The sequence below is a fragment of the Peribacillus sp. NPDC055009 genome (genome assembly GCF_053608705.1).
On sequence record NZ_JBSGVZ010000008.1, the window covers coordinates 1 to 57,671 of the forward strand.

At 38.6% G+C, this 57,671-nt stretch carries 55 protein-coding genes, 1 pseudogene and 1 riboswitch (1 of these 57 running past the window's edge); of the genes and pseudogenes, 43 read left to right on the top strand and 13 right to left on the bottom strand.

Features of this window, described 5'->3' with window-relative positions; all coding sequences use genetic code 11:
• Window positions 1-30: 30 nt before the first annotated feature.
• On the bottom strand, window positions 31-405 hold the full coding sequence (locus tag ACWF5P_RS13660; protein ID WP_434169550.1) for a DUF2294 domain-containing protein: 375 nt from the start codon (window positions 403-405) through the stop codon (window positions 31-33).
• A gap of 244 nt (window positions 406-649) precedes the next feature.
• Window positions 650-791, top strand: a riboswitch (cyclic di-AMP (ydaO/yuaA leader).
• Between the two features lie 507 nt (window positions 792-1,298).
• On the opposite strand from ACWF5P_RS13660, the gene ACWF5P_RS13665 reads away from it, so the two are divergent.
• From ACWF5P_RS13665 to ACWF5P_RS13695, 7 genes are all read left to right on the top strand, one after another.
• On the top strand, window positions 1,299-1,373 hold the full coding sequence (locus tag ACWF5P_RS13665) for a potassium-transporting ATPase subunit F (RefSeq protein ID WP_350302869.1): 75 nt from the start codon (window positions 1,299-1,301) through the stop codon (window positions 1,371-1,373).
• Between the two features lie 24 nt (window positions 1,374-1,397).
• Window positions 1,398-3,071, top strand: a complete 1,674-nt coding sequence (gene kdpA, locus ACWF5P_RS13670; protein ID WP_452444963.1) for a potassium-transporting ATPase subunit KdpA — start codon at window positions 1,398-1,400, stop codon at window positions 3,069-3,071.
• Between the two features lie 22 nt (window positions 3,072-3,093).
• Window positions 3,094-5,133 (top strand): potassium-transporting ATPase subunit KdpB, encoded by a 2,040-nt coding sequence (kdpB, locus tag ACWF5P_RS13675; RefSeq protein ID WP_452444964.1) that lies wholly within the window; start codon window positions 3,094-3,096, stop codon window positions 5,131-5,133.
• Between the two features lie 29 nt (window positions 5,134-5,162).
• Window positions 5,163-5,720 (top strand): potassium-transporting ATPase subunit KdpC, encoded by a 558-nt coding sequence (gene kdpC, locus ACWF5P_RS13680; RefSeq protein ID WP_452444965.1) that lies wholly within the window; start codon window positions 5,163-5,165, stop codon window positions 5,718-5,720.
• Window positions 5,721-5,777: 57 nt separating this feature from the next.
• Window positions 5,778-8,093: a histidine kinase gene (locus ACWF5P_RS13685; protein WP_452444966.1), complete on the top strand. Its 2,316-nt coding sequence runs from the start codon at window positions 5,778-5,780 to the stop codon at window positions 8,091-8,093.
• Window positions 8,094-8,229: 136 nt separating this feature from the next.
• A complete protein-coding gene (locus ACWF5P_RS13690) occupies window positions 8,230-10,029 on the top strand; it encodes a S9 family peptidase (protein WP_452444967.1) in 1,800 nt (599 codons plus the stop codon).
• 252 nt (window positions 10,030-10,281) lie between these two features.
• A complete protein-coding gene (locus tag ACWF5P_RS13695) occupies window positions 10,282-11,817 on the top strand; it encodes a histidine kinase N-terminal 7TM domain-containing protein (protein WP_452445011.1) in 1,536 nt (511 codons plus the stop codon).
• A 99-nt stretch (window positions 11,818-11,916) separates the two neighbouring features.
• On the opposite strand, the gene ACWF5P_RS13700 is transcribed toward ACWF5P_RS13695, so the two are convergent.
• Window positions 11,917-12,630, bottom strand: a complete 714-nt coding sequence (locus ACWF5P_RS13700) for a class I SAM-dependent methyltransferase (protein ID WP_452444968.1) — start codon at window positions 12,628-12,630, stop codon at window positions 11,917-11,919.
• A gap of 164 nt (window positions 12,631-12,794) precedes the next feature.
• Between ACWF5P_RS13700 and ACWF5P_RS13705 the strand changes: the two genes are divergently transcribed.
• Window positions 12,795-13,055, top strand: a complete 261-nt coding sequence (locus ACWF5P_RS13705; RefSeq protein ID WP_137023549.1) for a hypothetical protein — start codon at window positions 12,795-12,797, stop codon at window positions 13,053-13,055.
• 152 nt (window positions 13,056-13,207) lie between these two features.
• On the opposite strand, the gene ACWF5P_RS13710 is transcribed toward ACWF5P_RS13705, so the two are convergent.
• The gene (locus tag ACWF5P_RS13710; RefSeq protein ID WP_452445012.1) at window positions 13,208-13,846 is read right to left on the bottom strand and encodes a formylglycine-generating enzyme family protein; all 639 of its coding nucleotides are present in this window, start codon (window positions 13,844-13,846) and stop codon (window positions 13,208-13,210) included.
• Between the two features lie 298 nt (window positions 13,847-14,144).
• On the opposite strand from ACWF5P_RS13710, the gene ACWF5P_RS13715 reads away from it, so the two are divergent.
• The 5 genes from ACWF5P_RS13715 to ACWF5P_RS13735 all read left to right on the top strand — a co-directional run bounded on the left by ACWF5P_RS13715 (window position 14,145) and on the right by ACWF5P_RS13735 (window position 18,361).
• Window positions 14,145-14,942, top strand: a complete 798-nt coding sequence (locus tag ACWF5P_RS13715) for a DUF2935 domain-containing protein (protein ID WP_230176311.1) — start codon at window positions 14,145-14,147, stop codon at window positions 14,940-14,942.
• Between the two features lie 241 nt (window positions 14,943-15,183).
• Window positions 15,184-15,834, top strand: coding sequence for a GntR family transcriptional regulator (locus tag ACWF5P_RS13720; protein WP_452444969.1), 651 nt, complete (start codon window positions 15,184-15,186; stop codon window positions 15,832-15,834).
• A 113-nt stretch (window positions 15,835-15,947) separates the two neighbouring features.
• Complete coding sequence (locus tag ACWF5P_RS13725) at window positions 15,948-16,736, top strand: SDR family NAD(P)-dependent oxidoreductase (RefSeq protein WP_452444970.1); 789 nt, start codon at window positions 15,948-15,950, stop codon at window positions 16,734-16,736.
• Window positions 16,737-16,770: 34 nt separating this feature from the next.
• The gene (locus ACWF5P_RS13730; RefSeq protein WP_101222106.1) at window positions 16,771-17,523 is read left to right on the top strand and encodes an SDR family NAD(P)-dependent oxidoreductase; all 753 of its coding nucleotides are present in this window, start codon (window positions 16,771-16,773) and stop codon (window positions 17,521-17,523) included.
• A 52-nt stretch (window positions 17,524-17,575) separates the two neighbouring features.
• Window positions 17,576-18,361 (top strand): glucose 1-dehydrogenase, encoded by a 786-nt coding sequence (locus ACWF5P_RS13735; protein WP_452444971.1) that lies wholly within the window; start codon window positions 17,576-17,578, stop codon window positions 18,359-18,361.
• 221 nt (window positions 18,362-18,582) lie between these two features.
• Here ACWF5P_RS13735 and ACWF5P_RS13740 read toward each other — a convergent pair whose 3' ends face one another.
• On the bottom strand, window positions 18,583-18,738 hold the full coding sequence (locus tag ACWF5P_RS13740; protein WP_101222108.1) for a DUF4021 domain-containing protein: 156 nt from the start codon (window positions 18,736-18,738) through the stop codon (window positions 18,583-18,585).
• Window positions 18,739-18,969: 231 nt separating this feature from the next.
• On the opposite strand from ACWF5P_RS13740, the gene ACWF5P_RS13745 reads away from it, so the two are divergent.
• Window positions 18,970-19,617 (top strand): lysozyme family protein, encoded by a 648-nt coding sequence (locus ACWF5P_RS13745; RefSeq protein WP_101222109.1) that lies wholly within the window; start codon window positions 18,970-18,972, stop codon window positions 19,615-19,617.
• Between the two features lie 43 nt (window positions 19,618-19,660).
• Here the strand turns inward: ACWF5P_RS13745 and ACWF5P_RS13750 are convergent, their stop codons facing one another.
• The 4 genes from ACWF5P_RS13750 to ACWF5P_RS13765 all read right to left on the bottom strand — a co-directional run bounded on the left by ACWF5P_RS13750 (window position 19,661) and on the right by ACWF5P_RS13765 (window position 22,161).
• Window positions 19,661-20,212 carry a DUF402 domain-containing protein gene (locus tag ACWF5P_RS13750; RefSeq protein ID WP_101222110.1) on the bottom strand — a complete coding sequence of 184 codons (552 nt, stop codon included), beginning with the start codon at window positions 20,210-20,212 and terminating at the stop codon, window positions 19,661-19,663.
• A gap of 236 nt (window positions 20,213-20,448) precedes the next feature.
• The gene (locus tag ACWF5P_RS13755; RefSeq protein ID WP_434169566.1) at window positions 20,449-20,949 is read right to left on the bottom strand and encodes a VOC family protein; all 501 of its coding nucleotides are present in this window, start codon (window positions 20,947-20,949) and stop codon (window positions 20,449-20,451) included.
• Between the two features lie 271 nt (window positions 20,950-21,220).
• Complete coding sequence (locus ACWF5P_RS13760; protein ID WP_230176304.1) at window positions 21,221-21,634, bottom strand: VOC family protein; 414 nt, start codon at window positions 21,632-21,634, stop codon at window positions 21,221-21,223.
• Window positions 21,635-21,696: 62 nt separating this feature from the next.
• Window positions 21,697-22,161, bottom strand: a complete 465-nt coding sequence (locus ACWF5P_RS13765) for a DinB family protein (RefSeq protein ID WP_452444972.1) — start codon at window positions 22,159-22,161, stop codon at window positions 21,697-21,699.
• A 156-nt stretch (window positions 22,162-22,317) separates the two neighbouring features.
• On the opposite strand from ACWF5P_RS13765, the gene ACWF5P_RS13770 reads away from it, so the two are divergent.
• Both ACWF5P_RS13770 and ACWF5P_RS13775 read left to right on the top strand, forming a co-directional pair.
• On the top strand, window positions 22,318-22,809 hold the full coding sequence (locus ACWF5P_RS13770; protein ID WP_230176302.1) for a hypothetical protein: 492 nt from the start codon (window positions 22,318-22,320) through the stop codon (window positions 22,807-22,809).
• A 186-nt stretch (window positions 22,810-22,995) separates the two neighbouring features.
• The gene (locus ACWF5P_RS13775) at window positions 22,996-23,376 is read left to right on the top strand and encodes a VOC family protein (RefSeq protein ID WP_101222114.1); all 381 of its coding nucleotides are present in this window, start codon (window positions 22,996-22,998) and stop codon (window positions 23,374-23,376) included.
• Between the two features lie 81 nt (window positions 23,377-23,457).
• Here the strand turns inward: ACWF5P_RS13775 and ACWF5P_RS13780 are convergent, their stop codons facing one another.
• Window positions 23,458-23,778: a 2Fe-2S iron-sulfur cluster-binding protein gene (locus ACWF5P_RS13780; protein ID WP_101222115.1), complete on the bottom strand. Its 321-nt coding sequence runs from the start codon at window positions 23,776-23,778 to the stop codon at window positions 23,458-23,460.
• 272 nt (window positions 23,779-24,050) lie between these two features.
• On the opposite strand from ACWF5P_RS13780, the gene cdaS reads away from it, so the two are divergent.
• The 26 genes and pseudogenes from cdaS to ACWF5P_RS13910 all read left to right on the top strand — a co-directional run bounded on the left by cdaS (window position 24,051) and on the right by ACWF5P_RS13910 (window position 51,106).
• The gene (gene cdaS / locus ACWF5P_RS13785; protein WP_402942814.1) at window positions 24,051-24,671 is read left to right on the top strand and encodes a sporulation-specific diadenylate cyclase CdaS; all 621 of its coding nucleotides are present in this window, start codon (window positions 24,051-24,053) and stop codon (window positions 24,669-24,671) included.
• Window positions 24,672-24,924: 253 nt separating this feature from the next.
• The gene (gene map / locus ACWF5P_RS13790) at window positions 24,925-25,671 is read left to right on the top strand and encodes a type I methionyl aminopeptidase (protein ID WP_101222117.1); all 747 of its coding nucleotides are present in this window, start codon (window positions 24,925-24,927) and stop codon (window positions 25,669-25,671) included.
• 246 nt (window positions 25,672-25,917) lie between these two features.
• Window positions 25,918-26,670, top strand: a complete 753-nt coding sequence (locus ACWF5P_RS13795) for a helix-turn-helix transcriptional regulator (protein WP_260357622.1) — start codon at window positions 25,918-25,920, stop codon at window positions 26,668-26,670.
• Window positions 26,671-26,782: 112 nt separating this feature from the next.
• The gene (locus ACWF5P_RS13800; protein ID WP_452444973.1) at window positions 26,783-28,030 is read left to right on the top strand and encodes a GTPase family protein; all 1,248 of its coding nucleotides are present in this window, start codon (window positions 26,783-26,785) and stop codon (window positions 28,028-28,030) included.
• 116 nt (window positions 28,031-28,146) lie between these two features.
• Complete coding sequence (locus tag ACWF5P_RS13805) at window positions 28,147-29,289, top strand: acyl-CoA dehydrogenase family protein (protein WP_434169663.1); 1,143 nt, start codon at window positions 28,147-28,149, stop codon at window positions 29,287-29,289.
• Between the two features lie 623 nt (window positions 29,290-29,912).
• Window positions 29,913-30,587 (top strand): C40 family peptidase, encoded by a 675-nt coding sequence (locus ACWF5P_RS13810; protein WP_101222120.1) that lies wholly within the window; start codon window positions 29,913-29,915, stop codon window positions 30,585-30,587.
• Between the two features lie 338 nt (window positions 30,588-30,925).
• The gene (locus tag ACWF5P_RS13815) at window positions 30,926-31,081 is read left to right on the top strand and encodes a cation transporter (RefSeq protein ID WP_434169664.1); all 156 of its coding nucleotides are present in this window, start codon (window positions 30,926-30,928) and stop codon (window positions 31,079-31,081) included.
• Window positions 31,082-31,293: 212 nt separating this feature from the next.
• Window positions 31,294-31,626: a (2Fe-2S) ferredoxin domain-containing protein gene (locus ACWF5P_RS13820; RefSeq protein WP_260357624.1), complete on the top strand. Its 333-nt coding sequence runs from the start codon at window positions 31,294-31,296 to the stop codon at window positions 31,624-31,626.
• Between the two features lie 162 nt (window positions 31,627-31,788).
• A pseudogene (locus tag ACWF5P_RS13825) lies at window positions 31,789-31,863 on the top strand (Lrp/AsnC family transcriptional regulator); the annotation flags it as partial.
• A 286-nt stretch (window positions 31,864-32,149) separates the two neighbouring features.
• Complete coding sequence (locus ACWF5P_RS13830) at window positions 32,150-33,340, top strand: ATP-binding protein (protein ID WP_402942824.1); 1,191 nt, start codon at window positions 32,150-32,152, stop codon at window positions 33,338-33,340.
• Window positions 33,341-33,446: 106 nt separating this feature from the next.
• Window positions 33,447-35,435, top strand: coding sequence for an acetoacetate--CoA ligase (locus tag ACWF5P_RS13835; RefSeq protein ID WP_452444974.1), 1,989 nt, complete (start codon window positions 33,447-33,449; stop codon window positions 35,433-35,435).
• Between the two features lie 213 nt (window positions 35,436-35,648).
• Entirely contained in the window at window positions 35,649-36,242 is a 594-nt protein-coding gene (locus tag ACWF5P_RS13840) for a TetR/AcrR family transcriptional regulator (protein WP_452444975.1), read from the top strand.
• A gap of 110 nt (window positions 36,243-36,352) precedes the next feature.
• The gene (locus ACWF5P_RS13845) at window positions 36,353-36,676 is read left to right on the top strand and encodes a putative quinol monooxygenase (RefSeq protein WP_452444976.1); all 324 of its coding nucleotides are present in this window, start codon (window positions 36,353-36,355) and stop codon (window positions 36,674-36,676) included.
• Window positions 36,677-36,745: 69 nt separating this feature from the next.
• Window positions 36,746-37,288, top strand: coding sequence for an NADPH-dependent FMN reductase (locus ACWF5P_RS13850; RefSeq protein WP_452444977.1), 543 nt, complete (start codon window positions 36,746-36,748; stop codon window positions 37,286-37,288).
• Between the two features lie 333 nt (window positions 37,289-37,621).
• Entirely contained in the window at window positions 37,622-38,614 is a 993-nt protein-coding gene (locus ACWF5P_RS13855) for a thiamine pyrophosphate-dependent dehydrogenase E1 component subunit alpha (protein ID WP_452444978.1), read from the top strand.
• Between the two features lie 21 nt (window positions 38,615-38,635).
• Entirely contained in the window at window positions 38,636-39,670 is a 1,035-nt protein-coding gene (locus tag ACWF5P_RS13860; protein WP_101222150.1) for an alpha-ketoacid dehydrogenase subunit beta, read from the top strand.
• Between the two features lie 103 nt (window positions 39,671-39,773).
• Window positions 39,774-40,997 (top strand): dihydrolipoamide acetyltransferase family protein, encoded by a 1,224-nt coding sequence (locus tag ACWF5P_RS13865; protein ID WP_452444979.1) that lies wholly within the window; start codon window positions 39,774-39,776, stop codon window positions 40,995-40,997.
• A gap of 16 nt (window positions 40,998-41,013) precedes the next feature.
• A complete protein-coding gene (lpdA, locus tag ACWF5P_RS13870; RefSeq protein ID WP_452444980.1) occupies window positions 41,014-42,396 on the top strand; it encodes a dihydrolipoyl dehydrogenase in 1,383 nt (460 codons plus the stop codon).
• A 19-nt stretch (window positions 42,397-42,415) separates the two neighbouring features.
• The gene (locus tag ACWF5P_RS13875; RefSeq protein WP_101222153.1) at window positions 42,416-43,192 is read left to right on the top strand and encodes an acetoin reductase; all 777 of its coding nucleotides are present in this window, start codon (window positions 42,416-42,418) and stop codon (window positions 43,190-43,192) included.
• Between the two features lie 204 nt (window positions 43,193-43,396).
• Window positions 43,397-45,283, top strand: a complete 1,887-nt coding sequence (locus ACWF5P_RS13880; RefSeq protein ID WP_434169578.1) for a sigma 54-interacting transcriptional regulator — start codon at window positions 43,397-43,399, stop codon at window positions 45,281-45,283.
• Window positions 45,284-45,354: 71 nt separating this feature from the next.
• A complete protein-coding gene (locus tag ACWF5P_RS13885; protein ID WP_434169579.1) occupies window positions 45,355-46,332 on the top strand; it encodes a nitronate monooxygenase in 978 nt (325 codons plus the stop codon).
• Window positions 46,333-47,221: 889 nt separating this feature from the next.
• On the top strand, window positions 47,222-47,572 hold the full coding sequence (locus ACWF5P_RS13890; protein WP_101222156.1) for a hypothetical protein: 351 nt from the start codon (window positions 47,222-47,224) through the stop codon (window positions 47,570-47,572).
• Window positions 47,573-47,712: 140 nt separating this feature from the next.
• Complete coding sequence (locus ACWF5P_RS13895) at window positions 47,713-48,399, top strand: winged helix-turn-helix domain-containing protein (protein ID WP_434169580.1); 687 nt, start codon at window positions 47,713-47,715, stop codon at window positions 48,397-48,399.
• Window positions 48,400-48,402: 3 nt separating this feature from the next.
• On the top strand, window positions 48,403-49,338 hold the full coding sequence (locus ACWF5P_RS13900) for an ATP-binding protein (protein WP_434169581.1): 936 nt from the start codon (window positions 48,403-48,405) through the stop codon (window positions 49,336-49,338).
• Between the two features lie 168 nt (window positions 49,339-49,506).
• The gene (locus ACWF5P_RS13905) at window positions 49,507-50,430 is read left to right on the top strand and encodes an ATP-binding cassette domain-containing protein (protein WP_434169665.1); all 924 of its coding nucleotides are present in this window, start codon (window positions 49,507-49,509) and stop codon (window positions 50,428-50,430) included.
• On the top strand, window positions 50,414-51,106 hold the full coding sequence (locus tag ACWF5P_RS13910) for an ABC transporter permease (protein ID WP_434169666.1): 693 nt from the start codon (window positions 50,414-50,416) through the stop codon (window positions 51,104-51,106). The genes ACWF5P_RS13905 and ACWF5P_RS13910 overlap by 17 nt, the downstream gene beginning before the upstream one ends.
• Before the next feature lie 871 nt (window positions 51,107-51,977).
• Here the strand turns inward: ACWF5P_RS13910 and ACWF5P_RS13915 are convergent.
• The gene (locus ACWF5P_RS13915; RefSeq protein WP_101222161.1) at window positions 51,978-52,565 is read right to left on the bottom strand and encodes an SET domain-containing protein; all 588 of its coding nucleotides are present in this window, start codon (window positions 52,563-52,565) and stop codon (window positions 51,978-51,980) included.
• Window positions 52,566-53,504: 939 nt separating this feature from the next.
• Here ACWF5P_RS13915 and ACWF5P_RS13920 point away from each other — a divergent pair.
• On the top strand, window positions 53,505-54,536 hold the full coding sequence (locus tag ACWF5P_RS13920; protein WP_434169582.1) for an acyltransferase family protein: 1,032 nt from the start codon (window positions 53,505-53,507) through the stop codon (window positions 54,534-54,536).
• Window positions 54,537-55,016: 480 nt separating this feature from the next.
• On the opposite strand, the gene ACWF5P_RS13925 is transcribed toward ACWF5P_RS13920, so the two are convergent.
• From ACWF5P_RS13925 to ACWF5P_RS13935, 3 genes are all read right to left on the bottom strand, one after another.
• Entirely contained in the window at window positions 55,017-55,658 is a 642-nt protein-coding gene (locus ACWF5P_RS13925; RefSeq protein ID WP_402937023.1) for a glycosyltransferase, read from the bottom strand.
• 629 nt (window positions 55,659-56,287) lie between these two features.
• Window positions 56,288-57,265, bottom strand: a complete 978-nt coding sequence (locus ACWF5P_RS13930; protein WP_101222164.1) for a bile acid:sodium symporter family protein — start codon at window positions 57,263-57,265, stop codon at window positions 56,288-56,290.
• A gap of 4 nt (window positions 57,266-57,269) precedes the next feature.
• Window positions 57,270-57,671, bottom strand: the end of a protein-coding gene (locus ACWF5P_RS13935; RefSeq protein ID WP_434169583.1) for an FAD-linked oxidase C-terminal domain-containing protein. Its footprint extends 987 nt past the window's final position; the window shows 402 of its 1,389 coding nt (coding positions 988-1,389); its start codon lies beyond the right edge, outside the window; the stop codon is at window positions 57,270-57,272.

Consider the following 57,671-nt stretch of genomic DNA (forward strand, 5'->3'; position numbering starts at 1 on the left):
ATATAATATTAAGTGGAAGAATTGTAACTTTTATTTGATGGTTTCAAAAAGACGTTCCAAATCCTTATCCATAATGAAAACTTCGATTCTTTCACCTGTTTTAGTGCTTATATCACTGTGAGATGAAAGTACTTTACAACCCGTAAGATCTTCAACTATTTTTTCATAATCCTTAGTGTACATTTCACGGAGTAGTGAACGCATTTTTTTCACAAGTTTTTTGCCTGAATTGTGACTCACAAGGTGCTTTTCCTCTACAGTAAGGACACCCTTGAAACGGGTTATCAACATATCATTGATTATATAAGTTTTAGTTTCCTGAGGTCCTCTTCCAATCAATTCACGCTGGAATTTAATGAATGCTTCGCTTATTTCAGCTTCGATCCTTTTCTTTGTATTTGACATAATGCCTCCAGTTAATCTGACGAATTTATGGGATTTATCATAATGCCACGTCTAAGTTCCTGTCAATAACTGTTTGTAAAACTTTAGAAAAAAGTGAAAAAGTTAGTAAATTGAAGAAATATAGTATTCTTGCTGATAAATTGGATGAATATCGTCTTAATTAATCAAATATGGAGGTTTTTAATGGTTTTTATGAGTTTACAAACCTTGAATGAGGAGCGTACAATAATCCTCATGAAAAACAATTAGATACCGGCCAAATCTCAAGTGATTGAGAACGGAGGACCCACTATTTATGGGGTTAATTCTGCATTTGCAGAAGGGATGAGATACTCTTTCGCCATCCTACCCGTCAGCTAACTTCGTCGGCTAAAGCGAAGGAGGTCATAAGACCACCTTGATTCAGGAGGCTTTTTTGTTATGCTATAGCAAAATGGCAATCTGACATTTCCGTAGGTCTTTTTATTATGCCTATAATTGAAAAGGTTTCTTGGAAGACGGATCGTGGAGTAGGCGCTAATGCTTGCTGGGCGTTAAGTAGACCAATGATTACTTTTTCTCCAACAAAATGTTTGTTTCTGTATATCTTTCTTTTTCTGATGCGTCATTGTTCATGACGCTGTAGGAAGGAGATTGCATTTGTGCAGCCTGCAAACTGGGGGAAAAGTAACATTGGTCTATTTTTTTATGCCTTAAAGGACGTCTTTCTGAGCAAAAGAACAGTTTAATGAAACGTATCTTAAAGGAGGTGAAGGAGAATATAGGCTTTATTATTGCGGGAGAAGAGGAGAAAAATGGATAATATAGCCATTTTATTAATGGCTATACCGTTAGTATTCTTTTTAAGATTCATTCATTTTTGTAATAAAGTCATTGCAAAGGGAGCGTAGGAGATGTTCTTATTGATAATCGTCGGAGCGGTAACGTTGTATTTAATACATGCCCTCATATATCCGGAAAAATACTAAGGGTGACTTACGGAGGAGAAGTAAATGGATGTATTGCAAATCGTTGTGGTATTGGCAATTGCGGTTGTATTAGCGATACCAATGGCTATATATTTAACGGATGTTTATTCCCTTGAATTAACGAAACAAGATCGCGTGTTTGGAAGGATGGAAAGGTTTATCTTTAAGCTATCCGGCATTAAGACGGGAGATATGAAATGGCAGCAGTACGCCAAGGCACTGCTGATAAGTAATTTAGTGATGTTCATAATCTCTTATATTATCATTCGCTTCCAAGGGGAGTTACCTGGCAACCCCAGTAAGATTGACAACATGGAGCCATTGTTGGCATTGAATACAGCTGCAAGCTTTCTTACGAATACCAATTTACAGCATTATAGTGGAGAATCGGGACTTTCTTATTTATCTCAAATGGCAGTGATCATATTCTTGATGTTCACGACCCCGGCCACCGGCATTGCTTTATGTATGGCTTTTTTTAGGGGCTTAACAAGCCAGCGGAGTCTAGGAAACTTCTATGTGGATGTAATCCGAACGATTACCCGAGTTCTGCTACCATTATCGATATTGATTGGTTTAGTCCTAGTATCCCAAGGCGTACCGCAAACATTTAGCCCAACGGCTGTTGCGACAACATTGGAAGGAGACACCCAAAATATAGCAAGGGGACCTGTAGCGGCATTAGAATCCATTAAGCACTTAGGCACAAATGGGGGAGGGTTCTTTGGGGTCAACTCAGCCCATCCATTTGAAAATCCTAATGGTTTCACGAATGTCTTAGAAATATTATCCATGTTTCTTATACCCGCTGCCCTTCCGTTGACTTTTGGATATATGGCGAGGAATAAGAAGCTAGGCTGGATCCTATTTTCAGCGATGGCATTCATGTTATTTCTCTTCTTAAGCATTACGTATATTAATGAGAAAAATGGTAATCCAGCTTTGGAGCAAATTGGCCTCTCACAAACGGAGGGGAGTATGGAGGGGAAAGAGGTGCGCTTCGGGGGGGCTCAGAGTGCATTATTCACCAGTATAACTACAGCTGCAACTACAGGATCGGTAAATAATATGCATGATACCTTAACACCGCTGGGAAGTATAGCTCCACTTGCAATGATGATGCTGAACTGTGTATTTGGCGGCGATGGTGTGGGTACGGTCAATATTCTCATGTACTCAATATTGGCTGTATTTCTTGCCGGACTTATGGTGGGACGTACACCTGAGTTTTTGGGTAAGAAAATTGAAGGCCGGGAGATGAAGTTAATAGCTATAACGATTTTGATCCACCCATTGATCATATTAGTTCCATCTGCCATCGCTTTAGCGACACAAATGGGTTCAGCAGCTATATCAAACCCGGGCTTTCATGGTATTACTCAAGTAGTTTATGAGTTTACCTCCTCAGCAGCAAATAATGGTTCGGGTTTTGAAGGACTAGGAGACAATACCCCTTTTTGGAATGTCTCCACTGGTTTAGTCATGTTATCCGGACGTTATTTTTCCATGATTGCCATGATTGCAGTCGCAGGATCATTACTGGTAAAGAAGCGTGTTCCTGAGACTATTGGAACGTTCAAAACGGATAATGGTACGTTCTTTGTCATTCTCTTAGCTTCAGTTTTGATTATTGGAGCTTTGACATTCTTTCCAATCATTGCACTTGGACCAGTTGCTGAGTGGCTTACGATAAGATAAATGTTGAAAAGGGGCATTACAAATGAGAATAGAGGGAATAGCGAATGTAAATAAGAACATTGTTTACGAGGCTGGTAAAGATGCACTCAAAAAAATGAATCCAAAAGTTATGGCACGCAATCCAGTCATGTTTGTAGTAGAAGTAGGGTTTGCCATTACGCTTCTTCTATCAATATTTCCTGCGCTTCTTGGCGGAGTGTCTGATAGGGGGTATAACGTTGCAGTAACCATCATTTTATTCGTAACGATCATTTTTTCTAATTTCGCCGAATCTCTAGCAGAGGGACGTGGAAAAGCACAAGCCAATAGTCTCAAAAAGACAAAGCAGGATGCTAAAGCTAGGTTGATTCAGAAAGATGGTTCCGTAATGATAGTCGATGCCTTGCAATTACGCAAAGGCGATATGGTTTTAGTGAAGGCAAACGATTTAATACCCGTGGATGGAGAAATCATTGAAGGAGTGGCCGCTATCGATGAATCAGCGATCACAGGTGAATCGGCATCCGTAATAAAAGAACCTGGGGGAGATTTCAGTTCTGTAACAGGAGGTACAAAAGTCATCAGTGATTTTATCAAAGTTAAAGTCGGTGCAGACCCTGGTGAATCCTTCCTTGATCGCATGATCAATTTGGTCGAAGGAGCAAAAAGGCAAAAAACACCGAATGAAATCGCACTTGGTACATTACTGATTAGCTTAACCATCATCTTTTTACTTGTATGTACCACTCTGGTACCGATTGCGTCATATATTCAAGTTACCCTTCCAACCGCTACCCTGGTAGCTTTGCTGGTTTGCCTGATCCCCACAACAATCGGGGGCTTACTCTCGGCGATAGGAATAGCAGGTATGGATAGGGTAACTCAATTCAATGTAATTGCAAAGTCTGGAAAATCGGTGGAAGCCGCAGGTGATATCAATACGATCATCCTTGATAAAACAGGAACAATAACACATGGTAACCGCATGGCATCTGCCTTAATACCGGCTATCGGCATTAGTCAGGAAGAGCTTAACCAATATGCCGTATATGCATCTTTACATGATGAAACCCCTGAGGGTCGGTCTGTTTTGGAATTAGCCCAAAAAAATGGATTACCTAAAAAATGGCTGGATAAAAACGGTACGGAAGGTATTGAATTTACGGCGGAAACCAGAATGAGCGGAACGGACTTTCCTGACGGGAAAAGGGTCAGAAAGGGTGCAGTTGATACGATAATGAAATATATAGTACATCAGGGAGGGAAAGTGCCTATCGGTTTGAAAGACACTTGTGATGAAGTGGCCAAAAAAGGCGGCACTCCATTGGTTGTCACAGAGGGATGCCGTATACTTGGCACTATATATTTGAAAGATACAGTGAAACCAGGCATGAAGGAACGTTTTGATGAATTAAGAAAAATGGGTATTAAAACCATAATGTGCACAGGGGATAACCCGTTAACAGCTGAAACAATCGCCAAAGAAGCAGGTGTCGATGATTTTATCGCCGAGGCTAAGCCTGAAGATAAAATCTCTGTCATCAAGCGGGAACAAGCGGATGGCAAGCTTGTTGCCATGACTGGAGACGGTACAAACGATGCGCCAGCATTGGCGCAGGCAGATGTGGGATTGGCGATGAATACAGGGACAAACGCGGCGAAGGAAGCCGCTAATATGGTGGATTTAGATTCAGATCCCACCAAAATCATTGAAGTGGTAGCCATTGGCAAACAGCTGCTCATGACCCGGGGGGCGTTGACAACCTTTAGCATCGCTAATGATGTAGCTAAATATTTTGCGATAATCCCAGCCATGTTCATGCTGGCGATACCTCAAATGAAAGCCCTGAACATTATGGGATTGGCGACACCCCAAAGTTCCATATTATCAGCTTTAATATTTAACGCCATCATCATTCCCTTGCTTATCCCTTTGGCAATGAAAGGTGTTAAATATGTTCCTATGAGCGCAACAAGATTATTGACCAGGAATTTGTTCTTGTATGGATTAGGAGGAGTGTTAGTCCCCTTCTTGGGAATTAAATTAATTGATTTGCTTCTTGTTGTCTTAAAAGTGGCTTGAAAATATAAATTATGGGTGGGTGGAAATCCATGTTGAAAAATATCAGATTGGTTTTGGTGCTTCTAATCATTTGTGGGATGGCATATCCGATTTTGATGACGGGAATGGCACAGTTGATGATGCCCGCAAAAGCAGAGGGCAGTTTAATTAAAAATGAATCTGGTGAATGGATCGGTTCGGAAATGATCGGTCAATCTTTTAAAGATTCTGGGTATTTTCATGGCCGTGTTTCTTCTATTGAATATGATGCGGCTGGTTCAGGTACGCCGAACTTTGCTTCTTCAAATGAGGAATTCATAAATCGGACAAAAAAAGACATTTCAAAGTTTTTAAAAGAAAACCCTGCTATCGATAAGGCGGATATACCATCTGACTTAATGACGAATTCGGGTTCAGGACTTGATCCCAATATTTCCCCTAATGGTGCGAAGGTACAGGTTCCTCGTATTGCTCTTGAAAGGGGATTATCTGAAAAAACAGTATATCTTCTAGTGGAAAAACATACGAGCAGCCGATCACTTGGAATTTTTGGTGAACCCCGAATTAATGTTTTGGAGTTGAATATGGCATTGGATGAATTGAAATAATTATGATCTGGAGAGTTTAGTAGACTCTCCTTTTAATATAGTAATTGGAGGGCTTATATGTCGGAACAATTTCGAAGGAAAACACCAGATGAAATTCTAGAGTCGATTTCCAATATCAAAAGGGGAAGGCTCAAAATCATACTTGGTGCGGTAAGCGGTTCAGGCAAGACCTACCATATGCTGCTTGAAGGGAATGAATTGAAGAAACGTGGGATTGATGTAGTTGTCGGTGTGGTCAACAAGTCCTGTAGTCCTGGAACACTTAAACAATTAGGCAGTCTTGAACTTATTCCCACTATAGAATGGGAGCAAAATGGACACATAGAACAGGACATTGATTTAGATAAGATTTATAAACGGAATCCCGAAGTTGTTTTAGTTGATCGATTGGCACATGAAAACCATATACATGCAAAAAACGCCACCCGTTTGGACGATGTTAAGGAATTAATTAATAATGAGATCAGTGTCATTACGACCATAAATATTTATGAGTTGAAAGGAGTGAAGAAAGTCGCAGAGCAATTACTGAATCTTTCACTTCATGTAGAGGTTACGCTCCCAGAAGATACATTGACAAAGGCTGATGAAGTACGTTTATTGGACGTCACCCCTGAAGCCATATTAAAACGTCTGCAAAAAGGGGAAATAAGTGAAAAAGACGAAGGCCCATTACAGTTTTACAACAATGGTAATCTAGCCACTCTTAGGGAATTGTCACTTCGGTTTTTAGCGGAAGAAGTGGAAGAGGACCTGACTGAACACAGGGAACAAGAAGGGCTATTGGGGCCTTCTGGTGCTACGGAACGAATATTGGTCTGTGTACAATATCATTGGAATGGCTCCATATTAATAAGAAGAGGAGATCAAATTGCCAAGCGGTTGGGCGGTGAGTTTTTAATCGCCAGCTTTATCCCACTATCAAAAAAACTATCAAAGGAGGAAGAAATCTTTAAAAGCTCCATGCAAAAACTGGTCAATAAATTAAATGGGAGTTTTTTTGAGATTACAAGGAATGGAGACGAAATAGCAGAAGAAATAGTCGGATTTTCCATGCAGAATCAAATAACACGAATTATCTTGGGTCAATCAAAAAATCCAGTGTGGAAAGATGTTGTCAACGGTTCAATAGTCAATAAAATAATGAGACAGTCTAAAAGCATCGATGTATATATTATGGCAGACCGTGTAAAAGCATTTGGTGAGAGGATCATCCCCGCAATCAAGACGGAAAAAAAGAAGGAAAATCCTTATCGCAGACTCTCCCCTGATGAAATGCACGATAAAGTGGAACGGGTGAAAAAAGGGACATTTAAGATTTATCTCGGAGCTGCGCCTGGTGTTGGTAAAACCTATACAATGCTAAGGGAAGCAAATCAATTGAAGGAAAACGAAATTGATGTAGTGATTGGACTATTGGAGACCCACGGTCGAAAAGAGACAATTGCCCAAGTGGGAAATTTGGAAATCCTGCCTAAAAAACTAATTCGATATAAAAACGTATTATTGGAGGAAATGGATTTAGATACCATTATCATTCGGAATCCTGAAGTGGTCTTAATAGATGAATTAGCACATACGAATGTACCGGGTAACAAAAATCAAAAAAGATATCAAGATGTAATGACCATTTTGGACGCTGGAATTTCGGTTATTTCCACGATGAATATTCAACATATAGAAAGCTTGAAAGATAGTGTAAAACAAATTACAGGTGTTTCTGTAAGAGAAACAGTACCTGACAACATTCTCCAATTATCGGATGAACTTGAGTTGATCGATATTTCACCAAATGCGCTCAGAAAAAGGATGGAGGAAGGTAATATATATGCCATGGATAAAGTGGAACAGTCCCTTAGCCATTTCTTCAAGACACAGAATCTTATAGCGTTGAGAGAACTTGCGCTCCGTGAATTGGCGGATGATGTGGATGACAGATTAGAATCAATGAAACGTAAGGAAGGAGTAAGGGGGCCATGGAGAAAAGATGAAGTGATTTTTGTCTGTGTCAATCTTAGAGCGGATTCTGAGCGTTTAATTAGAAGGGGGTTCCGCATAGCCTACCGACTTAAAGCCGAGTGGTTTGTTATTTTCGTCAAACATCAATATGAACTGCAAACTGATGAAAAGTTGATACTTGATAAACTGGTAAGCCTTACACATCGCTTAGGAGGCATTTTTGAAATATATACTACGAGGGATAGACGAACTGTGTTCAAGGAGATCAAGAAACAATTACAGACCAAAAAAGCAACACAAGTCATTTTAGGACAATCAGCAAGAACGAGATGGCAAGAAATTATGGGTGGATCTATTGTATCTCGTCTTCTAAGAGAAGTTAGACATCTTGATGTTTTGATCGTAGCTGATTAATTCATATTCAGGCAGTTATTTTTTAGAAATGGCGATGTGAAATTCTGGAGTTCATTTTACCTGCAGTTACAAGGAAAAATATGGTATAATTATTTACGGATATTTCTTTATATTATAAATGTGAGGGGCTGCCAAAATGATCACTTTTCCAAAACCTGATGTTGAGCAATTTTTACGAACTTTTTCCATTGCTGATTTTGCCGTAAGTCCAGATGAAAAACATCTGGTTTTCAGTACCAATTTGAGCGGCAAGTATAATTTATGGGGAATGGATTTGCCAAACTCCTTTCCTTATCCGCTTACATCCATTGATCAAAGCTGCCAAGCACTGATATATGATAAGAAGAGCCGGTTCATAATTGCTGGTTTCGATCAAGACGGTAATGAAAATACCCAGTTTTACGGGGTTCCTTTGAATGGCGGGACAATGAAGGAAATCGTTCATCATGAAAATACACGTAATTTCATGCCGAAATTATCGAATGACAGTAAAAAGCTCTATTACACGACATCCAGAGGAAATGCTTCCTTTCTAAATGCCTATTGTTTAGATTTAGAATCAGGACAGGAAAAGCTGGTATTGGAGGGGAAGGATGCAGCGACCTATTTATTTGGCTTTAGCCCTGATGAAGAAACCTTACTTTACTATAAACACTTTTCCAATACAAATACCCTACTCTATGCAAAAAATGGGAACGAAGATATCCTGCTCACTCCGCCCACTGAGAAACAGCACACAGTGAGTGATGGTGTTTTTGTTTCAGATTCGATGATATATTTATTGACTGATTATGATTCAGACTTTACCTATATGGCTTCATACAACCTTGAAACAAATAAATTCTGTAAAGTTAAAGAATTGGAGAATGAGAGTTTTACTGCCATTAATTATAGTAAAGAGAATCAACTTTTATATATAACCAGTCAAAAGGGTGTAGAGGATCAATTATATGAATTCAATCTGCAAAATGAAAATTGGAGAAACATCCCCGTACCATGCAGCGTCATTAATAAGCTTGAGGTTGCTGCATCAGGCACGCTTTACTTATTTGGCATGGGCGCAACAAAGCCTCATAATATCTATAAAAATACAGGTGATGAGTGGGTATCATTAACTAAATATACTGTTCCAGGCGTCGATTCTGATGAATTGGTTGAACCCGACATCATTACATACACTTCCTTTGATGGCCTGGAAATTGAGTCGTTATTTTTTAGGGCAAAAAAGGAAAATGACAATGGTGAAGTCATTTTTTGGCCTCATGGAGGACCTCAAGCGGCAGAACGGAAGTCCTTCAGAGCTTCATTTCAATTTTTCCTGAATCACGGTTACAGTATTTTTGCGCCAAACTTCCGCGGTTCTACTGGTTATGGTTTGGAATTCACGAAAATGGTAGAGGGAGATTGGGGAAATGGGCCACGACTTGATAATGTAGCCGGCCTTGATTGGCTAATAGACCAAGGACATGCACAAAAAGGGAATATCCTATTGATGGGCGGAAGCTTCGGAGGGTATATGGCACTTCTGCTGCACGGACGACATGCAGATTATTTTAAGGCAGTTGTCGATATTTTCGGTCCATCCAACCTCTTCTCATTTATCAATTCCGTTCCAGAAGACTGGAAGCCAATCATGGATCAGTGGGTAGGAAATCCGGAAAAAGATAAAGAAAAACTAATCGAGTATTCGCCAATCACCTATTTAGAATCGATGATAAAGCCAATGCTCGTCATTCAAGGAGCAAACGATCCCCGTGTCGTCAAAGAGGAATCAGATCAAATCGTTCAAGCCTTGAAGGGTAAAGGAAGAGATGTCGATTATATGCTTCTGGAAGATGAGGGACATGGATTTTCCAAAAAAGAAAATGAAATTGCGGTCTACCAAAAAATACTTTCATTCTTAAAGCGATTCACAGCAGTAACAGAGAAGGTATAATCCGTAACTAAATACTTCATTTATTTGAATTATCACCCCTGCCACTCACATTCAAGGTGATGAAGCAGGGTTTTTCATGTTGTTAAAACTGGATGTTTATTTTATTCGGCGGTTTGGGGTGTAAGTAAATAAGGGATTTAAAATTCAGAATTCCCTGAATAAACTCTAGTCACCTAGTCATAAAGTGCTATATAATATACGGAAAACTATTTTTTTGTTAAACGGAGTTGATTCGCATTGCCACGGGAGTTATTGTTATACATACTCGTACTTATAATAGCAGGTGCTTCAAGCTTGTTTCTGTGTTTATTTGCACAGTTAAAGATCAAGGATGCACCTGGAGCAAAAGCCTATATTCTCGTGACATTATTGTCTTCCATCTTTACTTTTTCCTATGCTTTCGAACTTTCCAGTACATCGTTAGAACAAATCATATTCTGGTTAAGGGTCGAGTACTTGGCATTACCATTCATCCCAGTATTCCTTTTGTTGATGTGCATTGAATATGTAGGTCAGAGAATTAAGAAGGTCTGGCAATATGCACTCTTCATCATACCGTTCATCACCATTTTCATGCATTTTACAAATGACCTTCATCACTTATATTACAAATCAATGGAATTGAGAAGCGATAGTCCTTTTCCAATTATTAAACTGGTGGGCGGCCCTTGGTTTTACGTACACTCCCTGTTTCTTTTTTTATGTGTGATGATAAGTATAATAATATTGCTAAAACAGGTGAAAAAATCTTCATTCAGATTCAGGATGCAAATATCAATGATGGTGGCAGGTCTTCTTATTCCTATAATAGCAAATTATTTTTATATAAATGGACTAAGCTCATATGGTATCGATCTTGGTCCTGTATCCATGAGTATCACGTTTATCTTTCATGGTGCGGCACTTTTGACTTTTCAAATGTTCAATGTAGCCCCGATCGCTCGGGAAACCGTCTTTGAAAGTATGAAAGAGGGAGTAATCGTTTTAAATCAACAGGGGTTGATTGTCGACTATAACCGTGGAATGCGCAAATTTTTGCCCATGTTGGATGAACATTCCATTGGTAAATCGATTACAAGTGTGCTAAATGGGAATCAACTTCTTAGGGGAATAATCGACCTTAAACAGGACAGTGACTTTAATTGCAGCATAAATGGTGATATGGTACATTACCATATTGGTTTTTCACCCGTGTTCAACAAAAACAACCTGTCTATCGGACAGATCATTACCTTCGCCGATGTAACTGAAAGAGTACTCATGCTGGAAAAGATGAAGCAACTTGCCAGCTTGGACGGATTAACCCAAATATTGAATAGAACATTTTTCATCAAAAAATCGGAAATTTTATTTGATGCACTAAGCATGGAAGGCGGCAATGTTTCAGTCATCATGTTTGATATCGATCATTTCAAAAATGTAAATGATACTTTTGGACATGAAGCAGGGGATGCGGCCATAACGCTTGTAGCGAATATTGCAAAGGAAAACATTCGGGAAGGAGATTTGTTGGGGCGTTATGGCGGTGAAGAATTTATCATATGTTTGCCGAATACCGCTTTACCCGCTGCATATGAGTTGGCCGATATGATAAGGGAAAAGGTTTCTGAAAGTATTGCAGTGGTTAATGAAGAGATGATTTCCGTTACCTGCAGTTTCGGGGTGACTACTGCATTAATTGAAGCTGGTGACCGAAGCATTTCCATCAAAACATTGATGCCACGGGCCGACCAAGCCTTATATGCCGCAAAGAAGAATGGCCGAAATTGTGTACAGATCATCGTCTAAATAGGACCATCCCTTTAAACCTTGAACTTGTTCCAGGTTTTTATCATTGTGTTCAAGATTCCAGACACATATTAAGCTGCCTTATTCATGATGAATGCCCTATTTTTTACTTGCTCTGTATACTCTATAACCGAGGCTGTTTCCGTAAGATAAAATGAGGCGGTAATGTGCGTCCATGACTCGTTCCAAGGATCCATTCAAAGGCTGAATGGATCTATTTGATGCTGAAGAATTCATTAATTCGTCTAAGACGGTACTTGATTTCAAGATTTTTAAATCTGTAAATCCGTTTTGTTGGAAGGCCTTTAACCATTCGGATTGCGTCAATAATTCCCTTAAATTATAAAAGTTAATGATTTCTTTTTTTGAGACAGGATCAAGGCTGGTTTCCGCTGTCATATCAATGGATAACAAAGTTCCTTCTAGTTTAAGGACCCTGTAAAATTCTCGGAGTGATTTTTGTATATCCGTGAATGCAGTCGTTGATTCGGCTATGATAAAATCAAAAGAATTATTGTCAAAAGGCAGTTCTTCTATTGAAGACTTATATAGGTCAATGCTTAAGTTAGCTTTTTGGAATCCTTTTTTTGCATGTTTCACCATCTCAGGGTGATTATCAAGCGCGGATACTTGGCAAAGAAACGTTTTTGCCAAGTAAGATGAGGTTTGCCCTGTCCCGCATCCGGCATCAAGGATTATTGACGTATGATCGATTTTTTCATTTTTCAAAATCCGCTTAGTCAGTTCAAATCCACCAGGGTGTGCCCCTTCAATTCCAAGTATGGCTAGTGCGTCTTGGTATGAGTGGTTCATGGCATAATCTCCTTTGGTACATGTATAAATGTATTTTATGCTTTGGTTTCAAGGAGTGATAAGGAAAATGGGAAAGACTTTTAAATGATTGGTGGGTATTTAATCCATTCATGCTAGTCCCTGAATGCATACGATGTAAAATCGAATGATAAGGGGAGTGCAAAATGGGATATCATAATTATTATCATAAATGCAGGCAAGGTGTGGGAAGACCGGTTGAAATTCGTACAAGCAGAGGAACCGTACATCGGGGAATCATACACCGGGTTACACCGAACCGTGTATATATTCGTCCATTTGACGGAGGCGGAAACCTTGGGGGTTTTGGTTATGGAGGTTTTAATGCAGGATATGGCTGGGGTGCCGCAAATGGATTTGCATTTGGTGCAATTGCATCTTTAGTTTTTCTCGCATTTCTCTGGTAATCGAATGAAGAAATTATAAAAAACCTGAAAATTTTTCAGGTTTTTATTTTGTTCCCATCGGAATTCTACCAAGAAACTGGTAATAAATATGAATAGATGTACAACTAAGATAAAGCTTTGAGTTTTGAATGGATTTGGCTTGTTTGCTAAGGTTAAAAAGACCGGGCAAGACGGAATCCTAGGTCGTCTATACAAAATGTCGGATGGCTGCGCCGGCGACATGAAGCTCCACAACCTCTAGCATCCTCAGCCCAGCTCCCCCCTCGAAAAATACGGTAGGTGCCGTACACTTGTTCATCATATAAGTCCCAGCACCATTCCCAAACATTCCCTAACATATCATGCAGCCCCCATGGATTCGGTTCCTTTGTTCCTACTTCATGGATCATGCCCCCTGAATTTTCGTTATACCAGGCAATCTCATTCAGCTCTCCGTATCTATAACGAGGAGTCCCGGCTTTACATGCATATTGCCACTCCGCTTCTGAAGGAAGTCGAAAACCGCTTGATTCCCGATCACAAACAATGTTTTCCCCATTTTTAGAATAACACTCTCCCAGCCCAGCTTTCTGTGAAAGCAGATTACAAAAAGAAATTGCATCATTCCAAGAGATATTCACAACAGGTTTTAGATCCCGATCAAAAGAATTAGGTGATTTATTTGTAATGGCATAGTAGAAATCCATAGTAACAGGATAACGTGCAAGAAGGAACGGTCTTACTTCAGCTTTCCATTTGCTTTTAATTCTATCGTCCCTTAATTCTATTTCGCCACCTGGAATTTTCTCCATTGAATAGTCAATGTAACTCATTATTTCCTTTGACAATCTACCTTCCTCCTACCGACCTTAATTTAAAAGTTTCACCACTTCCAAAACGATTAAATCAATATAAATATAAGGTTGGTTTAAATTTGTATTAAAATGACCGTTTTTAAAGCGACTCAAAGACCCCATTAATTTAATCTGAAGGTATAGGATCAAGCTTAGGCTTCATTACGCCCCATTTAATTTATATTAATATGTTTGTAGGTTTAGGAATACAAATTATAAGTGAGTTTCTTATACTTTAAATTATGGGGGAGAGAAGATGAACGAGTTTTTGGAGAAAACAGCTAGATTCGAGCATCGGTTTTGGCTGCAAATCTTAGGAGACCATGCCAGGTTCATCCATGAGTCTTTAGCGCCGGTTGAAGTGGAAAACATTGAAATTGCCTCTGAATTCATTCAAGTTTTTGATGCTCTCCTTGGTCAAGCCAATTCGGAAGAAATCTCGCAACTTACTGCCATCGCAGAAGAAGAGACATTAAGATTTCGGGAGTTTAAGCTAAGCCTAATTAAAGAACATCTGGTAGGTAAAATAAAAATACATCTTTCACCTTCATTCATTAATCATATGGTGAACGAATTAGAAGAATATTTAAGATTATTGAAATATTTCAATTCAGATCAAATGCCGCCGGTTTTTCATGAACTTCATCACCATTTAGTTTGGCTGTTAGATGCAGCAGGACATGCAGGTGCAATATCATCCAATATGGATGACGTTGAAAAAAGATTAAAAGAGAAAAGTGACCAATATAAAAAACATTTTAATGATTTTTATTTAAAAGCTGTTGAAATGGCTGGATTTTTACGAACCAATCTGTCAACATTCCCAGCATTGGAAAAAATGAATGCCGACGTCACATTGGAAATTAAATTCTTCCAGCACTTCCTGCTTGAATTGGAGGAGCTTGACCTTAGTGCGCAGGCTCTTGGAACGCTTTCGCCATTAATGGCAGATCATATGTGGCGAGAAGAATGTTATTATTTAACGAAACTCGCTGAATCGACAGACACGGAAAAGCCAAACTGCGATCCAGCGAAACCGAGGCTAGTTGATTAAAAAATACACATGGAGCCCTTTATATAAAAGGGGCTCTAGATCTGTTGCATTTTTACCGCCAAAATCAGTAGAATATGGAAAACACTTAGAAGAAGCGATCTGACATTAAGTCTTTTTGAGCTTTTTCCATATAGGAAAATACGTTTTTCTTGGCTGGTTAGCATTAAAGGAAGTTAATTCCTATCCTTATGTTATACTAAAAGAACCACAATTAATTATAGAAGTATAGGAGTGCTGAAAGATGTTTGGAAATACTTCCAATTTGACAGATGGCATTTATTTTGGAGAATCGTTACCACAACAAATCGCTAAACACATTTTAAAAAAAATAATTGAAGGTGAAATAGAAGCTGGTGAGAAAATCGTGGAAGAAGACATTTCCAAAGAATTGAATACTAGCCGTGCACCAGTACGCGAAGCCCTTTATTTACTGCAGGTTGACGGTATTGTTGAGAGAATACCTAGGCGGGGAACGATCGTCAAGCCATTTTCACAAAAGGAAATCATTGAATATAATGATGTTACGATCGGACTGATCCAGATGGGCATTGAATTTTCCCAAGGGAATTGGCACTCAGAAAATAAGCAATCATTACGACAGCATTTGGAAAGTGCAACCGATGAGTGTGAAAAAGGTAATGTTATCGAGTATCAAAAAAGGGCAACACAGATATTTCGATATATTTTTTCAATCGCTAATAACAAAGCATTAGCAAGATTTTTTGAAGAAGCCAGTCATATCCTCATGGTTTTTGCCCAAAGTCAATGGAATACGGAAACGATGGAAAGTTTCCATTTCAGATTAAAGATGTCTATTGAGGCCATTCTAGAAGATGATTTAGTTAAAGCAAAAAATGAAATTCATGAAGCCTTGAATCGTGGAGTGATGTAGAGTCTTTGACTCTAAAACCAAATTGTCGACAATCGACAAAAAGAATGTTATTATGTAATCGTATTCAAGCAAGAATATTATCACCAAGATCAAAGGGAGAAAGGGAGAATATTATGCAAGCATTTGATTTTACAGAAAAAGTAGCAATTGTTACCGGTGGCGGCGGGGGTATCGGCCGGGCAGCTTCTATTACACTTTCAGAAAATGGTGCCAAAGTGGTTGTTGTAGACCTTTCCGAAGAGGCTGGCATGCTAACGGTAAATGAAATCAAAGAAAAAGGCGGCGAAGCCAAATTCGTTAAAGCCGATGTTACAAAGGAAGACGATATAAAAAATTATGTTCAAAAAACTATAGATTTCTATGGAAAAATCGATATTTTCTTGAATAATGCAGGTTGGGAAGGCAAAATAATGCCTCTTATCGACTATCCTGCTGAGGTTTTCGATCAATTAATGTCAATAAATGTACGAGGTGTTTTCTTGGGCATGAAACATGTATTGCCCCATATGATTGAACAAAAAAGCGGGGCGGTCGTGAATACAGCTTCTGGAGCTGGTTTACTGGCAACGCCAAACATGGTTGCGTATGGCGCTAGTAAACATGCGGTTCTAGGAATGACGAAAACAGCTGGTGTCGAAGTAGCTCCACATGGTGTCCGGGTGAATGCCGTCTGCCCAGGTGTCGTCAACACGGCTATGATGCGGTCGATTGAAAACGGATTTGGTCAAGGAGATTCCGCGGCAGCTGAAGCGGCTAGAAAACAGTTGGAAGCAACGACTCCGGATGGCCGGTATGCTGAGCCGCAGGAAATTGCAAATCTAATGATGTACTTAGTATCCGATCTTTCCAGCCACATTACGGGTCAAGAACTTGTAATCGACGGAGGGGCCATTTTAATCTGATAAGCAACAAACTTTGTTAAAGGGGGACGAATACATGAGTTTACAAGGAAAGGTCATAATTATTACAGGAGCAGGCAGCGGAATTGGAAAGGAAACGGCATTTAAATTAGCTGATCAGGGAGCTATTGTCGTAGCGGCTGACTACAATGATGTTGCCGCTAAAGAAACGGCTGAAGCTATTCAACAAAAGGGAGGCACGGCATCTTTCGTGAAAGTGGATGTAGCTAGTGCGGAAGAAGTGGAGGCGATGGTCGAAGCTGCAATTGCCAATCATGGCACCATCAATGGCATTTTCAACAATGCTGGAATTGGACTAGTAAAACCATTTTTGGAGATGGATCCAGAATCATACCACAGAGTAGTTGATGTTGACCAACACGGCGTTTATTATGGCATGTATTATGCAGCAAGGAAGATGGTCGAGCTTGGTGTAACAGGCGCAACGATCGTTAATACAGCTTCAATATACGGGACGATGGTTTCTATTGGCAGCTTTAATTACCATGCTGCAAAAGCAGCAGTCATCGCGATGACTAAATCTGGTGCAATTGAACTTGCGCAATATGGGATTCGTGTTGTCGGTGTGGCACCAGGATTTATCGAAACGCCGATCATTGGTGAAGATCAAGAGTTCCTGGACAGTTTGGCTCAACTTCATATGAGGAAAAAATTGATTCAGCCAGAAAAAGTTGCTGAAGTTGTAACGTTCTTGTTCTCTGAAAAAGCGGATGCCATTAATGGACAAGTCATTCCAGTTGATGATGGATTCTTAAGCTTTAAGGGGTAATCAGTATAATTAAATAAATTTTCAAGATAACTTAAAAGGGGAGTTTTGACATATGAGCGAAAGATTCGATGGCAAAGTTGTAATCATTACAGGGGCAGGATCGGGTTTAGGTCAAGCAGCCGCATTGGAAATGGCTAAAGAAGGAGCTAAACTTTCATTAGTTGATTTAAACGACGCATCTTTGGAAGTGACAAAAAAATTAATCTTAGACATGGCACCAAACTCGGAAGTGCTTCTGGTCACTGCGGATGTATCGGATGAGGAAGCAGTAAAGAACTATGTAGACAAAACAGTCAGCAAATATGGCAGAGTCGATGGATTCTATAATAATGCGGGTATTGAAGGTAAACAGGCCCCTATGGCTGAATACGATAGCAACGTTTTCAACAAAGTAACGGACATCAATATCAATGGTGTTTTCTATGGTATGAAATACATTCTGCCAATCATGAAAGAACAAGGATCAGGGGCAGTGGTGAACGTGGCTTCTGTAGGAGGAATTCGTGCTGTGCTTAACCAAGCTGCGTACGTTGCAAGTAAACATGCTGTAGCAGGCTTAACAAAAACAGCTGCCATAGAATATGGCCAATATGGTATCAGCATAAATGCCATTGCACCAGGAGTAATCTTAACAGCGATGGTAGAGGGATCATTCAGGCAAATAGGCGGAGAGAATTGGGAAGAAGCAATGGCGGAATTCGTCAGTGTGAATCCTAAGAAACGCTTCGGTAAACCTGAAGAGGTCGGCCGTTTAGTCGCTTTCCTATTATCAGGGGAATCAGAGTTCATCAACGGTGTAGTCATTCCAATTGATGGCGGACAATCTTCACAATACTAATTGAGAAAGGGAGTGACAGTAGGTCACTCCCTTTTTAATTGTATCCTTTTAGTTAATGAGCAAACGAATTTAAATTTGGACAAAACGAAGACTTTTTCGGTTTTCGTTTTTTTGCATATTCAAAAATCAGTTCATATGAAACTATATACGATCCTTTAGAATTTGAACACATAGAAAAACGCCATAAAAGGCGATTTACAAATATTCAAGAAACCCCATCGTTACTTTTCTTTATCGTGTAGCTTATCTTCATATTCAGTTTCCAACATACCATATAGACCATTCATTTCTTGTTCATCTGGATCTGCCCCAAATTCGTTTCTATATTTCCCCTTTTTATCATCAAGGATTTCTTCTTTTTCACTCTTCTTGTCCATACATATCACCTCCAACCAGTAGGGTGTCTCATTGTCCTAAAAATATGCACTGTGTGACTCTGTTCCTTTTTAGATTTTGCGGCGGCTAAGTTAAGTGGTTGAGAAAATACACTAATTACAATTAATGCTAATCCTGTTTGCAGAACATTTAATTGGGTATTCTAAATAGTTATTACTGTTACAATTTGTTAAGATATAAATATATTAACTTAGAGATAACGGAGAGAGAATGTGAAGAAGAAACGTAAGAAATCAAAGAAAGTTTTTACCATTTTCATCCTGATTTTCGTATTTTTGCTCATTAAGGAGATCATGCAAACCCCATATTCCGAAAATGTTACCACATCAGTAAATACGCTTGATTCCTTTGCGAACGTGAAAAAGTATAGTTCACTTCTGCAAGACGAGTTGACTAAATACGGACTTGAGGAGCATACTTCGACATTGATTGCTTTGATGCAGCAGGAAAGCCGAGGGCGGGGCGGTGACCCAATGCAGGCATCTGAGTCAGCGGGCCTTGATCCAAATACAATCACTGATCCAACGGAAAGCATTAAGTATGGAGTGAAACATTTTAAGCGGATCAATGAATATGGCAATGAAAAGGGCGTGGATTTTGCCACGATCCTTCAAGCATATAACATGGGAATTGGTTATATTGATTTCGTTGCGAATGAAGGGGGCAAGCATAATGAAGAGCTTGCAAAGAAGTTCTCCATGCTTCAGGTCGAAAAAAACCCCACGCTCTATGATTGCGGCGGTGACAAAGATAATTTTCGATATCCATATTGCTACGGTGACTACACATACAGTGCGAAGGTATCTAAGAACATTGAGGAGCTTGGCGACAGTATATCGGCTCAAGCTGATAGTGAGTGAGGGAGAACAAAAAGCCTACTGAATGAAGTAGGCTTTTTGTATGTCATTTGTTGTTCAGCCATGGAAGGAGATCTTTATGTTTATAGAGCTTCTCGGATTCTGAAATGGTTTGTGAAAGAAGAATATCAATGGAATCAAGTAAGGAGATTAGGGCTTGTTTAACAGAACCACTCTCAAATTGCTCTAATGGCACAGGTAACTCTTCCTCGTCTAAAATAAAATATTCCCCACCCGGAAGCACCAATATATCTATAATCAAATCCTCAAAGGATACCAACTTATCAGCCATATATGTATTTCTTACAATATTAAAATAGGATCCTAAATAATTTCCGTCGTTATCTCTCCAAATGTATAAATTATAAGGACGGTCTTTCCAATAATAAGCAATTGTATAACTGCTTACAGGAATGGTTAATTTTATAGAACCCGCTTTCATCGTGAACGAATCCATGATTTCATGAAAAAGCACGACATGTTGATTTTGTTCTTTTAACAGCAAACAGTTATGTTCTACAACTATGGAGTCGTAACGGATTTTTCTTTCTATGATTTCATCGCCATGTTGTAGTGCTGGTATAAATATATTTTCCATTGTATCTATTTCTCCCTTAAAACCATTTAGATCATTTATGATAATATACTTAAGAAAGTTTATTCTTACTAATAGGGGCTATCGCCAGGAAAATGCGGATTTAAACTTTTAGGAAATTCAAATATCAAAACCTAATTTCACACCTGCAATACCGAGAAACTAGGTTTTAGTTACTTCAAAATCGTATGATTTTCAGGAATGAATTCAACTTTACTAGATAGATGTTTCTTAGGAACCTAACCCATATACGCCTGCTTTAAAGTTTTAATGTCAATTTTCTTCATTTGGAGCAGCGCTTTCATAACTCTTTCCGATTTTTCAGTGGCGGAGTCGTTTACCATCTCGGTTAGATATTCAGGGACAATTTGCCATGACACACCAAATCGATCTTTCAGCCAACCGCACACTTGCGCCTTTTCATCTCCACCTTCAGAGAGTTTTTCCCAATAATAATCCACCTCTTCTTGATTCTCGCAATTGATGATAAATGATATTGCCTCGGTAAATTTGAATTGCGGACCGCCATTTAATGCTACGAATGCTTGTCCGTCCAGTTCAAACTCCACGGTCATCACTGATCCCTCTGGTTTCCCGTGGATTTGATTTCCTGCATTACCATAGCGAGTGATTCTTCCGATCTTAGAATTTTCGAATATGGAAGTGTATAACTTCGCCGCCTCTTCAGCTTGTGTATCAAACCACAAGTTGGTTGTGATCTTTTGAATCTTATTTTTCATAATTTTTTCTCCTTTATTGTTCTCAAGTTTAGCCAGGAAAACTAAACTCTGCTATTATCATGGAAATGCGAATTTATTGGATAAGATTAAATACCTTGAAGGTACCCTATTACTATATACCATTTATCATGACCTATTGTAAGGGTTAGGGTGCCATTTGTGTATTCCAACCGATCATTAAACCTTTGCTAGTTACAATATCCTTGCCTGAAACACAAAAGGATATAGAAACTTTTCACCAGTGAAAAGCACTATATCCAAATTCCATTTCTCAGCTCTCGAAGTTAAATTGCCATTTGATTCCGAATTTATCGGTTAACTGACCGTAAATTTTACTCCAGAATGTTTCTTGGAGCTCTACACCAACCGTACCGCCTTCACTTAGTTTGTTAAAAATCGATTTAATTTCATCCAAATCATTACTGACATAAGCCAGGCTGATATTGTTTCCTTCAACAAAAGGCATTCCAGGAAAAGTATCTGAAAACATGATATTGCTTCCATTTATATTTAGCCTTGTATGCATGACTAAATCTTTCGCTTCTTCTGGAAGAGTAAAATCCGGATTAGGCGGTGTTTCCCCAAAGGTCATGATATTTGGTTGTTCCGTTCCAAAAACCTCTGCGTAGAACTCTACTGCTTGTCGACAATTCCCATTAAAATTAAGATATGCATCAACTGACATTTCTTTCACTCCTACTTTTTTATTTGTTATTCAATGCTCCAAATTTATTACATAATGCATTATTACCTTACGAAAAATTCCGGCGGTTCAATTCCGAGTGTTCTAAGGTAGATATAACCCTGGCCCCTATGGTGGATTTCGTTTTCCAAGGCATATTGAAGTCTATCAAAGTGGCTTTGTGAGGGACCGAAAAAAGGATCCTTTTCGACCACTCCAAGCGTTTCCTCGGTCATTTCCTCCCACAGCTTCCTCGTATCATCCCTTACTGCTTCGCATGCTGATACAAGTTCTTCTTTGGTAGAAATTCCGGCAAACGAATCTGGAAACTCCCAAACACCCAGTGCAATTCCACGCATATATGCAGTTTCAATGTTCATGATTTCTTTAACCATCCCTGCGAAAGGGCGAAGCTCGCTTGCCGGTGCATAATTAAACAATTCCTTTTCAGGGAAAGCTTCAACCACCCTCAACGTCAAGCTCCTGTTGCCTTCCAATATATTTAACAAACCCTCTTTCGATAGAACCACAATTTCACTCTCCTTTGAGAAATACTCTGTATAGAAGTTCTGTGAAAAATCAAAAAGTCCTGCTAATTACTGTATTTAAGGATTGCATAGCTTTTTTTATATACCGGTGTAGACTTATAAGTAACACTTAAATAATTAATAAAGGGGAAATGTCATATGTTCGGTTCCTTAAATAGAACAAAATTAATAAAAAATGATTTAAAAAGCATTGCGAAATTAATGTATCAGGATGTATCAAAAGATACTTGGGATCAAGAGAACCTAACAAAGAGAAATTTAGATTTCACTATTGAAAGCATTCGCTATATAGATGCTTATACGAAAAGATTATGTACTACTCAAATGGGTAGTGAACTTTTAAAGAATCATTTTGATAATTTTGTGATAAGAATAGGTGCCTATATTGGAGAAATTATAAAAAGGAATATAAATCAAGATTTTAAATGGTATGAATATGATTCTGTATATCATTTTTCTTCTGCACTTGATGGGGTGCATAGGGGCATTAAAACAGAAACGGTTCTTTACTCTAAAAAGAGAGATAGAGTTATAGTTCCTTTAACTGTGGTAGCGCAATATCTGGAAGGGAATTCGACATATACAGATTTCTTGAAATACGTAGAAGAAACAATTAAGCAAAATTCGTAAAAGATAACTGCTTTTCTTAAGCAATCGTGCAGGTTCAAAAACCTCCCAAAAATTCATTTTTGGTAAATATTGATTAAATCTAGCATATATAATACGATTTAATCAGTTATATATTTCCAACCAACATGATGCTTATACATAAATGATTCAATTAATAACGGAACCAGCAGAAAGGGAGAGAAGCAAATGATTAACAAAGTCGGGCAAATTATGTTATATGTAAATGATCAAGACGAGTCATTGAAATTTTGGACGGAAAATTTCGGTTTTAGCGTAATTTCTGAAGAAGATAATGGCCAAGGGCTAAGATGGATTGAAATAGCCCCAACAAAGGTAGCAGAAACGAGTATCATCCTGCATAATAAAGAATTCATTGCTAAAATGCAGCCTGAATTAAATCTTAATACACCTTCGTTAATGTTTTACTCGGATAATCTTGATGAATTATATAAAGACTTTTCAGAGAAGAATATCAAAGTGGGAGAGCTTGTAACTATGCCATCTGGAAGAGTCTTCAATTTTGCCGATAATGAAGATAATTATTTTGCGGTCATGGAAAAGAAGTAATTCATTTGGCTAAAGATTAAAAAAACATCAAAACAATTGTTTTGATGTTTTTTGATTAAACTGCGACACTTACGAAACTATTCAGTCGGCAGGCCTTGGCCCAGCAGGAATTCCAGAGTTTTCTACCGTCTTGATCGGCCGAACGGTAATGTCTCCATTTACGTAAATTTGACAAGATAAACGTAAATGATCTTCCATTCCTTTTTCCTCAAAAATCTTTTTTTCTTTATGTGTGACCTCCAAAAAATCACCCGCCAATATTTCAACTCTGCAAGTTGTACATTTAGCCTTCCCGCCGCATCGGTGGAGAATATTTATACCGTTATCTTCCAATGCTAATACTAATTTTTTTCCCATTTCAACTTCAAACGTTCCTTGGTCAAATACGGTTACATAAGGCATCCAATACCACCTCTTATATAGAATATCTTTCAACAGGTCATTAACATATCTATTCTTTTACCTTGTCCATATGACATAAAAAAATGTGAAGTCATTACTTAATTGATAGTAAAGATGAATAATTAATTATCGTGAAGACAAACTTTAAGTACATTCATAATTATAAATTTAACTAGGCATAACTAGAGCTACGAAAAAGATTGGTCTTTGCGAGACCAATTAAGATTTATTGAAAGAAAGAGAGTGAAATAATAAAGGGGAGGTGCATGACTGTGAATCATGGCAATTGTGATTTTTCACCAATGAAACAAATGTTAAAAGAGGATTTACGACAAGTAATATCAGCATTACAGGATAACTTAGAAGCAATGGGTGATGAAAATTATTGTCTTCTTGGAAATTTCGAGAAAATAAAGGATAAATTTATATACATCGATATGAAAGCAGCTACATTTTATTTGAATTGTTATTTGTCACCGTTTACGGACAAATATCCAGAGTTATCAACTTGCGTACAAAATTTGTCGAATTTGAGACACGGCGGCTTAATTGTGATTCAACGGGGAGACCCTATTGATTCATTGATTCAACCCGGTATTTCAATAGGCGCGGAGTTAACCCATTCTTTACTCGAATCAATTTTTTTCCCTGGAAATCCACTGCATGATGGTGCCGTTTTGGTTAATAAAAATCAGATTGTTTCCGCAGCAAATGTCCTTCCGCTTTCAGACAGATCAACAGGGGAAAAAAAACTTGGAACACGCCACCGCTCTGCATTAGGTTTATCTGAACGAAGTGATGCCCTGGTATTGGTAGTATCAGAAGAAACAGGAAGAGTTTCATTTGCGTTAGATGGAAATCTGTACCCGGTTAATACACATGGACCTATATAAAATTTTTGAGACAATTAAGTCCAATCGTGATTATGAATTCTAGGTAATTCTCACCTGGAATATTCATTTGTGTAAAAAACGTAAACGCTGGCTTCCATTTTTATTTTTCTCGGAATTACTGGTACAAAAAAGGCCATGAATTAATTAACCCGGTGATTTTTACCGGGTTTTTGGTTGCTTTTTATATAAAAAAAGGCATATGATAAACAAGGAGTCTCAATCAGAAAAGTTATAAAACGAAAGAGGATTTTAAATGATAACCATTAAAAGTGAACGAGAAATAAATTTGATGCATGAAGCGGGCAAACTTCTTGCTGCGACGCATAGAGAAATTGCAAAAATGATAAAACCGGGCATCACGACTTGGGAAATCGAAGAATTTGTCGATAAGTACTTGGCAGAGCATGGTGCTACACCAGAACAAAAGGGCTATAACGGATACAAATATGCAACGTGTGCTTCAGTGAATGATGTTATTTGTCACGGCTTTCCGCAAAAGAAAGCCCTAAAAGAGGGAGACATCGTTACGATTGATATGGTGGTGAACCTTAACGGTGGTTTGGCGGATTCCGCTTGGACATATGCGGTCGGTGAAGTTTCCGATGAAGCTCAGCGTTTAATGGATGTAACCAAAAATGCTTTATACAGGGGCATCGAAGTCGCACGTGCAGGAAATCGTCTCGGGGACATCGGGCATGCAATCCAGTCATATGCAGAAGGTGAAAAGTTTTCTGTTGTTCGCGATTTTACAGGCCACGGAATTGGTAAAACCATGCACGAGGACCCAACAGTCCTACATTATGGTAAGCCAGGTAAAGGTGCCCGTCTAAAAGAAGGTATGGTCATCACGATCGAGCCAATGCTGAATGCAGGAACATGGCATATGAAAATGGATCAAGACGGCTGGACGGCGAGAACGGCAGATGGAAAGCTTTCCGCGCAATATGAACATACCCTTGTCATTACAAAAGGTGAACCGATCATTTTAACGGAACAGTAAACTTAAAGAAGAAACGGCCCATGTTAAGGCCGTTTCTTCTTTTTATTTTTTACACTATTTCATAATAAACCTCGACAGAATATTCAAAATCCACTCCATCCAACATTAGATAGAATCCTAAAAATTAGTACTAGGCAGTTAGGCATTAAAAACTTTACTATTATGTGGCAGCACAGGATAATAAGGGGAAGGAAGAAATATTTAGATGATATGTTATATAAACAGTAAATAAAGGGGGTTTTGACAGTGAAGAAAGGGGAGAAACTGTCTGCAACGGTTGAAACGGTTGGGTTGAGCCAGCGGGAATTTTTAACGATTTTCTTACTTCACTCTTTGAGGATAAAAGCGAATTATCCAAGGGCGATTCATCAAGACCTGAAAAATACGTTCACTGGCAAAGTACATAGCTATGACTATTTATGTAAAATATCCAATACGCTAGTCGATTCCAATCATTTATCCTTATATACGAATAAGGGAAGAAATTATTATCAAATAACGGAAAAAGGCAAAGAGCTTTACATATGGTACCAAGAAAATTTCCTGGAACGGTTCTCCGAAGTGAAAAAGGTCATCGATCGCTTCATGTTCGATTTAAGGGGATCTGGTGAAAACCCACCGGTTGTTAATGAGCTTCCTGAAGAATACAGGTCGTATTTCTCGAAAATAATATCGGTGAAGGATCTAGTCCGTTATGTAACCTTAAAAGCCGCTTTCACTAAGAAGCCCATTTACATGGGGGAAATTGGCGATCTGCTTAAGAATCAGTTCGGTTGGATCGCTTCTAACGGTTATTTATACGATTTATCTCATGAAATGGAAGAGAACGGGCTTCTTGTCGGCAGGTGGGAAAGTGAAAAACGAACTAAACGCTATTTACGAATCACCGATGAAGGACAGCATCATTACAAACAGATTGCGGATTCTGCAGCATTTCAAGTTCAGGAAATCCAAAAATACATGGCCAGTGTCATTATGTTCTTAAAAGAAAAGAGTTAAATGGATATATGGAGCCCCTTAATTTTGCAAGGAGAATGAAGTTACATGCTTAAATTGAATCGTTCAAGGGTAAATGTTACTTAAAACACTTCTTAACAAGGGGGAATGAGTGATGGTGGAAAAACATGATGAAATGGGAAGCATATTCAGTTTCATTAAAGGCCAGGTAGATAAGCTGCCCATTTCACAATCAAAAAAGAACAAAATGCTCGACCAGCTCTTAAAGCTTAAAACGATGACAGTTGATGCAAGGGAACCGCGAATTGCTCTTGTCGGCAGGCGCGGTTCCGGAAAATCATCACTGATCAATGCGATGTTTGGTCAGGAGCTCCAATATGTCAGTTCCGTTAAATCCGGAACGGGTAAGGGAAAATGGCTATGGTACCCGAGTGATGCCGAGCCCAAGATTCGTTTGCTGGACTCCCGCGGGCTGGGTGAGAGTGAAGCTCCTACGGAAGATTTCGAAGAAGAAACACCATTGGGTGAATTGATAAAAGCGGTAACAGAAGAACAGCCTGATGTGTTTCTTTTCTTGATTAAAGCAAAAGAAACGGATTCACGGATTGAAGAAGATTTACAAGAATTGAATAAGCTGCGCAAGATCGTTAAAGAGAATCACCATTATGATGTACCCGTCATTTGTGTGGTCACCCAAGTGGATGAATTAGATCCGCCTCATTATAAACAAGCACCTTTTGATGCCAATCCTAAGAAAAAACAGAATATTGATGAAGCCATCGCTTTGATGTCAAAAAGATTTAAAGAGAGTGAAATACCACTTTTGAACATCATTCCTACTTGTTCGTATATTGATTTTGATGAAAGTGGAAATATTGAATATGATATGCGTTGGAACATAGATTTGCTGTCTGATTACTTAATTGAGGCCTTACCCAGTGAAGCGAAGCTGAAGACAGCCAAAGCGATGCAGAGCCAATTCGTAAAGAAAAAATTCGCGCGGACGATAGTGGGAACGTTTACGGCAATCGCAGGTTTAATCGGTGCAGAGCCAATACCTTTTGCCGATTTTCCCATTTTGACCGGCATTCAAGGTTTGATGATTGTGGTGATTGGTTTTATCGCGGATAAAGAAATCAATACAAAAACCGCAAGTGAATTCATTGCTGCATTAGGGATCAATGTCGGAATCGGTCTCCTAGTCAGGGAAGGTGTCAGGGCTGCAGTCCGTTTCATCCCAGGAGCCGGCCTAGCCGTTTCGGGTGCGGTAGCGGGCGCAGTCACATATGGAATCGGGCAGGCAGCGATAGCTTACTTTCTCGAAAACAAAAATATTGATCAGGCTAAGGAAGCTTACAAGAACGCGAACAAAGAATATAAAAATGAAGACATCGACTCTTAATGGGCAGATTCGAACCATAAACTACACTAAGGTGATATGATAAAGTGGAGTTAGCAGTTCTGTTTCTGCTGCTGGATGGTCCAGGATTTTTGTTTACTACAGGAGGGGTGATCTTCATGTCGTTTTTTCAATCACAGAAGCAAAAAGAATATATACAAAAATTAGAGGAAGCGATTCAGTCGTTTTCCGGCCGATCTGAGGCACTTGATGATTCAAAGGGATTTCCTTTTGAAAACATTCAGGAGTTAAAGGAATTCGGATATCCCCGATTAACGTTAGCAAAAGAGGATGGAGGGTACGGCGGTTCCTTATATGATTTTCTCCTATGCCAAGAAAAAATAGCTCAATATTGCGGCCCAACAGCCTTAGGAATAGGCTGGCATGTCGGAACCGTCCTCTCCTTAACGGAGAAGAGACCGTGGGAAAAAGAAGTCATGAAAGAGTTGTTTGATGAAGTGTCGAAGGGTGCTCTAATCAATACGGCAGCATCTGAGACTGGAACGGGAAGCCCGACGCGCGGTGGCAGACCGGAAACGATCGCTATCAAAAAGGGTAAACAATGGAATTTGAATGGAAGAAAGACTTTTACTACACTCTCTCCCATCCTTGATATTTTTCTTGTAACGGCATGGGTACCCGAAGATGAGTGTTTAGGCACTTTTTTAGTTCATCGTGATGTAACGGGTGTAAGTATAGAAGAAACTTGGGATATGATCTCCATGCAAGGAACAGGAAGTCATGATATGGTGTTAACTGATGTCAGCCTGCCTGAAAAGTATTATGTCATGAAAAGCAATCCTGGTGAAAAAAGAAAACCTGAAGCGTGGCTATTACATATACCGGCTTGCTACTTGGGAATTGCAGTGGCTGCCAGAAATTACGCAGTCGAATTTGCGAAAACCTATTCTCCCAATAGCTTACCAGGACCAATCAGGGACCTTCCGAATGTTCAACGTACAATTGGGGAGATGGAACTGGAATTGGGCGAAGCACATCATTTCCTCTACTCTGTCGCAGAAAAATGGGTGCGGCAGCCTGAAGATCATGATGAACTATCGAAGCAATTGGGTGCTGTTAAGTTATCGGTCGTCAATAAATCGATTTCCATCGTCGATAAAGCGATGAGAGTCGTCGGAGCCAAAAGTTTACAACGAAACAATCCCCTGCAACGCTATTATAGGGATGTACGCGCAGGTCTCCATAATCCTCCGATGGATGATGCGACTATAACGATGCTCGCAAAATCCGCTCTTTATTAAGTTCATATTCGAATATGGCACTGAAATGACTTCGTCGTTTTCAGTGTTTTTTGCTATTCTTTTTCTAATATTATTTTGTGTTTTCGTTGCAAGTGCAGTTTTTAGGAGGGAGCTAGTACCTATTAGGTGAGTCTTTTTTTGTACACATGTACCACTTCTAGAGTGTGGGGAAAATTAGAACAAAACATTTATAAAGTTAAGGTTGGAAAAGCCAGGTATTCACAAACTTAAGAACAAACATCTGAACGAATTTAATGGATTCTCAATGCAAAATAAAAAGAGTCAGGAAAAATACTATTCACACCGAATCAAAGGGAAGGTGCCCTGCCACCCAAATATTAGTTGAAAGCTAACTCATAGAACCATTTTGGATTCAATTTTTTGATGGATTAAAGTATGGATAATTTTCATAAGATACCCACAATTTTAAGTTCTGTTAGTAATTTAAAATCTACCAAAGAACATATCAATTTCCGGAAGATATTTGGGGTATTATAGATATTTTGTCACTTCTGCTCAAATACTGCATAATTTTGTAATGATAATGTAAATTAAGGAAAATATGTGTGTCACTTAAGGATGATAAAATTATAAAAAAGAGATTTTATCGGGGGAAATAGTAAATGAAAAAAATTATTGCTTCAGTAGTAGTGACGGGATTGTTACTTTCGAATCCTTTGGTAAGTAATGCTGCATTAGGAGACCGTACGTTAAAAAGTGGAATGACTCATACCGAAGTAAAACAATTACAAGGGGTTTTAAAGAATAAAGGGTACTTCACTAATAAAAACACTACTACATATTTTGGCACGGTCACTAAAAGTTCGGTAGTGAAATTTCAAAAAAAGAAGGGCTTGAAAGCTGACGGTATTGTAGGTCCGAATACATATAAGGCTTTGGGGATTACGAAAAAAACTGCTCAAAAGTCAAACGGTAATTCATCTACTAATCTGGTAAGTAACGCTAAAAAGTATTTGGGTGTACCCTATGTATGGGGAGGGAGTACACCAAAAGGTTTTGATTGCAGCGGATTTTTAAAATATGTTTTCGAAAAAAGTACCGATGTGACTTTGCCTAGAACTGTTGCTGAAATGTATAAGAAGGGGAAAAAGGTTTCTTCACCAAAAGTTGGGGATCTTGTTTTTTTTGAAACCTATAAACCTGGCGCCTCTCATGCGGGCATTTATATTGGAGGGAACCAATTCATTCATAGTTCCTCCTCAAAAGGTGTAAGTATTACTTCGATGAATAATAGCTATTGGTCAGAAAGATATTTAGGTGCAAAAACATATAATTGATAGGGTTGACTTTTAACTTTTATAACAATAAGCCCAGTTCTTTTTCAAGTACTGGCTTTTTTTCATTAATCTACAAATAGGTTATTATATCGAGAAGTCCTATGAAGATGATAACCACACTTCTTTCTTTATTATTAAGGAACCTTCTGCCCCAATCCGAAAAGGTTTAACCATGAAACAGATGCTTTAATGTTTTATATGATCTTTAATGAGCATTTTTGGTTTTACATAAATTACTTGAAGTTGGCCCCTTGCCAATACCGAGAAACAAAGCACTCGAAATCGGAGAGAATCCGCCAACCCGTGCAACTAAAATAACTCCTAGTAATAGAAAGTCTCTGAATCGGTGCTTGGCTTTTTTGTCTTGTGGGCATTGCATTAAAGCGATTGAAGGCAGTGTAGAGAAATTGCCTGGAGTTAACACTGTGAAAGAAAACTTGGATTCAGGAACTGTTGAAGTGGAATTTAATCCAGACATGTGCAATAACATTTAATATTGAATCACGATTTCGTTTAGAATAACATATACTTTACCGGGGTATGGTTTATTATAACCCTGGTCGTTAATTGTTTCCTAACATCCTATTGAAATGAAATTTGATAAAACTGGCTGCTACAAAGTGTGGGGAGATTTTAAATTTGATGTAAAGTCAATAGCTATCCATTTGTTAAAGAGGTCAAATAAAAAGGAAAAAGGGGATTTCATATGAACTTAGATGGGGTTAGCAAACATCTATTAATTTGCAACGGGAAAACATGCACGAAAAATGGAGCAGAAGAAGTAACAGAGACCATTAGAGGGGAATTGAAAAACTTAGAACTACAAAAAAAGATTCACACAACAAAAACATTATGCAACGGCCAATGCAAGCATGGGCCGATCACTGTTCTATATCCACAAGGAACCTGGTATAAAGAAATGAATAAAACAAAAAGTAAAGAACTTATTCGTCAATTGAAAGAAAATGAAAATGTTCATTTAGGTTCAGAACTTTATTACCATGATGGGAAAACATACAAGAACCATGAGAGTGAATGAACTGTAACATCTTACTTCTATATCTAAAAGGGTTTCTGTACAAGGAGCTTTTCTGGAAAAAATTGCGATATTCAATGGACTGATCATTTATACCAATCAGCCCATATTTCCATCAATAGCGTTTCTTCTTCCCATTAATACTAATTGAAAATTGGTCTATTAGAAAAAATGGAAGTTTTGGAAAGAGCATTAGCGTCTATGCCAGAAGTATTGGAGTTTCATTGTTTAACAGGTGAGTAGTAGAAAATTCAATATTTTTACCAATCTGAGGGAAAAATACCCGTTCGTAAAAGTACACTTTACGAACGGGTATTTTCCTGGATGGCGGAAGAGGAAACTTTTAATTCCTTCATGTTAATTTCACTAGCTTATTATTCTCTATCTTGTTAAGATTGATATACCTGTCTAAATCTTCGAAAAATATCGAAAGTTCGGTGTGAAAATGAATCTTATGACAAAAGATTTACTGATTAACTTTTTAATTATCCTTTTTCCGATCTTTTTATTGCAAATGAGCTATCTAGTGAAGTACGTATACCGTTTAGATGCATTAAAAGGATCCTTCCTATCGATTTTCCCTATTCTTTCACTTGTTCTATGCATGTTATTTCCCGTTGTTATAGAAAAGGATTTTGTTTGGGATCTTAGATGGATCCCTTTTCTATTAGGCGGTTTATATGGAGGCTACCGGTTAGGAATCATATTGATAGTCATCACTCTTGTTATCCGCTATTTATCAGGGGGGGATAATGGATTTTATATATCATGCATCACTTTTCCACTAATGGGAATTTCCCTGTTTTTTATATCTAAGTACTATCTAAAAATGTCTGTCAGTAAAAAAATCCTTATTGGCATATCATTAATATTCATTGTCCATATTCTTACGCAGTTTATTTCAACAGTCGTATTTGAACTTACTATCGGCATAAGCATATGGAAACAATACTTCACGATCCAAGTCATTGGAATCGTTGTTGTAATCTTACTATGGGAGGTCATCCTCACTAATTTTCAGGTTCTCGAAAAATTAGTGAAAGCGGAAAAATTGCAGATCGTTAGTCATCTGGCTGCAAGCATATCTCATGAAGTCAGAAATCCCCTTACAGTTACCAGGGGATATATTCAAATGTTAAGTGAAGACGTGTCTTCCCATACAAAGGTCAAGTATGCAAATATTGCACTGAAGGAATTGGATCGGGCCACGGATGTCATTAATGATTATTTGACGTTTGCTGCCATAAGCCCTGAAAACACGGAGCGATTAAGGGTATCAGAAGAAATTCAGCATGTCGTGAACAGCATAAAACCCTTGGCTAGCAATAATGGAACTGAATTGAAATTATCCTTATTCGAAGATGGAGCTTATTATATCATGGGGGAAAGGAAGAAATTCCAGCAGTGCTTGTTCAATATCTTAAAGAATGGGATAGAATCGATGGACCATGCTGGCGAAATATACATAGATTTAATTCATGCTGCCTCCACCATCCAAATTAAGATCCAAGATCAGGGAATTGGAATGACACAGGAACAGATATACCGTTTAGGTGAACCTTACTTCACGACAAAGAATAAAGGGACGGGATTAGGAATGATGGTTTCATATAGCGTTATCAAAAGCATGGAAGGAACGGTGCATGTGTCAAGTGTACAAGGGAAAGGGACATGTTTCTCTATTAACCTGCCCATACATAAATACGAGCCTATTTAGTTTAGTGTAAATTGACGGTTTTATACACATAGATTACAATTTAAGTAAACTACCAATATTATGAAATGATTCAATGACGCATTTGATACCTAAGGGAGATGATTGTATGAAATCGCTTACAGATGGACAAATCATTTGGGAACCGACAAAGGAACAAATCGAGCAAACGGTATTGACTCAATATGTGAAATGGTTAAAAGAAAAGAAAGGTTTAACGTTTCATGATTATCATGAATTATGGAAATGGTCGGTAGATGAACTGGAGGAATTTTGGGCTTCAATTTGGGATTATTGTGATGTAAAAGCAGCCAGGAAATATGACAGGGTTTTAGCGGAGCAATCAATGCCAGGTGCGAAATGGTTCGAGGGGGCAAGGCTTAATTATGCTGAAAATGCATTATGGAATGAGCAAGAAGAGAAAACGGCGATTTTTTTCCGTTCCGAACATATCAGGCAGCAGGAAGTCAGCTGGAAAGAGCTGAAAGAAAAAGTAGCTTCTGTCGCCCATTCATTAAGGCAACTTGGTGTGAAAACCGGTGACCGTGTTGTTGCCTATATGCCAAACATACCTGAAGCTGTCATAGCTTTCTTGGCAACAGCAAGCATAGGTGCCATTTGGTCCAGTTGTTCACCTGACTTTGGGGCAAGAAGCGTCATAGATCGTTTCAAACAGATTGAACCGGTTGTATTACTGGCTGTTGATGGATATCAGTACAATGGAAATGTATATGATAAAACATCAGTCGTCTCCCAGCTTAAACAGGAATTGATCACTGTAAAGCATACCGTTCTGGTACCTTACATAGAAAAAAAGATTTTGGAAGTGAATCTGGCAGATACGATTCCTTGGGATGACCTTTTAAAAGAAAAGACAGAATTATCTTTTGAAAATGTTCCGTTCGATCATCCGCTTTGGATTCTCTATTCATCAGGCACAACCGGAATGCCAAAACCAATTGTACAAGGGCATGGCGGTATATTATTGGAGCATTTAAAATCAACAAGAATCCATCAAGGCATGACTTCCGAGGATACTGTATTCTGGTTTACGACGACAGGCTGGATGATGTGGAATCTCCTTATGGGCGGTTTGCTTAATGAAGGGACCATCGTCCTTTATGACGGCAGTCCTTCTTTTCCGAATATGGATGCCCTTTGGGAATTGGCTGAAGATACAGGCATGACTTTCTTTGGAACAAGTGCACCATTCCTTACGAATTCCATGAAGTTAGGAAACAAGCCAATGGGAAAATATGATTTATCGAAATTGAAGGCTCTTTTTTCAACTGGGGCTCCATTGTCTGGCGACGGTTATAAATGGGTGTATGAGAATGTCAAGAAGGATATCTGGCTCAGTTCATCCAGTGGCGGAACCGATGTTTGTGCCGGATTTGTAGGTGGAGTTCCAACATTGCCCGTAAGAATCGGAGAGATACAAGGAAGAGCATTGGGTGTTTGTGCGGAAGCTTTTGATGAGCATGGTCAAACATTGATTAATGAAGTCGGTGAATTGGTAATTACCAAACCGATGCCATCCATGCCGCTATACTTCTGGAATGATCATGACGGGACAAGATACTATGAGAGTTATTTCGATACGTATCCTGGCATATGGAAACATGGTGATTGGATAAAGATTGACGACAAGGGCAGCTGTATCATTTATGGTCGTTCCGACTCGACCATCAACCGTTCTGGTGTTCGGATGGGAACTAGTGATATCTACCGGGTCGTCGAAGCGATCGACGAGGTGATGGAAAGCCTTGTCATTGATAGGGAAGTGCTTGGCCGCGGTTCCTCACTGATGCTGTTCGTTGTCCTTAAACCCGGTAATGGCCTGGATACAGCATTGACGGCAAAAATCAAGGAACAAATCAGAGGGCATGTGTCCCCTCGCTTTATCCCTGACCAAATCCATGTCGTTGAACAAATTCCCAAAACGTTGAACGGAAAGAAAATGGAAGTCCCGATACGTAAAGTGTTATTAGGTTTCGAGTTTGATAAAGTAGTGAATGCAGACTCCATGGGAAATCCAGAATCGCTACAGTTCTTTAAAGAATTAGCGCTCGAGTTGAATGAGAAAAAAATATTCTAGCAATCAGGCGGAGCAAAATGCTCCGTCTATTATTAGTTTTCCTGAATGGGCTTGGTGTTAATTCTCCAATAAGTTTCTATCATTTGGATTGGCCTACCGTCTTAAAAAGAATATGTATTGATGGAAATATTTTCTTGACAATTTTAAAACAGCTGAATAGAATAAAATATATAGTCAGTAAGTACTGACAGTCTATTCAGGGGAAGTGAGAGCATGAGCAGCAGTAATAAGCTAAGTACCGATGATAAGCTGCTGTTGGCGGCAATCGATCTAATCGCAGAGAAGGGATACAATGCTGTTACTACTCAGGAAATTGCTGGTGCCGCAGGTTTGAGTGAAAAAACACTGTTTCGTCGGTTTGGAAGCAAGCTAAATCTTCTAGAAACAGCATTTAATCGATATCATTATGCCGAAGAGATGACAATACTTTTTAATGAAGAGCAAATCGTGTGGGACTTACATTCAGACTTACAACTGATCAGTCGAACATATCATGAAATCATGAATCGTAACCGTAAAATGATTATGATAAGTATCAAGGAGGAAGGCAATTTACCTGGGTTTCGAGAAAAAACACAAAAGCACCCTCGACAGTTACTGAAAATTTTAACAAACTATTTTAACACGATGTATGAGAAAGGAAAGCTTATTCACACTGAACCAGAGCTTCAGGCACTGTCGTTCATGATGATGAATTTTGGAGCCTTTATGAACAACCTGGATGCCGATGAAAACTATCCAACCGTATCCCTGGAGGCATTTATAACTGAGAGTGTGCAAATATTTACTAGGGCTTTAACTCCCTAGTTTTTTATTAAAAATAATGACAGTCAGCACTGACACCCTTTAATGATAAAAGGAGATGCCAATTATTAATGAATTGAAAAAAATATGTTAAATGACAGGAGATTATGAATATGAAATCAAGTAATACAATAGTATGGATTAATGTATTTACAGCTAAACCAGGCAAACTAGATGAATTGGTTGCTATCCAAGCTGAAGAACTACTCAATTTTAAGAAGGGATCACAAGGTGTTCCTGGTTGGATCAGCAGCCGTTGGCATCGTTCTGTAGAAAATAACAAGGCAATTATGGTAACTACCTTTGAGAGTATTGATTTTCATAAAAATTGTTTAGAAAAAAGTGAATTTAAAGAACATTTTAACAAAATAAACCATCTCATTGAAGATACAGAAGGTGGGTACTACACGTTAGTGGAAGAGATAAAAAATATGTAATCAAACAAATTATGAGGTTTTTATTCTTAACCAATTTATTTGCCAGTCATTAACGAGGAGGAGAAAACATTGGGAAAATTAAATATCGGAATTATCTTAGGAAGCACACGTATAGGACGCGTAAGTCCACAAGTAGGAAGTTGGGTAAAAGAAATAGCTGATGAACGAAAAGACGCAAATTATGAAATCGTCGATATCGCAGATTTTAACTTGCCATTTGTTGGAGAAGGCACTGGTAAAGAACCAGGATTATTAGCTTGGTCAGAAAAACTTTCTGGCTTGGATGGTTTTGTGTTTATCGTACAAGAATACAATCACAGTATTACAGGGGCCCTAAAAAACGCACTTGATTCCGCACGTGATGAATGGAACAACAAAGCTGCGGGCATCGTGAGCTATGGTTCAACTGGCGGAGCCCGTGCAGCTGAACATTTGCGTGGCATCTTAGGGGAATTACTAGTTGCGGACGTTCGGGTAAATCCAACATTATCGCTATTTACAGACTTTGAAAACTTCAAGACGTTTAAACCAGCTGATTTACACCTTGGGAATGTAAATGCAATGTTAGATCAAACGATTGCATGGAGCGGTGCACTAAAAAATTTACGGTAAGCTTGATAGTTTAATAGCTAGGTCCTTCCTCTCTAACTATTTAACAAAATTCATGTTAGTAAGTACTGAAACCTAAATAAAAGGTGCATAAAGAGCTTATTCCTTAAGATTAAGCAGGCTGCTTTCCACATTCAAACCATCTTTGAACTTCAGTTATAAGTGAATTCGGATCGTATATTTTAAACAAAACGAGACAAAACGAGACAACAATCTCATTTTGTCTCGTTTTGTTTCTGCTGAAAATAGTTAAAGTCCCAATTTACCGCCTCCTATTTTGGCACGGCAATTGCAATATATTAAATTGACTCATTATTAATGATTGGGGGCTGAAAAATGGAAACGGTTCAATCGAATGAAATAAAGTTATCTCAGGACAAGGCTTATTGGATGTACAAAAAAATGCTGGAAATCAGAAAATTTGAAGACCAGGTTCATGAATCTTTTGCAAAGGGGATATTGCCAGGGTTTGTCCATTTGTATGCTGGGGAAGAAGCGGTAGCTGTCGGAGTATGTGCTCACCTATCCGAAAAAGACAGCATTACAAGCACTCACAGGGGGCATGGTCATTGTATAGCAAAAGAATGTGATCTTAACGGGATGATGGCTGAAATATATGGGAAAGTGACAGGGCTTTGCAAGGGAAAAGGCGGTTCCATGCATATTGCCGATTTGGATAAAGGGATGTTAGGCGCGAACGGGATAGTCGGTGGTGGCTTTCCGCTCGCATGCGGTGCAGCATTAACTGCCAAATATAAAAAGACCGATCATGTTAGTGTTTGTTTTTTTGGTGATGGTGCCAACAATCATGGAACATTCCATGAAGGGATAAATCTGGCGGCAATCTGGAAGCTGCCCGTTATATTCATCGCTGAAAATAATGGGTACGGGGAAGCCACGCCTTTTAACTATGCTTCAAGCTGCAAAACGATAGCCGATCGGGCGATAAGCTACAATATCCCGGGTGTCCGGGTGGATGGGAAAGATGTATTGGCTGTGTATAAGGCTGCTGAAGAAGCCGTTCAGAGAGCTCGCAGGGGAGAAGGCCCATCATTGATCGAATGTGTTACTTATCGTAATTATGGCCACTTCGAGGGAGATGCACAGAAGTATAAAAAAGAACAAGACAAAAAAGAGCATAAACAAGAGAAAGATGCGATTGCCCTATTTAGGAATTACTTGCTGAATCAGAATCTGCTGGCGGAAAAAGAACTGATTTCTCTTGAGAATGCCGTTGAGGAATCTATTAAACAAGCAGTCAAGTTCAGTGAAGATAGCCCGTATCCAGAGGCATCCGATTTATTAAACGATGTTTATGTATTCTATTAAACTATAAAAGGAGGAATTGAGATGAGTAGAAAAATCAGTATGTCACAAGCAATAAATGAAGCAATGGCCATGGCAATGAGAAAAGATGAAAATGTCATCCTTATGGGAGAAGATGTAGCCGGCGGTGCAGAAGTTGATCATTTGCAGGATGACGAAGCATGGGGTGGTGTCTTAGGTGTCACAAAAGGATTGGTTCAAGAGTTTGGCCGGGATAGAATTCTTGATACACCCATTGCGGAAGCAGGATATATGGGAGCGGCAATGGCAGCCGCTTCGACAGGCTTGCGACCGATTGCCGAGTTAATGTTCAACGATTTCATTGGCAGCTGTTTGGATGAAGTATTGAATCAAGGTGCGAAGTTCCGCTATATGTTTGGCGGTAAAGCACAGGTTCCCGTGACGATCCGTACGATGCATGGTGCAGGGTTCAGGGCTGCAGCTCAGCATTCACAAAGTCTCTATGCCTTGTTCACTAGCATTCCAGGATTGAAGGTCGTCGTTCCCTCTTCCCCCTATGACGCAAAAGGGCTCTTACTTTCAGCCATTGAAGATAATGACCCTGTCATCTTTTTTGAAGATAAAACGCTATACAACATGGTAGGAGAGGTTCCGGAAGGCTACTATACAATCCCAATCGGCAAAGCTGAAATTAAAAGGAAAGGCTCGGATTTGACGGTCGTTGCCATCGGTAAACAAGTTCACACCGCGATGGAGGCTGCTGAAAAACTCACAGCGAAAGGCATTGAAGTTGAGATTGTTGACCCGCGGAGCTTGTCACCACTGGATGAAGAATCGATTCTCTCCTCTGTGGCAAAAACAAATCGTTTGATCGTGATCGATGAAGCGAACCCAAGATGCAGCGTCGCAACGGATATTGCAGCACTGGTGGCGGATAAGGGATTTGACACGCTCGATGCGCCAATTAAGAGGATTACGGCACCACATACACCTGTACCTTTTTCTCCACCGCTTGAAGATATTTACCTTCCTACATCAGAAAAAGTGATACAAGTCGTTTCAGAATTATTGGGGGAGCCTTCCATCCTAGGGGTGTAAATAAATCCATATGATGCATGCTCCAGCTTTTATAGAACTGAAAAAGTTGGAGCAACAAAACCAATGATGGACAAACAAACCATTCTGAAGGGAGAAATAAGATATGGCTGTCGAAGTGGTAATGCCGAAATTGGGCATGGCAATGAAAGAAGGTACTGTTTCATTATGGAGTAAGGCTGTTGGGGATGCAGTCGAAAAAGGTGAAGCAATAGCCAGCATCAATTCAGAGAAAATAGAAATGGAAATTGAATCTCCAGCTGAAGGTACGATTTTGAATATAGCTGTTCAAGAAGGACAAGGAGTACCTCCAGGAACCGTTATCTGTCATATTGGAAATCCGAATGAAAAAATAAAGATCGATGAACCTGTTGCTGAAGAAACACAGTCGAAAATTGCTGTACAAGAAAAGCCGAAAACAATAGAGTCACCCATTTTGCCAATGGGAGATCGATTGATGATCACCCCGGTTGCACGAAAAATGGCACAGGCAGCGAATCTTGACATCGAGACGCTACAAGGTACCGGGCCAGGCGGAAGAATCACAAAAGAAGATGTACAGAAAGTAATCGAGAAAAGGGATTTGATGCCGGTAAATACAGAAAAAAGCATAGTTCCCCCACCCCAACCTACTTTAGAGAGACCGCAGCAGATTCCTGTGACCGGAATGAGGAACATCATCGCTAAACGTATGAAGGAGAGCTTGCAAAGCAGTGCCCAATTAACTATAGCGATGAAAGCTGATGTCACTGATCTAGTCATTTTGCAAAAACAGACTGCTGAAACACTGCAAAAACATGAATCAACTAAATTGACTATAACGGACTTTGTTGCGAAGGCAGTCGTGCTTTCACTTAAAGAGCATCCTAAAATGAATAGTGCTTATATTGAAGATAACATCATTTTGTATGAGCATATCCATCTTGGATTAGCGGTGGCCTTGGAGAATGGACTCGTTGTTCCCGTCATAAAAAATGCCGAAAATTATACCTTAAGACAGTTATCGAATAAGGGGAAGGAATTGGCGCGATGTGCACGTGACTCTCAATTGCCTATTGAAGACATGCAAGGGTCCACTTTTACTATCAGTAACCTCGGGGCATATGGAGTTGAGCACTTCACACCTATTCTCAATACACCGGAAACGGGGATACTCGGAATTGGCTCTGCTTACGATACCCCGCTTTATATTGGCGAAGGTTTGGAGAAGAGAACGATCCTGCCACTCAGTTTAACTTTTGATCACCGTGTACTCGACGGGGCACCCGCGGCTGCCTTTTTACAAACACTAAAACGGTATTTAGAAGAGCCGATCACCGTGATTTTATAGAAAAGGAGTGAAACTCTTGAATCGTATAGCAATTATAGGCGGAGGTCCTGCAGGGTATGTAGCGGCAATCACTGCTGCCCAGCAGGATAACGAAGTCATATTGGTAGTGGATGGGCCATTGGGGGGCACCTGTTTAAATGAAGGCTGCATGCCAACGAAGTCATTATTGAAAAGTGCCGATACGTATGACTTGGTGAAAAATGCCGGGCAAATGGGAATTCGCCTTCCCTCCAATTCGATTGAAGTCGATTGGGATACCGTACAGGAACGAAAGAGAGAGGTCATATCTAAACTAGTGAACGGCATTCGATATTTAATGAGTAAGAATAAAATAAAAGTCATTCAGGGAAGGGCTTCCATCCTTTCAAGCAATCGACTGCTGATCGAGAACGGAAATAAAAATGAAGTAATCGAGGCAAGTAAGATCATCATTTCAACGGGGTCAGAACCGATTCCACTACCTCTTGCGCCGTTTGATGGTGAATGGATCATCCACAGCGGCCATGCCATGTCACTTCCTGCCATTCCCGATTCGCTGATAATTGTCGGAGGTGGTGTCATTGGATGTGAATTTGCCAGTATTTATAGCAGGATGGGCACCAAGGTCACCGTTATCGAAATGGGGGAAAAGCTGCTTCCAGGGGAAGATGATGATATCACAAGGATTCTGCATGACGAATTGAAAAACCAAGGCGTTACAGTCCATACCTCCACATCTGTCAAAAACATCAATGCAACCAGTAAGACGGTATATTTAGAGAATAGCGATGGCAAATTGGATGAAATGCATGCTGATTACGTACTCGTATCAATAGGGAGAAAACCAAGAGTGAACGGAATGGGCTTAGAGGGAAACGATATTGATTTTTCCCGACTTGGCATCTCGGTGGATGATCGAATGCAAACAAGCAATCCATCGATTTATGCCTGTGGTGATGTGATAGGGGGCATACAACTTGCCCATGTAGCTTTTCATGAAGGACGGGTGGCGGCTCTGAATGCCTGCGGTCAATTTGCACAAGTGAATTACCGGGCAATTCCTCGCTGCATTTATACCTCCCCGGAGATTGCCAGTGTAGGCTTGACCGAAAAAGAAGCGCGTAATAAATATGGAGAGATTAAGGTTGGTGAATTCGCTTTTTCGGCAAACGGGAAAGCGGTCCTTTCCAATAAACCGGTAGGAAAGGTCAAAGACCTTGTTAACCCACAATATAATGAAATTTTAGGTTTTTCCATTGTTGGTCAGCATGCAACAGAATTGATTGGTCAAGGAACGGTCATGCTGCATGCAGAAATAACGGCAGATATGATAGAAGATTTAGTAGCAGGACATCCAACCTTGTCGGAATCCATACATGAAGCTCTTTTAAATGTTGTAGGTCAAGCTGTGCATTGCTAAAACTGAAGGGGGAATTTGTATGGCTAGCGGTCAACGGATGGCGATAGTCACTGGTGCAGGTCGTGGTATCGGACGTGCCATTGCAATAAGATTGGCTCAAGATGGGTTGAATGTGGTCATTAATGACGTCAATCTGGATACGGCTGAATCGGTCGTGAATGAGATTAGGGAACTTGGACGTGAAAGCTTTGCCGTTAAAGCGGATGTAAGCAATAGACGGGAAGTATTCGAAATGGTGAAGCAAGTTGTGGAACGTTTTGGACAACTGGATGTTATGGTTTCAAATGCAGGAATTGCACAAATAAAGCCTCTTTTGGAAGTAACTCAAGAGGATCTTGAACAGATTTTCAATATAAATGTAAATGGTGTCCTCTTTTGTCTGCAAGCCGCGGCTGAACAAATGAAAAAGCAAGAAGGCGGGAAAATCATAAATGCTGCCAGCATCGCCAGTTATAAAGGATTTAGCTTACTAGGTACATACTCGGCCACGAAATTTGCCGTAAGAGGAATTACACAAGCGGCAGCACAGGAATTAGCCCAGTTTGGCATTACGGTGAATGCATACTGTCCAGGAATTGTCGGGACGCAAATGTGGGATTTAATCGATGAAAAAATGGGTCAATATATGAATCTTGCTAAAGGGGAAACATTTAAAAAGTTTACAGATTCCATAACCTTAGGACGCTCCGAAACCCCAGAAGATGTGGCGAAATTCGTCTCTTATCTTGCATCACCGGATTCGGATTATATGACAGGGCAATCCATCATGATTGATGGAGGAGTTATTTTCTCATAAACTATATTGTTCAATGGAGAAGCATCATGTGAATGATCACATGATGCTTTTTTTGCAAACTCAATCTATATATTGTAAGCGAATACATAAACTACTATAATTAAAAAGACCTCGATTAACATCCTAATTTATACTCCATGGTATTTTTCCTCTAGATAGACTGGTCAAGTGAAGGTTTAAACCAAATGATTAGAGGAGGATTATATGCTATCCACTAGTTGTTATCTACGTACTTGGGAACGCTTTGTCAGTGAAGGCGTTCTCGATTCAAATCGTCTGAACAAGCGAATAATGGAATCCTGGCATCGCTGCAAAAAAGATCAAGTCAATCCATACCTTAATAAAGGCAAACACATTTTGACGAATGAATTATTGGACATTCAAAGAGAAAAAAACTCGTTTCTATTAGAAGTGGCATCCCCCCAATTATCCAGGATGAATCAATCGATAGAAGAATCGGGAATGATGGCATTATTGGTCGATCCGGATGGATATGTCCTTTCACTTTCCGGAAACGAGAAAATACTCGATGAGGCAGGCAAAATAAATTTTGTGGAGGGCGTATGCTGGACGGAGGGTGAAGTCGGAACGAACGCAATTGGAACAGCGTTGAAAACGGGTGAAGCCGTAATGATTCAAGGGACCGAGCATTATTCAATTGCCTCACACAAATGGAGTTGCTCTGCGATGCCTATTTTAAATGAAGACGGTAAGATATTGGGAGTTTTGGATATATCATGTCCAGTAGAATATTTCCATCCATCCATGCTGGGTATGGTAGCCAATTTGGCTTATACGATCGAACAGGAAATGGGGGTCCGTTCCTATAAAAAGGAGCTGGCACTGACCCAGCACTCGATAGAACTTGCAGAAACCTATCCAGATCTGCCTTTTATCGTCTGTAATCACAAAGAAATGATTATCTCCGCCAGTAAACAGGTTCGCAAAAAAATTCCTCAATCCATTGGTATGGCATTGGTCGATCTGTTAAATCATGGATATCGAATCGTAAAGGAGAATCCGCTTCTATCCAAAGAGGATAATAGGATTTCCGGTAAGTGTTTATTCTTATCAGAGAATTATGGTCATGAAACCAATAGGCTTTTTCCTGCTTCAATGCCTTTAGAAAGGTTTGCCTTCAAAGGGGAAGGAGGGATTAGTGAGTCCTTTCATAACACATTAAATAAAGTGAAGCTTGTTGCACCGACAGAAGCAAATGTGTATATATCCGGTGAAACAGGGGTCGGGAAAGAGCTTATTGCCAAGGCTATTCATGAAAATGGCATGCGCAAAAAAGGACCATTCGTCACGATAAATTGCGGAGCCATACCTAAAGATTTAATGGAAAGTGAATTATTCGGGTATGTTGATGGCGCTTTTACTGGGGCTAAACGGCAAGGGCACAAAGGGAAGTTCGAGCAGGCAAATGGAGGGACCATTTTTCTCGATGAAATCGGTGAAATCCCTTCAGCGATGCAGGTTGCCTTACTGCGTGTTCTTCAAGAAAGAAAAATCGTTCCGATCGGCGGCACAAAAAGCATTTCATTGGATATTCGCATTATCACTGCAACACACCGTAATCTTGAAGAGCTTGTCAATGAAGGGTCCTTTCGTAAGGATTTATACTATCGGCTGAACGTTTACCCCATTCATGTACCTCCCTTAAGGGAAAGGGTTGAAGACATTCCTTATTTAGTCAACTACTTGTGTTCGAAGAATAATTGGAATATTCCATTAACTGAAGAATTATTGAACCGTTTAAAGGAGTACAATTGGCCAGGCAATATTAGAGAGCTGCAGAATGTACTTCAGCGATTGACCATCTTACTTGCAGAAGGACCTCTTGATTATGTTAAAGTTTTGAATTCCATGCATTCCCAGCCCGTTACACGGCATGATGATTTTCCTGCATGGGAAGAACCGGGTAAAAATGGGATCAAGGGAAATGAACTGACGATCCGTGAAAAAATTCAACGTGATCTGATGATAGAGGCATTACAAAAATCAAGAGGGAATGTCACTGCTGCAGCAAAGCTTATGGATATACCAAGAAGTACATTTTACAAGCGGCTCCATAAGTATGGTATTTAGACATGCGTGTGTACATTTTGTAAGAAAAGCAGACTTATAGAAATCCTTGAAAAATGAAAGGGGTATGGCAAATGAAAACGAGAATTACTGAATTATTGGGGATTGAATATCCGATTATATGCGGAGGGATGTTTCAAGTTGGCCGAGCCCCGCTCGCAGCCGCTGTTTCAGAAGCGGGGGGACTCGGCATCATCACTTCAAAAACACAGGTGACACCAGAAGGTCTCCGTGATGAAATAAGGAAAGTGAAAACTTTGACCAAGAAACCCTTTGCTGTCAACCTGAACCTGTTCCCAAGTCAAACGGCAACCCCTAATGATGAGTTCATCGATATTTTAATTGACGAAGATGTAAAAATTGTTGAAACGAGTGGCCGAAGCCCAGAAAGTTTAATGCCCAGACTTAAAGAGCACGGCTTTACAGTGATACATAAGGTAGCGAACGTCAAAAACGCAATGTCGGCAGAGAAATTAGGGGTCGATGCCATTATTATTGTAGGGAATGAAACAGGCGGACATCCCGGCATGGGTGATGTAGGAACACTTGTCATGCTCCCTCGAGCGGTTGACTCCGTTACTATACCAGTAATAGCAGGCGGGGGATTTTCGGATGGCAGAGGCCTTATCAGTGCCTTATCACTCGGTGCTGAAGGTATCGTAATGGGTACTCGCTTTATGGCAACGCAAGAAGCGCCGATTCATGATAATGTGAAGCATTGGATGGTATCGGCCAATGAAACGGATACCGTTGTCATCCAACGGAATATAGGCAGTCCGTCGCGTGTAGCATTAAATGCCGTCAGTACAGAAGTGGATAAACTTGAAAATGAAGGTGCCACTATAGAGGAATTGATTCCGCTAATTACGGGACAAAGGAGCAAGAAAGTATACTTTGAAGGAAATTTAGACGGAGGCATCTGGTCATGCGGTCAATCCGTAGGACTGATAAAAGAAATATTGACCGTCAATGATTTAATAAACCAAATCGTCCAAGAAGCAAAAACCTCGTTCGAATTCATCCAAAGCCGTATCGAATCCATTCGAACATAAATAGCCTATCTTACAAAAAGGAACAAGAGATCAAGTGCGATTTCTTGTTCCTTTTTATCTATTGGGCATAGTTCCATAGGTGCCCAAGGATAGGCTTTTTTTAAAGTGCATTACCCTTATTTATAACAGAAGGTTGAAGGAAAGACTGATTTATTCGCAACTCTAATGTGAAAAGCCATCTCAAGACAGAAAAAAAGGTATATCTCATCAATGACTTGCTAACCAACTTTCAGCAACTTCTTAATAAAGACATTCACATGTAATGAAACCAAAGAAATAGGTAATCAACATTTCGTGATTAGTGTTCCGCTTAATCAGACTACCTTAGATCTTTAAACCCTTTAAATGTGATTTGGCATTTCTCAATGATTTTAGAAATTTATTAAATACTTTTTTATAATATGTAAAAATCGAGTTTTACGATTTACATATAAATGAATTGCACTCATGATACCCAAGAACTGATTGCTGAAGGTAGGCAGTGTTTCTAATCAAATTCGTTTTAAAGATTTACCTTATAACTCTTAGCAGCTACCTACTGATTCTCAGCATGTTGTTGCACTTATGAAAGCGGTCAAAGCATAATGATGCTATAAGTTAAGTGAATATGTCTTATTAGAGATGATGTGGTTAAAAAAAGGATCTATCATCAATCTCAGGAAGAAAGCGGAACTTTCATGATAAAACCCTTTGAATTGCCATCGAGATAAACTATATTTATATAATTTTATGGAAGTGTTACCCCGTGATTTTTCTCATTTTGCCATTTATTTTATATATCAGAATAACAAAATTGGTAGATCAAGTCAGTTAAGCAGGATTAATTTAGATTACTACAGAATTATTAGATAACGCTTTTATAACTATGTCTTTAGGAAAGGATAAGCAAATGAAGAAAAGGATTAGTGGGGCACTCACCATAGCTGCTTTATCAATAATAGGCGGGGCAATCATTTATTACTTCATTTCTTCTTCATACACAACTACAGAAGATTTATACGAATTCCCTGTACCTAGAAAAGCTGAATTGGTTCAGATAAATGAGCAAGGGAATCGATATGAATGGTCAAGGGCTTCTGAAGAAAATGGCATACCATATGGATATGACTTAGCCCTTAAAGCGAATGGATGGAAAAAGGGGAAAAGTGAAGGGGCTTCCGTTTTTTACACGAAGGGAAATAATACAATAGATTTGCTTACTACAACAAACCAATTAGAGATTCTTAGAGTAAATGACTAAGAATGATAAATAATAAGTCAACTAAAGTGTATTAATTGAATAATCGAACCAATAACTATTTTGTGTGCTTTTTAAAATTTATAGTGCGTATATAGAAATAAGGTACATTTACAATTCAACACTCAGAAGGAAGTGGAAGTATGCAGAAGAGTATTCTGCTAATTGAGGATGATGTAGAAATTAGTCAATTAATAGTAAGTGCCCTATTGCAGGAGAATTATACAGTACATGCCGCGTTTGACGGGGAAGAGGCTCTAGCGCTCTTTCATGATAAAGAACCCGATTTGCTTCTCCTTGACTTAATGATTCCTAAATTGACTGGTATGGATTTATTGAAAAAAGTAAGAGAAACGAGCATGGTTCCTATATTAATTATTTCTGCAAAAGGAAGTGATCTCGACAAAGCGCTTGGTCTTGGATTTGGCGCCGATGATTATATAAGCAAGCCATTTTCGATGATTGAATTAACAGCTAGAATTCATGCTGCCATTCGCAGGGCAACGCAATATCATACATCCGAAAGCAACTCCACCCTTCATTATGAAGGGCTCACCCTTGACTTAAATTCATTTACTGTAAATGTTAGAGGGAGAACTGTCCAACTGACATCAAAGGAGTTTCACATATTAAAGTTGTTTATGACCAATCAAAGCAGAGTATTTACAAAGGAACAAATATACCACTTTATTTGGGAAGATGATTATTACGGGAATGAAAATGTCATTAACGTACATATAAGGAGACTTCGTGAAAAAATTGAAAAGGACCCATCCAACCCACAATATATTAGAACGATATGGGGGATTGGTTATAAATTAGGTGTGTAGCTCATGATAACCATTCTTTTTGCAATGATTATTTTTTTAGTAATCATAAATGTCTTTCAGTATTTGTCCCGAAGAAAACTTAAGCAAAACCTTTATGAAATAAGTGGAAAATTAAGCGATATCATCCAATATGAAACATCTGAAAAAGTATTGATGCCGACCGATCAGCAAGCCATTCAGCAATTACTCATTCAAATAAACAGGCTATTGGATTTCAATCAAAAAGTTATTGCGGATTATGTAAAAACAAAAGATAGCTTAAGAAAATTAATATCCAATATGTCTCATGATTTAAAAACACCACTTACGGTTATTTTAGGTTATGTAGAAAAATTGAAACTGAATGAAATGATTACTGAAGAGGAAAAGAAGGTATTAATGGTAAGGCTGCATGAAAAAGTATTGAACTTAACTGGTTTACTTAATCATTTTTTTGATCTGGTAAAAATAGAATCAGACGATTATGTGATTCCTTTAAGTAAACTTTCACTCAATGAGGTTTGCAGAAAAAATGTATTGGAGTTTTATGATTTACTGCTCGCAAAAGGACTTCAGGTAGAAGTTGATATCCCAGATCAGCATCTTTACATCTTAGGTAATGAGGAAGCCTTAAATCGTATATTTAATAACCTTATTTCAAATTCAATTCGATATGGCAGTGATGGAGGGGTCTTCGGATTAACACTTCGAGAGGGTGATGGAGCTGTTTCTGTAGAGATTTGGGATAGAGGTAAGGGTATAGCCGAAATCCATCAAGATAGGGTGTTTGACCGGTTATATACATTAGATGATGCCAGAAATCCAAAATTTCAAGGGAGCGGTTTGGGTCTAAGCATATCAAAACGCTTAACAGAAGAGATGAAGGGTACCATCCATTTATACAGTAAGCCTTATGAAAAAACGGGCTTTACCTGTATTTTCAAACAAATAACCTATTAAAACTTCTTTAAGAGATGTTCTAACGGAACAGCTCTTTTTTAGCTTCGGGATTGATATGAGCTCTTACGTCATTTTTCTAAACTTAAGGAACATGTAAGGATTGAGAAAGAAAAAAGATACTTTCTCTGACTAAGATAGAAGTAGATAGCAATAAGGGAGGCAAAGATGATGGATTATGTTGTTAAAACAAATAGCTTAACAAAAAAGGTAAAAGGGAAATTGCTCGTATCTAATGTGAATCTTCATATAAAAAAGGGTGAAATTTATGGTTTCCTTGGTCAAAATGGTGCAGGGAAAACGACAATCATGAAAATGCTAACAGGAATAATAAGTCCAACCACAGGAGAGATTGAATTGTTTGGCCAGAAGTTAACGAAAACCGAGAAGTCTGGCTTGAAACGGGTCGGAAGTATTATTGAGTACCCAATCTTTTTTGAACATTTAACTGCGATGGAAAATCTTCAGCTTCATTGTGAATACTTAGGTTTTTATGATAAAAAGGCAATTACACAAGCGTTGGAGATGGTTCATCTAACTGGGATTGAAGATAAAATGGTGAGCGATTTTTCGCTTGGGATGAAGCAGCGACTGGGAATTGTAAGAGCAATTATTACGAAGCCCGAACTGATTATATTAGATGAACCTACAAACGGCCTTGATCCAATTGGTATAAAAGATATAAGAGATCTAATTCGAATGTTAAATAAGGAATATGGAATTACTTTCCTTCTATCCAGTCACATCTTAGGGGAAATTGAAAAAGTAGCTGACAGAATTGGTGTCATTAAGGATGGAAAGCTCGTGAACGAAGTGACTTTAGCGGATATTAGTAAGCAACGGACAGACTATATTGAAATTGTCACAAAAGATGTGGAGAAATCAATCTATTTACTTGAGTATGAACTCCAAATTTCCAATATGAAAATTGTGCAGGATAATAGGATTCGAATATATGATCTCACTTTGCCGCAAAGCGAAATATCAAAAAAACTAATTATGTATGATGTAGATATCGAGGAAATACAAAAGCATACAAGTACTTTAGAAGATTATTTTTATCAACAAATTCATGGAGGTGGAAAAGTTGGTTAAATTAATGGAGTTGGAGTGGAGAAAGTTAAAGCGAAAAATGATCCTTAGTGAGCTGATTATATATTGGGGTATATTGATGTTTTTGCCCATGTTTTTTATTAAAATGGTCAGTGCGGAATTCGGTCAAAGTTATTCAACCATCATCCAGCTTATGATGTCAATGCAGCTGGGATTTGTCCTTTTCGGAGCTTCTCTTATTAATCAGGTTGTAATCGATGAATATAAAAATAAAACAATATCTCTTTCATTCGGATATCCGATTAGTCGAAAAAAATTAGTTATGGCAAAGGCTCTTTTTATCTCACTTTTTGTTTTCCTTTGTACGATAGTATCCTTTTTGTTATCTGGAGTGACAACTTATTTACTTGATCAGGCATTTCATATCATTAACGGGCAACCGACTGCTGAAGATATTACCTCATATTTTAGTAAGATGATTGTTCATTCTTTAATTGTTACGCTTATTAGTTTAATACCGCTCTTTTTCTTTGGTATTTGGAAAAGAGAAACGATACCGACAATTCTTTGTGCAATATTTCTAATGCAATTTCAAAATTTCTCTTTTTTACTGAATGTCAATCTTAATACCAATATTGTGAACACAGTGCTATGTTTATTAGGAGTAGTTAGTGTTTATCTCTCGATTAAAATGGTGGACAGAGTGGGGGACATTTAGTTTTGCCAACTCTTCACAAATTGATTAGAGCCTGGTATTATTCGGATTCATAGATAGTTGGATCATACATTAATTAGGTGATTAAGAAGGAGAATAAAGGAATGACTGTTTTTTTGTTGAAAGTGGATTTTAAAGTTACATTGAAAACACGTAAAGGATAATACATATTAATAATCATCAATATGTATTATCCAATATTATTTTTAATCAGTAAGTATGAAAAAAAGTGCAAAACAAATTAATTTAAATCCAAGAAAAACTGTATGCCGATAAATGTATCTGTAATTAGATAAAAAGATTATAGATAAATAATAACCATGATTAAATATAAAAATTTGCATTTTGTCTCACTAAGTTAAGTATTCTTAAGATATGAGACGAAATTAACATTAATAATATAACTTCCTATAATATATATTATGTAAACTAGAATAAAGAATTATACAAAATGATCACAGCTTCATATTCCTCTTTTGTACACAGACGCAAAGTTTAATACATTCATTAGGGTCATTAATTTGAGTACATAGTGTTATTAATCCACTTAAAACCTCACTACTTCACTATATCTGTTTTGATATACAAAATCGAGTACATTATAAACAATACAATCGTATAAATTTAACTGTAAACACACATACCACCGTTCATTAATTTATGAACGGTGGTATGTGTGTTGCCCTTTCAACCTATACCTCCTCGCTGGATAAAACATTCCATTCTAGGTAAACGATATAAAGTTCAGAGGGGCGGTCTTTTCTGGGGTTTTAAACCCTTACGTTGATGATTCATGTTCTATCTTGCTGGATCGAAAAAGCTGGTTGAATGAATTGAGAACAGATCTGTCTGTCCTGATAGTTGTTTGTTGCCTTTACTCCTCTTCATAGAGCGTAAGAAAGGAATCCGGCTCGGCACGTCCCTCTGCGATCGCGTTTACCCTGTCGACGAATTCCGGTAGAATCAGATGACGCAGAGGCTGGTCTACTTGATTCAATCGTTTGAATGCCTCCCGAGCCAAATCATCCCATTCCTTGTAGCGATGCAGATAATCATCCGGCATCACTACGGTGCTAGACGTCCCTTCCTCCGGTTCACACTCAAACGGTTCGTCTAACCCGAGTGTAGCATAGTCGCATGTGATTTGCTCTCCGGGGAGAATATCCCTCGACGCTAATTCAATCTCATAGACAGTCGATACCACATTTGGACTGAAGCTGTGATTTAAGTATCTGGCATGATCCCAGCACAGCACGTAGCGATCGTCATCGTTGAGGTAGGCATATTTATAGACGATTTCCCTTCTCATTAGCTCAAGCGATTCAATCTCATCTTCCTCGAGGATGATGTCCAAATCATCTAATGCCCAGATGATCGTTCCTTTGGGAATCATTTTTGTGGCAAAAACGCCCACACCAATCTTTTCATTGACAAACCGAATCTCAGTATCTGGATGTATCATTGATTCTGTTCACCCTTTCTCAAAACTTACTATTACAATATATAGAAGATTCGTTTAATTGACTGTTCATTCGTGTATTTTCTCCAAGTTCAATCAGCGGAATTTTTCTCCTGGAAAAATGAAATTGGTCGCTTTAATGGAAAAACCACAGAAATTTAGAAATAAACAGAAAAAAAGATGCATGATAACTTTCATCAAAACTTCATTTGTAATTCATCATCATAGATCATCTTTTGAAAAATTCGAGGATAAAAAGTTTGCAGTAAGCATCGACAAAAAAAGATGGTACTTAAATCTTAATAAGGAGAATTCTCTAATTTGGTGACCTTACAGGAGCTTACAAATTAATACCTAAATATGATCCGACGTTAATAACTAGTGAATTAATGATGGGGAAAGTTAATTTAGCAAATCAAACGATTTTAGATCGAGGAAAAAGAGAAAAGAACGCTTCCCTCCCCTTCATCCCATTGTCTTTCCGTTAATTCAAGACTATTAAGCAATTCTTTAGAGCAGCAAAAACATACAGTAATCCGCTTTTATAATTTAAAAAACCCGCTCTCCGTTGTTCTTCAATATCAGCTGGACTAAACTTTCTAAAAGTTTAGTCCAGCGTTTATACAAAGCTACAGGCAGCGATAATTAATTTCAATTTACAATCAGAAAGTCCCCCACAATTCCCTTTGTCAAAAGCTCGATTACATGATTTTTTGCTGATATAGCCAGATTATCACGAACATAGACATTCATATGATTACTATCCGAATGATGAAGCTAATATTACAAACTGTCCACGCTCCTGAACGATTAGCTGTTCATTAATTAAGTCTTACAGTATCTCGGGATTGGATTCAGAAAGAGTAAAATAAATTTTTCTTTGGTGTACATAATATAGGGAATAACCAATGATAGTAAAAGTGTTATGAAAAGGGTGAACAAATGGAAAGAAATAGCGCGATTGACTTTATTAAATTTTTTGCAATTTTTTCTGTTGTAGTCATTCATGTATTCCCAAGGGATAGCCAAATTGGTCTTTTTATTCTCGATAACTTCTCAAGGTTTGCGGTGCCATTCTTCTTTACGGCTTCTGGTTATTTGTTCGGTAAAAAGATGATACACACAAGGGATTCCATAGATTATTTTAAAAGGTACATTATAAAAATCTTAAAACTGTATTTGTGCTGGCTCTTCTTTTATATGATGTATGATGTTCTTATTCTTTATAAAGCGGCTGCCGATGTACCAAAGGAATTTGCGCAATACATTAATCAATTTTCATTTCTTGACCTTATATATTACGGAACTGGGACTAGCGGATACCAATTGTGGTTTTTAACCGCATTAATTTGGAGTGTTATCATTCTATTCGGTTTTTTTAAGTTAAATAAAGCAAGGCTTCTTTTAACCATTAGCCTAATATTCAACTTATTAGGTCTTTTCGGACAATCGTATACGGTGTTCTATGATCTTCCTCTAAGTACAAGGGATGCTTTATTCATTGGTCTTTTTTATACAACTTTGGGATTCTTCTTTGCGTATGATAAATTCTTTAAAAAGTCAAGAGCAATAACAACCAAAAACAATTTATTATTAATTTTGATCTTCTTTACTATCCAAGTGGTAGAAGGATACTTATTAGAAAAGATATTATCAGGAAGTCATGGGGAATATTTTATTTCTACCATCTTTTTAACTGCATTTCTTTTTTTATTTGCATTAAATAATAAAACATTGGGGAAGGATTTGTTCATTACTAAAGTAGGAGGAAGAGCCCTGGGTATATACATTGTTCATGTAGTCTTCATCGATATTTTTGATTTAATTATATCGGCAGCAAAAATGGATCATATATCCGACAATTTATTGTTAAAACTATTTGAGACACTCCTTATAATTTCTATGTCGTACATATCTTATGACCTACTTCAATATTTCAAAAGGAGTTTAAGCAAATTGATAACAACCAGATAGTGAAAAGTTACAACGATAAAGGAGCATGAGTCCTGAAGTCCCGATGCTACTTCTTAAAATTTACGCTTGAAAAACCATAGGTCCACGCTTTCTTAATACGAGTATACTTACGCGTTGGCTTATAAAAAAAGCACCCTTTTTGACGCTTGTTCTTTGGAAATATGCTAACAACACTGCCGTTTTAGTCCTGGATGAAATTTTACTGAATTAACATACCCGTTTGTTCAAAAAAAAATAAATATGATCCCTTGCAACCCCTATTTTATTTTATTATTTGTTTTCCTTCTACTCCACTAAAGACAGACTATCGTAAACGCTAGTATACGATCCATCTAATAGATATTGTTTAGTTGATATGCATAGGATACTATCCCATACATATCAACTATGCGGTATTTGCTTGAACCAGTTATATAAACAAAGGTAAATGCCTCTCATAATGAAAAATCCTCCAACAGAATGCTGGAGGTTTTTTCATTATCATTTAAACTTATCCGGAAACTGCTTTACAACTCCCGCAGAGATAGTATCTGCCATTAGGATTATATGTGTGACCCCTTCGTCAATTGAAACGATTCTTCCGTTCCAATTTTTTGCTAAGCTTGCAGTTAAATCATTTGTCACTAATTTCAAATGCATATAAAGCAAATTTTTTAGATCTTCATTTTTTAAATAGGGATTGGCACCGCTAAGGAAAGCTGCGATTTCATCAGCATTTCTATACCATTCTTTATTTAGCTGTTTCACCAAGACCTCATTTCCACTTTTAGCCGCATCTACAATCTTTCCCGCAATAACAATATGCTCCTTAAGCAAATCCGTAAGTTTGTTCCCGGCTTTCTCTCCGTATACTGGCTTTATAGCATTTCCAATATCCTCCTGATTTTTCAGAAGCCTGGCCAATACCTGTTTTTGATCCTCCGCTCCAGCTGTCGTTGCACTTGTAATGTAATTACTTGTCCACAATACATGATCAATCCAAAGTTTCCTGAATTCATTTGCGAACTTTACCTCAGATTGACTAACACTTTGTACCTGCGGTTTAGCGTATGCACTGGTTGTTCCAGACACCATGTTTAGAGGAAATAAAAAAATGAAACCCATCAACAATAATTTTTTCATAACACCATCTCCTTCCAAAGTTTAAAAACACCTTTTTATTATTGATATATGGGATTTTAATATTCATGATAATGGTTCTACTTACCCTGTTGAACGGTAAATTGGACTTAGATGAGCTCACATCGTCCTATGTAAGCTGTTTTTCTATAAAAGTATTAATACACGGACACTACAACGTCGCAATTTGCACTTAAAATATGATGAATTAATGTTTAAATTAATTGAAACTTCAAGAATGAGGTGCCAAGAAATAGTGGATTTAATATGGGAGCAAGTTAATATAGAAAATCAAACGAGTTTTAGTTAGAGTAAAAGGGAATTAGACTCCCCCTTCTTCTCAATATCTTAATGTCTTTTTGATTGATTCTGTCACTTGGAACTTCCTATAAAAGATAATTTTGTTCTAGTACTTCATTTATTTTTTTTATTGATATTTGTATTCTGCCTGTTAAAACTATTTACTACATGCTTGATATAGGAGAGTTTGAACAGAATGGCTCTCTTATTCATTGATGAATTCTAGAATTCATTCATGATTTTTTGCCCCTTCACATGCCTTCCTGGACAAAATTGCAGCAGCAAAAAAAATCCCAGCTGGAAGCATAGGATCTTTTTTAACTTAAATATAATTAAAGTTTGTTCTCTACCGGATGAACTGGCGCTTCCTCTATACTACTGTCGTCAGCAGACTTTTTAGACCAGTAAGTCGCGAGAATTGGTCCGGATATGTTGTGCCATGCAGCAGCCAGGACACTTGGAAGTGCCGCCAGAGGACCAAAATGTGCAGTAGCAAGCGCAACGCCCAACCCTGAGTTCTGCATGCCTACCTCAATCGAAATTGCTCTTCTATTCACTTCATCAAGTCCAAGCACTTTCGCTGCTAAGTAACCGAACAGCAGCCCAAATCCGTTGTGAAGCATTACGGCAGTGAAAATTAGGAACCCGGATGCAGCAATGCTAGTTGCATTGCCTGAGACTACTGCGCTTACAATCGTAATGATAGCTGCTACCGAAATAAGCGGTAAAACGGTTAAGCTTTTTTCAACTATTACAGGGAAAAACCGCTTAATGGCCAAACCTAAAACAATCGGAAGAAGGATGACTTGGATAATGGACTTAAACATATCAAAAAAATCAACAGGCATCCATTGTCCTGCGAGCAAAAGCAGAAGCAGTGGCGTCATGATTGGAGCCAGTAAAGTTGATACCGAAGTCATAGCTATCGACAAAGGTACATTGCCTTTTGCCAGATAAACCATAACGTTAGAGGCTGTTCCGCCTGGTACACAGCCGAGCAAAACCAGTCCTGCAGCTAATTCTGCTGGTAAATTCATGAGTTTCGCAATAAGGAATGCCACAGATGGCATGATGATAAACTGGGCGCAAACCCCAATTATCACGGGCAGTGGTTTAGTAATGATGATTTTAAAATCAACGGCCTTCAATGTAAGCCCCATACCAAACATTACAACGCCAAGCAATATTGTAATATATCCCCCCAATCCCAAAAATGGCTCTGGAAAAATAAAGGCAATGACGGAAATTAAGATAACCCAGACAGCAAAATATTTGCCTGCTAATGCACTGAATGCTTCCAATACTTTCATTTCATCACACTCTTTCTTGCATGAATATTTTACTAGGATTTAATAAATTATCTGGATCAAGGGCTTCTTTAATTTTTTCCATCACAAACAGAGAGTTCCCATGTTCTTTTTTCTGATATTTTTGTTTACCGACCCCAACTCCATGTTCACCAGTGCATGTTCCGTTACGATCAAGGGCATATAGGACAATTTGTTCATTTAGCTGTTCAGCTCTTTTTAGTTCTTCCTGATTTTTGTTATCGATCATTAAGAGCACGTGATAGTTCCCATCGCCTACATGGCCGACGATCCCACCGGTAAGGCCTAGTAAATCAACAGCTTCCCTTGCATGGTGAATTGCACCAGATAGCTCTGAAATCGGAAGGCAGACATCAGTCACCATCAGTTTCTTCCCAGGATTGCCTTG

Bases quoted from the DNA above. Each gene is read 5' to 3' on its own strand.
- ACWF5P_RS13780 (WP_101222115.1), bottom strand. From the start codon at position 23,778: ATGCCTTATGTAACCGTATTTGACCAAGGAACGTTTGAAGTTGAAATG.
- ACWF5P_RS13705 (WP_137023549.1), top strand. From the start codon at position 12,795: ATGGGATATCATAATTATTATCATAAATGCAGGCAAGGTGTGGGAAGA.
- ACWF5P_RS13845 (WP_452444976.1), top strand. From the start codon at position 36,353: ATGAAATCAAGTAATACAATAGTATGGATTAATGTATTTACAGCTAAA.
- ACWF5P_RS13895 (WP_434169580.1), top strand. From the start codon at position 47,713: ATGCAGAAGAGTATTCTGCTAATTGAGGATGATGTAGAAATTAGTCAA.
- ACWF5P_RS13720 (WP_452444969.1), top strand. From the start codon at position 15,184: ATGTTTGGAAATACTTCCAATTTGACAGATGGCATTTATTTTGGAGAA.
- ACWF5P_RS13725 (WP_452444970.1), top strand. From the start codon at position 15,948: ATGCAAGCATTTGATTTTACAGAAAAAGTAGCAATTGTTACCGGTGGC.
- ACWF5P_RS13865 (WP_452444979.1), top strand. From the start codon at position 39,774: ATGGCTGTCGAAGTGGTAATGCCGAAATTGGGCATGGCAATGAAAGAA.
- ACWF5P_RS13885 (WP_434169579.1), top strand. From the start codon at position 45,355: ATGAAAACGAGAATTACTGAATTATTGGGGATTGAATATCCGATTATA.
- ACWF5P_RS13710 (WP_452445012.1), bottom strand. From the start codon at position 13,846: ATGGAGAAAATTCCAGGTGGCGAAATAGAATTAAGGGACGATAGAATT.
- ACWF5P_RS13685 (WP_452444966.1), top strand. From the start codon at position 5,778: ATGTCGGAACAATTTCGAAGGAAAACACCAGATGAAATTCTAGAGTCG.
- ACWF5P_RS13905 (WP_434169665.1), top strand. From the start codon at position 49,507: ATGGATTATGTTGTTAAAACAAATAGCTTAACAAAAAAGGTAAAAGGG.
- ACWF5P_RS13700 (WP_452444968.1), bottom strand. From the start codon at position 12,630: ATGAACCACTCATACCAAGACGCACTAGCCATACTTGGAATTGAAGGG.
- kdpC (WP_452444965.1), top strand. From the start codon at position 5,163: ATGTTGAAAAATATCAGATTGGTTTTGGTGCTTCTAATCATTTGTGGG.
- ACWF5P_RS13840 (WP_452444975.1), top strand. From the start codon at position 35,649: ATGAGCAGCAGTAATAAGCTAAGTACCGATGATAAGCTGCTGTTGGCG.
- ACWF5P_RS13810 (WP_101222120.1), top strand. From the start codon at position 29,913: ATGAAAAAAATTATTGCTTCAGTAGTAGTGACGGGATTGTTACTTTCG.
- ACWF5P_RS13735 (WP_452444971.1), top strand. From the start codon at position 17,576: ATGAGCGAAAGATTCGATGGCAAAGTTGTAATCATTACAGGGGCAGGA.
- ACWF5P_RS13715 (WP_230176311.1), top strand. From the start codon at position 14,145: ATGAACGAGTTTTTGGAGAAAACAGCTAGATTCGAGCATCGGTTTTGG.
- ACWF5P_RS13750 (WP_101222110.1), bottom strand. From the start codon at position 20,212: ATGGAAAATATATTTATACCAGCACTACAACATGGCGATGAAATCATA.
- ACWF5P_RS13900 (WP_434169581.1), top strand. From the start codon at position 48,403: ATGATAACCATTCTTTTTGCAATGATTATTTTTTTAGTAATCATAAAT.
- ACWF5P_RS13860 (WP_101222150.1), top strand. From the start codon at position 38,636: ATGAGTAGAAAAATCAGTATGTCACAAGCAATAAATGAAGCAATGGCC.
- kdpB (WP_452444964.1), top strand. From the start codon at position 3,094: ATGAGAATAGAGGGAATAGCGAATGTAAATAAGAACATTGTTTACGAG.
- ACWF5P_RS13760 (WP_230176304.1), bottom strand. From the start codon at position 21,634: ATGTCAGTTGATGCATATCTTAATTTTAATGGGAATTGTCGACAAGCA.
- ACWF5P_RS13690 (WP_452444967.1), top strand. From the start codon at position 8,230: ATGATCACTTTTCCAAAACCTGATGTTGAGCAATTTTTACGAACTTTT.
- ACWF5P_RS13855 (WP_452444978.1), top strand. From the start codon at position 37,622: ATGGAAACGGTTCAATCGAATGAAATAAAGTTATCTCAGGACAAGGCT.
- kdpA (WP_452444963.1), top strand. From the start codon at position 1,398: ATGGATGTATTGCAAATCGTTGTGGTATTGGCAATTGCGGTTGTATTA.
- ACWF5P_RS13740 (WP_101222108.1), bottom strand. From the start codon at position 18,738: ATGGACAAGAAGAGTGAAAAAGAAGAAATCCTTGATGATAAAAAGGGG.
- ACWF5P_RS13800 (WP_452444973.1), top strand. From the start codon at position 26,783: ATGGTGGAAAAACATGATGAAATGGGAAGCATATTCAGTTTCATTAAA.
- ACWF5P_RS13880 (WP_434169578.1), top strand. From the start codon at position 43,397: ATGCTATCCACTAGTTGTTATCTACGTACTTGGGAACGCTTTGTCAGT.
- ACWF5P_RS13775 (WP_101222114.1), top strand. From the start codon at position 22,996: ATGATTAACAAAGTCGGGCAAATTATGTTATATGTAAATGATCAAGAC.
- ACWF5P_RS13875 (WP_101222153.1), top strand. From the start codon at position 42,416: ATGGCTAGCGGTCAACGGATGGCGATAGTCACTGGTGCAGGTCGTGGT.
- ACWF5P_RS13805 (WP_434169663.1), top strand. From the start codon at position 28,147: ATGTCGTTTTTTCAATCACAGAAGCAAAAAGAATATATACAAAAATTA.
- ACWF5P_RS13835 (WP_452444974.1), top strand. From the start codon at position 33,447: ATGAAATCGCTTACAGATGGACAAATCATTTGGGAACCGACAAAGGAA.
- ACWF5P_RS13660 (WP_434169550.1), bottom strand. From the start codon at position 405: ATGTCAAATACAAAGAAAAGGATCGAAGCTGAAATAAGCGAAGCATTC.
- map (WP_101222117.1), top strand. From the start codon at position 24,925: ATGATAACCATTAAAAGTGAACGAGAAATAAATTTGATGCATGAAGCG.
- ACWF5P_RS13915 (WP_101222161.1), bottom strand. From the start codon at position 52,565: ATGATACATCCAGATACTGAGATTCGGTTTGTCAATGAAAAGATTGGT.
- ACWF5P_RS13920 (WP_434169582.1), top strand. From the start codon at position 53,505: ATGGAAAGAAATAGCGCGATTGACTTTATTAAATTTTTTGCAATTTTT.
- ACWF5P_RS13890 (WP_101222156.1), top strand. From the start codon at position 47,222: ATGAAGAAAAGGATTAGTGGGGCACTCACCATAGCTGCTTTATCAATA.
- ACWF5P_RS13730 (WP_101222106.1), top strand. From the start codon at position 16,771: ATGAGTTTACAAGGAAAGGTCATAATTATTACAGGAGCAGGCAGCGGA.
- ACWF5P_RS13755 (WP_434169566.1), bottom strand. From the start codon at position 20,949: ATGAAAAATAAGATTCAAAAGATCACAACCAACTTGTGGTTTGATACA.
- ACWF5P_RS13820 (WP_260357624.1), top strand. From the start codon at position 31,294: ATGAACTTAGATGGGGTTAGCAAACATCTATTAATTTGCAACGGGAAA.
- ACWF5P_RS13925 (WP_402937023.1), bottom strand. From the start codon at position 55,658: ATGAAAAAATTATTGTTGATGGGTTTCATTTTTTTATTTCCTCTAAAC.
- ACWF5P_RS13770 (WP_230176302.1), top strand. From the start codon at position 22,318: ATGTTCGGTTCCTTAAATAGAACAAAATTAATAAAAAATGATTTAAAA.
- ACWF5P_RS13930 (WP_101222164.1), bottom strand. From the start codon at position 57,265: ATGAAAGTATTGGAAGCATTCAGTGCATTAGCAGGCAAATATTTTGCT.